The sequence below is a fragment of the Streptomyces sp. NPDC001927 genome, from assembly GCF_053594455.1.
The window spans coordinates 1-56,264 of sequence record NZ_JBSFEN010000007.1; the positions used below are offsets into that span (position 1 = coordinate 1).

The 56,264-nt window shown below is 73.2% G+C and carries 46 protein-coding genes (1 of these 46 running past the window's edge); 20 read left to right on the forward strand and 26 right to left on the reverse strand.

Annotation, left to right across the window (positions count from 1 at the left end; genetic code table 11):
• The first annotated feature begins 512 nt into the window (after positions 1-512).
• Both ACWCO8_RS19805 and ptsP read left to right on the forward strand, forming a co-directional pair.
• Positions 513-962, forward strand: a complete 450-nt coding sequence (locus ACWCO8_RS19805; RefSeq protein ID WP_362005064.1) for a PTS sugar transporter subunit IIA — start codon at positions 513-515, stop codon at positions 960-962.
• A gap of 81 nt (positions 963-1,043) precedes the next feature.
• A complete protein-coding gene (gene ptsP / locus ACWCO8_RS19810) occupies positions 1,044-2,714 on the forward strand; it encodes a phosphoenolpyruvate--protein phosphotransferase (protein ID WP_451033339.1) in 1,671 nt (556 codons plus the stop codon).
• An 81-nt stretch (positions 2,715-2,795) separates the two neighbouring features.
• Here ptsP and ACWCO8_RS19815 read toward each other — a convergent pair whose 3' ends face one another.
• Entirely contained in the window at positions 2,796-3,665 is an 870-nt protein-coding gene (locus tag ACWCO8_RS19815) for a hypothetical protein (protein WP_451033340.1), read from the reverse strand.
• A gap of 49 nt (positions 3,666-3,714) precedes the next feature.
• Positions 3,715-4,998: an MFS transporter gene (locus ACWCO8_RS19820; protein ID WP_451033341.1), complete on the reverse strand. Its 1,284-nt coding sequence runs from the start codon at positions 4,996-4,998 to the stop codon at positions 3,715-3,717.
• Between the two features lie 47 nt (positions 4,999-5,045).
• On the opposite strand from ACWCO8_RS19820, the gene ACWCO8_RS19825 reads away from it, so the two are divergent.
• A complete protein-coding gene (locus ACWCO8_RS19825; RefSeq protein ID WP_451033342.1) occupies positions 5,046-6,374 on the forward strand; it encodes an aminotransferase class I/II-fold pyridoxal phosphate-dependent enzyme in 1,329 nt (442 codons plus the stop codon).
• 411 nt (positions 6,375-6,785) lie between these two features.
• On the opposite strand, the gene ACWCO8_RS19830 is transcribed toward ACWCO8_RS19825, so the two are convergent.
• Positions 6,786-8,756 (reverse strand): acetoacetate--CoA ligase, encoded by a 1,971-nt coding sequence (locus tag ACWCO8_RS19830; protein WP_451033343.1) that lies wholly within the window; start codon positions 8,754-8,756, stop codon positions 6,786-6,788.
• 217 nt (positions 8,757-8,973) lie between these two features.
• Here ACWCO8_RS19830 and ACWCO8_RS19835 point away from each other — a divergent pair, with 217 nt between their 5' ends.
• A complete protein-coding gene (locus ACWCO8_RS19835) occupies positions 8,974-11,328 on the forward strand; it encodes a glycoside hydrolase family 31 protein (protein WP_451033344.1) in 2,355 nt (784 codons plus the stop codon).
• A 123-nt stretch (positions 11,329-11,451) separates the two neighbouring features.
• Here the strand turns inward: ACWCO8_RS19835 and ACWCO8_RS19840 are convergent, their stop codons facing one another.
• The gene (locus ACWCO8_RS19840; RefSeq protein ID WP_451033345.1) at positions 11,452-12,012 is read right to left on the reverse strand and encodes an NUDIX domain-containing protein; all 561 of its coding nucleotides are present in this window, start codon (positions 12,010-12,012) and stop codon (positions 11,452-11,454) included.
• On the opposite strand from ACWCO8_RS19840, the gene ACWCO8_RS19845 reads away from it, so the two are divergent.
• From ACWCO8_RS19845 to ACWCO8_RS19855, 3 genes are all read left to right on the forward strand, one after another.
• The gene (locus tag ACWCO8_RS19845; RefSeq protein WP_451033346.1) at positions 12,011-12,820 is read left to right on the forward strand and encodes a M15 family metallopeptidase; all 810 of its coding nucleotides are present in this window, start codon (positions 12,011-12,013) and stop codon (positions 12,818-12,820) included. The genes ACWCO8_RS19840 and ACWCO8_RS19845 overlap by 2 nt on opposite strands.
• A 172-nt stretch (positions 12,821-12,992) precedes the next feature.
• The gene (locus ACWCO8_RS19850) at positions 12,993-13,493 is read left to right on the forward strand and encodes a Zn-ribbon domain-containing OB-fold protein (protein ID WP_451033347.1); all 501 of its coding nucleotides are present in this window, start codon (positions 12,993-12,995) and stop codon (positions 13,491-13,493) included.
• The gene (locus ACWCO8_RS19855; RefSeq protein ID WP_451033348.1) at positions 13,490-14,677 is read left to right on the forward strand and encodes a lipid-transfer protein; all 1,188 of its coding nucleotides are present in this window, start codon (positions 13,490-13,492) and stop codon (positions 14,675-14,677) included. Before ACWCO8_RS19850 ends, ACWCO8_RS19855 begins: the two co-directional genes overlap by 4 nt.
• Positions 14,678-14,698: 21 nt before the next feature.
• On the opposite strand, the gene ACWCO8_RS19860 is transcribed toward ACWCO8_RS19855, so the two are convergent.
• Genes ACWCO8_RS19860 through ACWCO8_RS19875 form a run of 4 tightly spaced genes read right to left on the reverse strand, consistent with a single transcriptional unit; the run spans position 14,699 to position 18,938 of the window.
• On the reverse strand, positions 14,699-15,301 hold the full coding sequence (locus ACWCO8_RS19860) for a GTP-binding protein (RefSeq protein WP_362005038.1): 603 nt from the start codon (positions 15,299-15,301) through the stop codon (positions 14,699-14,701).
• Positions 15,282-15,743, reverse strand: coding sequence for a DUF742 domain-containing protein (locus ACWCO8_RS19865; protein ID WP_451033349.1), 462 nt, complete (start codon positions 15,741-15,743; stop codon positions 15,282-15,284). The genes ACWCO8_RS19860 and ACWCO8_RS19865 overlap by 20 nt, the downstream gene beginning before the upstream one ends.
• A gap of 13 nt (positions 15,744-15,756) precedes the next feature.
• Positions 15,757-16,197 carry a roadblock/LC7 domain-containing protein gene (locus tag ACWCO8_RS19870; RefSeq protein ID WP_451033350.1) on the reverse strand — a complete coding sequence of 147 codons (441 nt, stop codon included), beginning with the start codon at positions 16,195-16,197 and terminating at the stop codon, positions 15,757-15,759.
• Positions 16,194-18,938, reverse strand: coding sequence for a sensor histidine kinase (locus ACWCO8_RS19875; protein WP_451033351.1), 2,745 nt, complete (start codon positions 18,936-18,938; stop codon positions 16,194-16,196). The genes ACWCO8_RS19870 and ACWCO8_RS19875 overlap by 4 nt, the downstream gene beginning before the upstream one ends.
• Before the next feature lie 428 nt (positions 18,939-19,366).
• Between ACWCO8_RS19875 and ACWCO8_RS19880 the strand changes: the two genes are divergently transcribed.
• Positions 19,367-19,795: a hypothetical protein gene (locus ACWCO8_RS19880; protein ID WP_362005119.1), complete on the forward strand. Its 429-nt coding sequence runs from the start codon at positions 19,367-19,369 to the stop codon at positions 19,793-19,795.
• Positions 19,796-19,933: 138 nt separating this feature from the next.
• Here ACWCO8_RS19880 and ACWCO8_RS19885 read toward each other — a convergent pair whose 3' ends face one another.
• The 5 genes from ACWCO8_RS19885 to ACWCO8_RS19905 form a co-directional block, all read right to left on the reverse strand.
• Complete coding sequence (locus ACWCO8_RS19885) at positions 19,934-24,613, reverse strand: hypothetical protein (RefSeq protein ID WP_451033352.1); 4,680 nt, start codon at positions 24,611-24,613, stop codon at positions 19,934-19,936.
• 60 nt (positions 24,614-24,673) lie between these two features.
• Positions 24,674-25,624 (reverse strand): hypothetical protein, encoded by a 951-nt coding sequence (locus tag ACWCO8_RS19890; protein ID WP_451033353.1) that lies wholly within the window; start codon positions 25,622-25,624, stop codon positions 24,674-24,676.
• The gene (locus ACWCO8_RS19895; protein WP_451033354.1) at positions 25,621-25,953 is read right to left on the reverse strand and encodes a hypothetical protein; all 333 of its coding nucleotides are present in this window, start codon (positions 25,951-25,953) and stop codon (positions 25,621-25,623) included. Before ACWCO8_RS19895 ends, ACWCO8_RS19890 begins: the two co-directional genes overlap by 4 nt.
• On the reverse strand, positions 25,950-27,485 hold the full coding sequence (locus tag ACWCO8_RS19900; RefSeq protein WP_451033355.1) for a hypothetical protein: 1,536 nt from the start codon (positions 27,483-27,485) through the stop codon (positions 25,950-25,952). The genes ACWCO8_RS19895 and ACWCO8_RS19900 overlap by 4 nt, the downstream gene beginning before the upstream one ends.
• A gap of 113 nt (positions 27,486-27,598) precedes the next feature.
• Entirely contained in the window at positions 27,599-28,321 is a 723-nt protein-coding gene (locus tag ACWCO8_RS19905; protein ID WP_451033356.1) for a GntR family transcriptional regulator, read from the reverse strand.
• A gap of 182 nt (positions 28,322-28,503) precedes the next feature.
• Between ACWCO8_RS19905 and ACWCO8_RS19910 the strand changes: the two genes are divergently transcribed.
• From ACWCO8_RS19910 to ACWCO8_RS19925, 4 genes are all read left to right on the forward strand, one after another.
• The gene (locus ACWCO8_RS19910; protein ID WP_451033357.1) at positions 28,504-29,784 is read left to right on the forward strand and encodes an MFS transporter; all 1,281 of its coding nucleotides are present in this window, start codon (positions 28,504-28,506) and stop codon (positions 29,782-29,784) included.
• Positions 29,785-29,871: 87 nt separating this feature from the next.
• Positions 29,872-30,636 (forward strand): LamB/YcsF family protein, encoded by a 765-nt coding sequence (locus ACWCO8_RS19915; RefSeq protein WP_451033358.1) that lies wholly within the window; start codon positions 29,872-29,874, stop codon positions 30,634-30,636.
• Positions 30,633-31,259, forward strand: coding sequence for a 5-oxoprolinase subunit PxpB (pxpB, locus tag ACWCO8_RS19920; protein WP_451033359.1), 627 nt, complete (start codon positions 30,633-30,635; stop codon positions 31,257-31,259). Before ACWCO8_RS19915 ends, pxpB begins: the two co-directional genes overlap by 4 nt.
• Positions 31,256-32,119, forward strand: coding sequence for a 5-oxoprolinase subunit C family protein (locus ACWCO8_RS19925; RefSeq protein ID WP_451033360.1), 864 nt, complete (start codon positions 31,256-31,258; stop codon positions 32,117-32,119). Before pxpB ends, ACWCO8_RS19925 begins: the two co-directional genes overlap by 4 nt.
• A gap of 50 nt (positions 32,120-32,169) precedes the next feature.
• On the opposite strand, the gene ACWCO8_RS19930 is transcribed toward ACWCO8_RS19925, so the two are convergent.
• The 6 genes from ACWCO8_RS19930 to ACWCO8_RS19955 all read right to left on the reverse strand — a co-directional run bounded on the left by ACWCO8_RS19930 (position 32,170) and on the right by ACWCO8_RS19955 (position 41,459).
• A complete protein-coding gene (locus tag ACWCO8_RS19930; RefSeq protein ID WP_451033361.1) occupies positions 32,170-35,757 on the reverse strand; it encodes a hydantoinase B/oxoprolinase family protein in 3,588 nt (1,195 codons plus the stop codon).
• Positions 35,754-36,806: an SGNH/GDSL hydrolase family protein gene (locus ACWCO8_RS19935; protein ID WP_451033362.1), complete on the reverse strand. Its 1,053-nt coding sequence runs from the start codon at positions 36,804-36,806 to the stop codon at positions 35,754-35,756. The genes ACWCO8_RS19930 and ACWCO8_RS19935 overlap by 4 nt, the downstream gene beginning before the upstream one ends.
• Positions 36,803-37,981: a glycosyltransferase gene (locus tag ACWCO8_RS19940; RefSeq protein ID WP_451033363.1), complete on the reverse strand. Its 1,179-nt coding sequence runs from the start codon at positions 37,979-37,981 to the stop codon at positions 36,803-36,805. The genes ACWCO8_RS19935 and ACWCO8_RS19940 overlap by 4 nt, the downstream gene beginning before the upstream one ends.
• A complete protein-coding gene (locus ACWCO8_RS19945) occupies positions 37,978-39,105 on the reverse strand; it encodes a glycosyltransferase family 4 protein (protein ID WP_451033364.1) in 1,128 nt (375 codons plus the stop codon). The genes ACWCO8_RS19940 and ACWCO8_RS19945 overlap by 4 nt, the downstream gene beginning before the upstream one ends.
• Positions 39,106-39,397: 292 nt before the next feature.
• On the reverse strand, positions 39,398-40,813 hold the full coding sequence (locus ACWCO8_RS19950; protein WP_451033365.1) for a HEAT repeat domain-containing protein: 1,416 nt from the start codon (positions 40,811-40,813) through the stop codon (positions 39,398-39,400).
• Positions 40,814-41,066: 253 nt separating this feature from the next.
• Positions 41,067-41,459: an ankyrin repeat domain-containing protein gene (locus ACWCO8_RS19955; RefSeq protein ID WP_451033366.1), complete on the reverse strand. Its 393-nt coding sequence runs from the start codon at positions 41,457-41,459 to the stop codon at positions 41,067-41,069.
• A gap of 380 nt (positions 41,460-41,839) precedes the next feature.
• Between ACWCO8_RS19955 and ACWCO8_RS19960 the strand changes: the two genes are divergently transcribed.
• Positions 41,840-42,034 (forward strand): hypothetical protein, encoded by a 195-nt coding sequence (locus ACWCO8_RS19960; RefSeq protein ID WP_046907412.1) that lies wholly within the window; start codon positions 41,840-41,842, stop codon positions 42,032-42,034.
• A gap of 37 nt (positions 42,035-42,071) precedes the next feature.
• On the forward strand, positions 42,072-43,685 hold the full coding sequence (locus ACWCO8_RS19965; protein WP_451033367.1) for a hypothetical protein: 1,614 nt from the start codon (positions 42,072-42,074) through the stop codon (positions 43,683-43,685).
• Between the two features lie 63 nt (positions 43,686-43,748).
• On the opposite strand, the gene ACWCO8_RS19970 is transcribed toward ACWCO8_RS19965, so the two are convergent.
• Entirely contained in the window at positions 43,749-45,248 is a 1,500-nt protein-coding gene (locus tag ACWCO8_RS19970; protein WP_362004995.1) for an SCO1417 family MocR-like transcription factor, read from the reverse strand.
• Positions 45,249-45,350: 102 nt separating this feature from the next.
• On the opposite strand from ACWCO8_RS19970, the gene yczE reads away from it, so the two are divergent.
• The 4 genes from yczE (at position 45,351) to ACWCO8_RS19990 (ending at position 48,828) form a co-directional block, all read left to right on the forward strand.
• Positions 45,351-46,031, forward strand: a complete 681-nt coding sequence (gene yczE, locus ACWCO8_RS19975) for a membrane protein YczE (protein ID WP_362004993.1) — start codon at positions 45,351-45,353, stop codon at positions 46,029-46,031.
• The gene (locus ACWCO8_RS19980; RefSeq protein ID WP_451033368.1) at positions 46,028-46,792 is read left to right on the forward strand and encodes a glycerophosphodiester phosphodiesterase family protein; all 765 of its coding nucleotides are present in this window, start codon (positions 46,028-46,030) and stop codon (positions 46,790-46,792) included. Before yczE ends, ACWCO8_RS19980 begins: the two co-directional genes overlap by 4 nt.
• Before the next feature lie 41 nt (positions 46,793-46,833).
• Entirely contained in the window at positions 46,834-48,198 is a 1,365-nt protein-coding gene (locus ACWCO8_RS19985) for an MFS transporter (protein WP_451033369.1), read from the forward strand.
• 255 nt (positions 48,199-48,453) lie between these two features.
• Positions 48,454-48,828, forward strand: coding sequence for an RNA polymerase-binding protein RbpA (locus tag ACWCO8_RS19990; protein ID WP_026278069.1), 375 nt, complete (start codon positions 48,454-48,456; stop codon positions 48,826-48,828).
• Positions 48,829-48,931: 103 nt separating this feature from the next.
• On the opposite strand, the gene fxsA is transcribed toward ACWCO8_RS19990, so the two are convergent.
• From fxsA to ACWCO8_RS20010, 4 genes are all read right to left on the reverse strand, one after another.
• A complete protein-coding gene (fxsA, locus tag ACWCO8_RS19995; protein ID WP_451033370.1) occupies positions 48,932-49,525 on the reverse strand; it encodes an FxsA family membrane protein in 594 nt (197 codons plus the stop codon).
• 79 nt (positions 49,526-49,604) lie between these two features.
• Positions 49,605-50,384: a polyprenol monophosphomannose synthase gene (locus ACWCO8_RS20000; RefSeq protein WP_362004985.1), complete on the reverse strand. Its 780-nt coding sequence runs from the start codon at positions 50,382-50,384 to the stop codon at positions 49,605-49,607.
• A gap of 465 nt (positions 50,385-50,849) precedes the next feature.
• Positions 50,850-52,475, reverse strand: a complete 1,626-nt coding sequence (locus tag ACWCO8_RS20005) for an amidohydrolase (RefSeq protein ID WP_451033371.1) — start codon at positions 52,473-52,475, stop codon at positions 50,850-50,852.
• A gap of 66 nt (positions 52,476-52,541) precedes the next feature.
• Positions 52,542-52,982, reverse strand: coding sequence for an Lrp/AsnC family transcriptional regulator (locus ACWCO8_RS20010; protein WP_362004979.1), 441 nt, complete (start codon positions 52,980-52,982; stop codon positions 52,542-52,544).
• Positions 52,983-53,227: 245 nt separating this feature from the next.
• Between ACWCO8_RS20010 and ACWCO8_RS20015 the strand changes: the two genes are divergently transcribed.
• Positions 53,228-53,596, forward strand: a complete 369-nt coding sequence (locus ACWCO8_RS20015; RefSeq protein WP_362004976.1) for a hypothetical protein — start codon at positions 53,228-53,230, stop codon at positions 53,594-53,596.
• A gap of 6 nt (positions 53,597-53,602) precedes the next feature.
• Here ACWCO8_RS20015 and ACWCO8_RS20020 read toward each other — a convergent pair whose 3' ends face one another.
• Both ACWCO8_RS20020 and ACWCO8_RS20025 read right to left on the reverse strand, forming a co-directional pair.
• Positions 53,603-54,694, reverse strand: coding sequence for a phosphotransferase family protein (locus ACWCO8_RS20020; protein WP_451033372.1), 1,092 nt, complete (start codon positions 54,692-54,694; stop codon positions 53,603-53,605).
• A gap of 38 nt (positions 54,695-54,732) precedes the next feature.
• A complete protein-coding gene (locus ACWCO8_RS20025; RefSeq protein ID WP_362004971.1) occupies positions 54,733-55,854 on the reverse strand; it encodes a DUF7064 domain-containing protein in 1,122 nt (373 codons plus the stop codon).
• Positions 55,855-56,032: 178 nt separating this feature from the next.
• Between ACWCO8_RS20025 and ACWCO8_RS20030 the strand changes: the two genes are divergently transcribed.
• A protein-coding gene (locus ACWCO8_RS20030) for a hypothetical protein (protein WP_451033373.1) crosses the window boundary here: on the forward strand, positions 56,033-56,264 show its 5' portion. It continues 80 nt past the right edge of the window; the window shows 232 of its 312 coding nt (coding positions 1-232); its start codon is at positions 56,033-56,035; the stop codon falls past the right edge of the window.

Consider the following 56,264-nt stretch of genomic DNA (forward strand, 5'->3'; position numbering starts at 1 on the left):
GTTGATTTTTGGCACGCTGTTGAGTTCTCAAGGAACGGACGCTTCCTTTGTACTCACCCTCTCGGGCTTTCCTCCGGGCTTTTCCCTTCGGTCTTTCGTGTTTCCAGCTTAGCAGACCCGATTTCTCGTTTCTGCCACCCGCTGGAGCGGGCTGCCGTTTTCGGAATTCGCTTTTCGCGCTTTCCCTTGCGGCGGGGTCAAACACTACCAGGCTTTTTCAGTCCCCCTGACCACCCCTCCGCAGGCATGCAGAGGTGTAGACCACTGGGGTTAGGATCTGGCTCGATAGGTGCTGCCGACCCACGACTCAAAGCCGCGTTGGGGTCAGGCAGGAGTACGACAGTACATCCCACCGTCAGCTGAGGCAAATCGTTTCCGGGTAGTCCCTAGGTCCGCCAACTGGTACGTCTCGTGCGGAACCGGGACTTCCTATGACTTAGGCTTCTGAACAGTACGCCGTCCAGGACAGGCAGTGACGGCGCCACACAATCTCCGCCCCTGGGAGGCTTCCCATGACATCCGTGACGTCGCCGCTTGCCGGAAACGCCATCGGTCTCGCCGCTGTACCCGACCCGGTCTTCTCCGGCGCGATGGTCGGTCCCGGCACCGCCATCGACCCCGTACGTGAGCCGTCGGAGGCCGTGTCTCCGGTCGACGGCGTCATCGTCTCTCTGCACCCGCACGCGTTCGTCGTCGTCGACGGCGAGGGTCACGGGGTGCTGACGCACCTCGGTATCGACACCGTTCAGCTCAATGGCGAGGGCTTCGAGCTGCTCGTCAACAAGGGCGACACCGTGCAGCGCGGACAGGCCGTCGTCCGCTGGGACCCGGCCGCCGTCGAGGCCGCCGGCAAGTCCCCCATCTGTCCCGTCGTGGCCCTGGAGGCCACGGCCGACTCCCTCTCCGATGTTGTCGAGAGCGGCGACGTGAAGTCCGGCGACGCGCTCTTCGGCTGGCGCTGACGACTGCGTCGTCCTCGGGACGACCACGGTTCGACATTCATCGCGGCGGCCGGATGCCGCCGCTCTATCGGAGACGGTGAGATGGAGACAACGCTGCGAGGCGTCGGCGTCAGCCACGGAGTGGCGATCGGCGAGGTCCGGCACATGGGTACGGCGGTTCTCGAGCCGCCGGCCAAGCAGATTCCGGCCGAGGAGGCGGAGCGCGAACAGGGGCGCGCCCGTCAGGCCGTGGAGGCTGTGGCTGCCGACCTGATTGCGCGCGGCAATCTGGCCGGTGGCGAGGCCCAGCATGTGCTGGAGGCCCAGGCGATGATCGCCCAGGACCCCGAGCTCATCGCTGACGTCGACCGCCGGATCGCGGTCGGCAGCACGGCCGAGCGCGGTATCTACGACGCGTTCTCCCACTACCGCGAGCTGCTCGCGGGCGCGGGTGAGTACATGGCCGGGCGGGTGGCCGACCTCGACGACGTGCGGAACCGTATCGTCGCGCGGCTGCTCGGAGTGCCGATGCCGGGCGTGCCGGACAGTGACGAGCCGTACGTACTGATCGCGCGGGACCTGGCTCCCGCCGACACGGCGCTGCTCGACCCGACGCTGGTCCTCGGCTTCGTGACCGAGGAGGGCGGGCCGACCAGCCACAGCGCGATCCTCGCGCGGGCGCTGGGTGTGCCTGCCGTGGTGGCGCTGCCGGGCGCGGGTGAGATCGGCGAGGGCACGGTCATCGCGGTGGACGGTTCCACCGGTGAGATCTTCGTGGAACCGAGCGACGAGAAGAAGGCGGTGCTCACGGCGGCCGCCGCCGAGCGCAAGGCGGCGCTCGCCGCGTCCAGTGGTCCGGGTGCGACCTCGGACGGGCACAAGGTGCCGCTGCTCGCCAACGTCGGTGGCCCGGCGGACGTGCCCGCCGCGGTGGAGGCCGGCGCCGAGGGTGTCGGTCTGTTCCGTACGGAGTTCCTCTTCCTGGACGACAGCAAGAAGGCGCCGACCGAGGAGAAGCAGGTCGAGGCGTACCGCAAGGTGCTCGAGGCCTTCCCCGAGGGTCGTGTGGTCGTGCGCGTCCTTGACGCCGGTGCGGACAAGCCGCTCGACTTCCTGACGCCGGCGGACGAGCCGAACCCGGCTCTGGGTGTGCGCGGGCTGCGTTCGCTGCTCGATCACCCGGAGGTGCTGCGGACGCAGCTGACCGCGCTGGCGAAGGCCGTCGAGGGTCTGCCGGTGTACCTGGAAGTCATGGCGCCGATGGTGGCGGACCGTACGGACGCGAAGGCGTTCGCCGACGCGTGCCGTGAGGCGGGGCTGCAGGCCAAGTTCGGTGCGATGGTGGAGATCCCCTCCGCCGCGCTGCGGGCTCGTTCGATCCTGCAGGAGGTGGAGTTCCTGTCGCTGGGCACCAACGACCTGGCGCAGTACACCTTCGCCGCCGACCGTCAGGTCGGTGCGGTGTCGCGGCTGCAGGATCCGTGGCAGCCGGCGCTGCTCGACCTGGTGGCGCTGTCCGCCGAGGCGGCCAAGGCCGAGGGCAAGAGCTGTGGTGTCTGTGGTGAGGCCGCTTCGGATCCGCTGCTGGCCTGTGTGCTGACGGGTCTGGGTGTCACCTCTCTGTCGATGGGTGCCGCGTCCATTCCTTATGTGCGGGCGACGTTGGCGAAGTACACGCTGGCGCAGTGCGAGCGGGCCGCTGCCGCGGCTCGGGCCGCCGACACGGCCGAGGAGGCGCGGGTCGCCGCGCAGGCGGTGTTGTCCGGGGAGTGATCCTCGTGCGTTGGTGAGTGTCTTGGAGGGGCTCTCCGTCACTGGTGTGGCGGGGAGCCCCTTCGGCGTGTGTGGCGCCCATCAGTGGTGCGTGGGCCAGTCGTCCTCGTCGGGGGCGAGGGGGAAGCCGGCCCGGTGGTCGACGCCGGGTTCGGGGGCGATGGGTTCTCCGGTGCGGGCGTCGGTGCAGTAGGCGCTGAAGACTTCGGCTTCGGTGAGGGGGTGCAGGTTTCCGGCGGTGAGGCGCCAGCCGTGGAGGCGGTCGCGGGTTCCTGGGGTGGTGGTGCGCAGGACGACTCCCCCGGGGGTGTCGAGGGCGATGCCGACGGCGAGGACGGTGGCGAACTCGGCTGCTTCGTCGCGGTCGAGGTAGGCGGGGCCGTTGTCGTCGCGGGTCGCCTGGAGGACGGCGAGGAGGTGTTCGTCGTCGGCGGGGACGCTGCAGACGAGGTGGTGGGTGCCGGGGCCGGCTGCTTCGAGGAGTCGGGTGAGCTGGCGTGAGGCGTGGGCGAAGGCCTCTCGGCCGATGTCCTGTCCGCAGGTGGCGCAGTCGCCGACGCCGGAGAGGAGTGTCGTGGCGTACTCCCATGTGGCGTGGCGGACGGCGGTGTCGATGAGGGTAGGGACGAGCGTGGCCATGGGCTGGCCGGTGTAGGGGACGAGGGCGCCGGTGGCGGCCAGTTCGGCGGTGTAGCGGCTCCGGCTGGCGGGGCGGTCGGGGTCGAGGCCGGTCTTCTCGCAGAACTCCTCGTACTCCTCGGGGTCGAAGAGGGCGACGGTGGTGTGGCCGCCTTGGGTGGCGAGGGACTTGAGGAGGCCTTCGATCTGCTGGAGGTAGGCAGGGTGGTCGTCGAAGGCGAAGGTGGCGTACCGGCGCATGGCCGTGAAGTCGTCCTCGTCGGCCAGGAGGCCGACGGTGCTGGGGACTTCGCGGCGCAGGGCGCGGCGCATGGATGTGATGGTGCCGGGTCGTGTCATGTCTCCCCCTGGGCGCTGTCGATCAATGCTCACTCACCGTAACCTTCGGCACTGACAGTGACGGTTTGGTGAGGCGGTCGCGGATCAGTCGGTGCTGTGCGGCGCCCGCTGCGACCAGTCCGAGGCCGAGCAGGGGCCAGGCGAGCGGGCCGGCGGACATGACGCCGGTGACGAGGAGGGGGCCGGCGAATCGCTGGGTGGACTGGGCGAGTCCGTGGACTCCGAGGTAGGAGCCCTGCGCGTGGGCGGGAGCCAGGGCGACGGAGAGTTCCCAGGAGGCCGTCGCGTGGATGATCTCGGCGAAGGTGAGGGCGACGACCGCGACGACGAGAGCGGTGACGGCGACGGCGGTGCCGCCGGTGGCTGAGGCGGCGAGGGCGAGGGTGCCGACGAGGAAGAGGGCGGTGAGGGGGACGAGGAGTCGGCGGGCGGCTCTCGTGGTGGCTCCGAACCGGGCGAGCGGGACCTGGAAGAGGACGACGAGGACGGTGTTGAGGACAAGCAGGAGCGGGGCGAGTCCGACGGGTGCGGTGGTGGCGTGGACGATCCAGAGGGGGACGGCGACCTGGAGGATCGTGTCGTCGAGGAAGAGGACGGCGTCGGTGGCGGTGTAGCCGAGGAAGGTGCGGTCGCGCCACGGGGAGGTCGGTGGGGTGGTCGTACGGTCGTCCGCTTCGGCGGATGTGGCGGCGATGCGGGCGGGGGCCGGGGGTTCGGCGCAGCGGAGGGTGAGCGCGGCGATGACCAGGTACGTGACGACGTTGCCGATGAGGAGCAGTCCGTACGCGCGGGTGCTGCCGGTGGCGAGCGCGGCGGCGGCGCCGAGGCCGCCGATGGACCAGCCGATGTTGACGGTGGTGCGCTGGATGGCCTGGTAGCGGACGCGGTCGGGGCCGGCGAGGCGGGCCGCGTAGAGCTTGATGAGGACGCTGCCGGCTCGGTCGGGGAGGGCTCCGAGGGCGGAGTAGAGCGTGAGGAGGAGCAGGTGGTCGGTGGTGAGGAGGAGCAGGAGGGCGGCGCCGCGCAGGAGTTGGGCGCCGACGATGATCCTGACGAGGGGGAAGCGGTCGGCGAGGCGGCCGGCGAGTGGGGCGCCGGCGATGCCGACTCCGCCGGAGACGGTCATGAGGAAGCCGACCTGGCCGAGGCCGAGGCCGGAGACGTAGGTGAAGTAGAGGACGGTGCAGCCGGCCCAGAGGCCGGTGCCGGTCTTGTCGATGATGCTGACGACGAGCATGCGGCGGCCGTCGCGACCGCCGGGTATGCGGTTGAGGACGGTGCTGGGCCACGGAGTCGGGCGGCTCACTCGGTTCCCCCTTGACCTGAGTATTGTATTGATACATAGTTTGGAACGTGGCAACACAATATTCGATCCAGGGGACGACGGCCAAGGGGATTGCCGCGTCCGTCGAGCGCGGTGTGACCGAGGGCGAGCTCGCGCCGGGGGACGCGCTGCCTCCGGTGCGGCGGCTCGCGGACGAGTTGGGGATCAGCCCCGGTACGGTCGCGACGGCGTACAAGGAGCTGCGGCGGCGCGGTCTGGTGGTGACGCGTGGGCGGGGCGGCACGGTGGTCGCGGAGGCGCCTTCGGTCGCGTCACGGCGGCCGCCGCGCGTGCCGCCGGGGCTTGTGGACCTGGCCAGTGGGCTTCCCGATCCGGCCTTTCTGCCCGTCCTGCGGCCGCCGGCCGAGGTCCGGCCGGTGTACGGCTCCCATCGCGCCGTGCCCCGGCTCGCCGCTTTGGAGGAGCTCACGCGCGCGTGGTTCGCCCGGGACGGCGTGCCGGCGGAGCGGGTGACGTTCGCGCACGGGGCGCTCGACTGCGTCGCGCGGCTGCTCTCCGTGGAGCTGCGGCCGGGGGACGCGGTGGCGGTGGAGGATCCCGGGTTCCACCATCTCCTGGACCTGGTGCCGGCCTTGGGTCTGCGGATGGTGCCGGTGGCGGTGGACGGCGAGGGGATGACGCCGTCGGCGCTGGGGGCCGCGCTGCGTACGGGGGTGCAGGCGGTGGTGTGCAGTCCGCGGGCCCAGAGCCCGACGGGGGCGTCGTTCACGGCCGGGCGGCGGGACGAACTGGCCGCGATGCTGCGGGAGTTCCCGGAGGTGCTGGTCGTCGAGGACGACTACAACGTGCAGCTCGCCGGTCCGGTGGCGCCCACGCTGGCCGCGGTGGGGCTCGAGCGGTGGGCGCAGGTGCGGACGGTCTCGAAGCGGCTCGGTGTCGACCTGCGGTGGGCCGGGGTCACCGGGGATCCGGTGACGCTCGCGCGGCACGACGGGCGGATGCTGATGACGTCCGGCTGGGTCAGCCACGTCCTTCAGGAGACGGTCGTCGGGCTGTTCTCCGACCCGGCGGTCGCCCGTCTTGTGGCGGCGGGCGAGGCGGCGTACGCGGAGCGGCGCGTGGCCCTTGTCGGCGCGCTCGGTTCGTACGGCGTGGGGGTGAGCGGGGGCGGCTCCGCGAGCGGGCTCAATGTGTGGGTGCCTGTACGGGACGAGTCTGCGGTGGTGAACGGGCTGCGGACGAGGGGGTGGTGGGTGGCGGCAGGGGCGCGGTTCCGAATCGCGTCGCCTACGGCTGTACGGATCACCACGGCGACGCTGGGTGTGGCGGAGGCGGGGCGGTTGGCGTCGGACTTCGCCGATGTGTTGGGTGAGGCGCAGGCGACGTACGGGGGGTAGGGGGTCTCCCCCACCCCACCCCTTCCCGAAACTCTGACGAGACCGGGGGCTGCGCCCCCGAACCCCCGCGACGCGGCAGCTCCGCGCCGCGGGGTGGGTGAGCGGCCGGGGCCGGAGGTCGGGGTGGGGGTCGGCTCCGCGCACGGGAGTGCGGGGCGCGGCGGGGACCCGAGCTCTGGGTGTGGGGCGGCCCGTCCACAGCGCCCGCAGGGCACGGCGTGGGCGAGGCTCACGCCTGGGTGTGGGCGGCTCCCCACACCGAGGCCCGGGGTCGCAGCGGGGGCGAGCCGAGCTCTGGGTGTGGGCGGTTCCCGCCTCAGCGGCTGCGCGGCGCGGCCTGGGCGAGCCGGGCTCCGGGCGCGCCTCCCAGCCCTCGCGGGGCGGGGGCTGGGAGAGGCGCACTGGGGGGGGTTACTTGTTTCGGGTTTGGGCCAGGGATTCGTAGAAGTGGAGGAGGTCCAGGTTGTCCACCGAGCCTGGGTTGACGGCCTTCGACAGGGGGGTGCCCTGGAGGAGGCGTTTGATGGGGACCTCGATGCGCTTGCCGGTGAGGGTGTGGGGGACGGCGGGGATCTCGATGATCTCGTCGGGGACGTGGCGCGGGGAGAGTTCGGTGCGGATCGTCTGCTTGATGCGGGCGATCAGCGCCTCGTCCAGGGTCGCGCCGTCCGCGAGGTGGACGAAGAGCGGCATCCAGTAGCCGCCGTCCGGCTCTTCGAGGCCGATGACGAGGGATTCGCGGATCTCCGGGAGGCGTTCGACGGCCTCGTAGATATCGGCGCTGCCCATCCGGACGCCCTGGCGGTTCAGGGTGGAGTCGGAGCGGCCGTGGATGACGACCGAGCCGTGGTCGGTGATCGTGATCCAGTCGCCGTGGCGCCAGACGCCCGGGAACATCTCGAAGTAGCTGTCGCGGTAGCGGCTGCCGTCGGGGTCGTTCCAGAAGTGGATCGGCATGGACGGCATGGGGTTGGTGACGACCAGCTCGCCGACCTCGCCGATCAGCGGCTTGCCGGACGGGTCCCAGGACTGGAGGTCCGTACCGAGGCCGGCCGCCTGCAGTTCGCCGATGTGGACGGGGAGCGTGGGTACTGCTCCCGCGAAGCAGGAGCAGACGTCCGTGCCGCCGCTGACCGAGGCGATCCAGAGGTCCGCCCGTACCTCGTCGTGCAGCCAGCGGAAGCCGTCCGGCGGGAGCGGGGAGCCCGTGGTCGCGACGCACTTGATCGCGGAGAGGTCGAAGTCTCTGCCGGGGTGGACGTCCGCCTTCGCGCAGGCCATGACGTATGCGGCGGAGGTGCCGTACAGGGTGGCCCCGGTCCGTTCGGCCACGCGCCACTGGGCGCCCGTGTCGGGGTAGCCGGGGCTGCCGTCGTAGAGGACGACAGTGGTGCCCGTGAGGAGGCCCGAGACCAGGAAGTTCCACATCATCCAGCCCGTGGACGTGTACCAGAAGAACACGTCCTCGGGGCCCAGGTCGCAGTGCAGGCCGAGCTGCTTCAGGTGCTCGATCAGGATGCCGCCCTGGGACTGCACGATGGCCTTGGGCAGGCCCGTCGTACCGGAGGAGTACAGGACCCAGAGGGGGTGGTCGAACGGGACCTGCTCGAAGGTCGGTTCCGTGTCGGCCGCCGTGAGCGCCGACCAGGCGAGCGCTCCCTCGGGGGGCTCGGTGCCCAGGACCGGGATGTGGACCACGGCGCGGAGGGTGGGGAGTTCGGCGCGGAGTTCGGCGACCGTCTCGCGGCGGTCGTGCTCCTTGCCGCCGTAGCGGTAGCCGTCCACGGTGAACAGGACGACCGGCTCGACCTGCTGGAAGCGGTCGAGGACGCTGCGCGCTCCGAAGTCGGGCGCGCAGGAGGTCCATACGGCGCCGACGGCGGCGGTGGCGAGCAGGGCCACGACCGCCTCAGGGATGTTGGGCAGGTAGCCGCTGACGCGGTCGCCGGGGCGCACGCCGAGGGCCCGGAGTTCGGCGGCGAGGGAGCCGACCTGGCGGCGCAGCTCGGCCCAGGTGATCGGGCGCGGCTCATGTGTTTCGTCCACATGGAGCAGGGCCGTGTCGTGGGGGCGCTCGGTGGCGGCGCGCAGGGCGTGCTCGGCGTAGTTGAGGGAGGCTCCCGGGAACCACTCGGCGCCGGGCATCGAACGGTCGCCGAGGACCCGCTCGTACGGGGTGGAGAAGCGGACGTCGAACCACTCGGCGACGGCCCGCCAGAAGGACTCCAGGTCCTCGACCGACCAGCGGTGCAGGGCCGGGTAGCCGCCCGCGGCCGGGGCTCCGTGGTGTTCGGCGGCCCAGGCCTGGAAGCGGGTGACCGCGGCGGCGGCGATGTGCGCCTCGTCCGGCTGCCAGAGCGGTTCGGTGTGCGCTGATGTCATGTGGGGTGGCTCCCTGGGCGTACGCGGGGTCTGCGTGTGTCCCGCGCACGTGCTGGGGTGTGCGCGTGACGCGGCTGACAGGGACGATGCCATGGGAGCGGCGTTCGCACCAGGGTTCCCCGCCCATGGTCGGGCTGCTGAATATGTGCTCTCACCACGGGTGAACGGCAGTTGAACGAACCCCGCCAGGCCCAGGCCCAGTGGCAGGCTGAGCAGCATGGACGGTCGTGAGCTGGTGCGTTCGGTGAGGGTGTTCGGTTCGGTGCGGGGATTGCGGGCGGTGCGTTCGGCGTGGCGGCAGCGCAGGACGGACGCGTGGGGGTTGCCGCCGAGGGGTGAGGAGCGGGCGCGGGTGCCGGGTCCGGTGGGCGAGGCGGAGCCGCTGCCGGGCGGCGGGATCGTCAGATTCGCCCGCTCGGAGCTGCGGATCAGCGTCTCGGCGGGGGGCACGGTGTTCTGGGGCTGGGACGGGGCCGAGCAGCTGCCGTCGTACGCGCTGGCCGGTCAGGCTCCGGAGCCTGACCCGCGGGCCCGGCTCGAACCGGACACCGACGGCGGCTGGCGGGTGGTCTCCGAACGGGTGACGGTCGCGGTCTCCCGGCACGGGGCGGTGGAGCTCCGTACACCCGGTGGGGTGGTTCTGCGCCGGGATCTGCCGCCGCGCTGGTGGGAGCCGGTGGCGGGCGGTCCGGCGCGGTGGGTGCAGCGCAGCGAGGTGCCCGCGGACGCGCGGTTCTTCGGGCTCGGCGGGCGGGCCTCGGGGCCGCGGCTGCGCGGCGGCACGTACCGCCTCTGGAACACCGACCCGAAGGGACGCTTCTCCCCCGGCGACGATCCGCTGTACATCACGATGCCGGTGCAGTTCGTCGTCGCCGACGCGGGCACCCATCTGGCGTTCCACGACAGCACCTGGGACGGGCAGGTCACCCTCACCGAAGGTGAGGAGGGGGCCGGTTCGGGGCACGACCGGCCGGGGACCAGCGAGGTCCGGATGAGCGGGGGGCCGCTGCGCTGCTGGGTGGTCGTCGGGACCCCCGCGCGCGTGCTCCACGGCTGGGCGGCGCTCACGGGTGCGCCGGCACTGCCGCCGTCCTGGGCCCTGGGGCCGCAGCACGCGCGGTGGGGGTTCGGCAGCGAGCGGGAGGTACGGCGCGTGGTGGCGGGCTACCGCGAGCGGGGGCTGCCGCTGTCCGTGCTCCACCTGGACATCGACCACTACGACGCGCACCAGGTGTTCACGGTGGACCGCGAGCGGTTCCCCGATCTGCCGGGGCTGGCGAGCAAGCTGCGGGAGCAGGGCGTACGGCTGGTGTCGATCGTCGACCCCGCGGTGAAGGCGGAGCCGGGGAACGCCGTCTACGACTCCGGGACGGCGGCCGGGGCCTTCGTCCGCGACGGGCGAGGCAACGAGGTCCACGGGGTCGTGTGGCCCGGCGAGTGCGCCTATCCGGACTTCACGGACGCGGCGGTACGGGAGTGGTGGAGTGGTCTGTACGAGGAGCGGCTCGCGCAGGGCTTCTCCGGGGTCTGGCACGACATGAACGAGCCGGTCTCCTTCTCCCCGTTCGGCGACCAGACGCTGCCGCGCTCGGCCCGGCACGCCCTCGATGGGCGCGGCGGGGACCACCGCGAGGGCCACAACGTCTACGGGCTGACGATGGCGCGGGCCGGCTACGAGGGGCTGCGCCGGCTGCGGCCGGACGAACGGCCATTCCTCTTCTCCCGCTCGGGGTGGGCGGGCATGCAGCGGTACGGGGGGACCTGGTCGGGCGACGTGGCGACCGGGTGGCCGGGGCTCCGGGCGTCCCTGTCGCTGGTCCTGGGGCTCGGGCTGTGCGGGGTGCCGTACTCGGGTCCTGACGTGGGCGGCTTCGACGGGAGCCCCTCGCCGGAGCTGTTCCTCCGCTGGTACCAGCTCGGGGCGTGGATGCCGCTGTTCCGCACGCACGCGGCGATCGACGCCGGGCGCCGCGAGCCGTGGGAGTTCGGCCCCGAGGTCCTGGAGCACGCGCGCGTGGCGCTCGCCGAACGGGAGCGCATGCGGCCGTACTTCGTGACCCTCTCCCAGCTCGCGCGGCTGACCGGGGCCCCGTACATCCGGCCCGTGTGGTGGGGGTCTCCGGAGGACCGGGCCCTGCGGGACTGCGACGACGCGTTCCTCGTGGGCGACGCGCTGCTCGTGGCCCCGGTGCTCGCCCGGGGCACCGACCGGCGGGCGGTGCGGCTGCCGCGCGGCCGCTGGTACGACACGGCCACGGGGCAGGCGTACGACGGGCCGGGCCAGGTCCTGCTGGACGCGCCCTGGTCCCGTATCCCGGTGCTCGCGCGGGCGGGGTCGGTGATTCCGGTCCGGGGCGAGGACGGGGAGCTCGCCCTGGAGGTGTGGGCCCCGGCCGCCGGGCGGACCGGTGGCGGACTCGTCGTACGGGACACCGGTGACGGGTGGGAGCCCGGCGAGATCGAGCGGTACGCGTCGCGCCTGGTGGACGGGCGGGTGGTGGTGGAGCGGGTGACGGACGACGGAGCGGCCGAGGTGGAGCTGCCGGTGCGGGTGCGAGGGGTGGAGGGGTAGGGCGGCCCGGCGGGAAGTGGGGGATCGAGGATCGGAGATTGGATATTGGACATCGGATATTGGATCCATGATCCGATATCCATGATCCAATCTCTGGATCCGATCTCCGATCCCCCTCGGACCTCAGGTGTACTTGCCGGCGAACCAGCGGCGGGCCGCCTCCGTGTGCAGAGGGAAGGCCAGGTCCGTCGGGGCGCGGAGGATGTGGTGGCCGCTGGTCTCGTCCGTCGGGGCGGAGGGCGGCAGTTCGTCCGCCGCGCGGGTGGGGAGCAGGCCGAAGAGAAGCAAGTGGCCGCCCGAGGAGCTGAGCGCGTCGGCGAGGCGTACGTCCTCCGCGGACGCCTCGATCCAGGTCTCCTCGCGCAGTTCGCGGACGACGGCGTCCCGCCAGTCCTCGGAGTGGTCGATGAAGCCTCCGGGGAGGGCGATGCCGCCCAGCGCCGGTTCGATGGTGCGCGTGATGACGACGAGGCCGGTGCCCCGCGCGTCCGTGACGGGGAGCAGGGCGATGGCGACGGGCAGCGGGTTGCGGTAGGCGACCGCGCCGCAGGCGGCGCAGGTGCGGGGCCAGTCGGCCGGTTCGGCGTAGCGGGCGCCGCAGCTGGAGCAGTAGGTGTCCTTCACGTCTGGACCGTACGCGATCACTCTTTCCCGTACCCCGCGAACCTGATAGACGGTGCGCATGACGAGACTCGCATCTGCCTTACGTACGCTCGGTGTTCTCGCGGCCGCGGGGCTGCTTGCCGCCACCGCCGCCGCGCCGTCCGCGCAGGCCGGGCCGGAGCCGGAGGCGCCGAAGGAGTTCGTGGCGCTGAGCTCCGTGGACCGGACGATCCTTCAAGAGATGCGCTACACCACGGTGCACAACTTCGTGGGTGAGCGGGTCGACGGCTACCGGCAGCCGCTCTGCATCCTGACCCGTCCGGCCGCCGAGGCGCTGCACCGGGCCCAGGTGAAGCTGCGCGCGCGGGGCTACACGCTGAAGGTCTACGACTGCTACCGCCCGCAGCGGGCCGTCGACCACTTCGTGCGCTGGGCGAAGGACCTGGAGGACGAGCGGATGAAGAAGGAGTTCTATCCACTCGTCGACAAGTCGAGGTTGTTCGCGGACGGTTACATCGCGGAGAAGTCGGGGCACAGCCGGGGCTCGACGGTCGATGTGACGATCGTGCGGCTGCCGGCGCTGCCCACGCGCCCGTACGTGCCCGGTGAGCCGCTGGTGGAGTGTTCCAAGCCGCGGGCCGAGCGGTTTCCGGACAACTCCGTGGACATGGGTACGGGCTTCGACTGCTTCGACACGCTCTCGCACACCGACGATCCGCGGATCCAGGGGGCCCAGCGGGCGAACCGGCAGCTCCTCAAGGAGACGCTCGCCGGGCAGGGCTTCGTGAACCTGCCCGAGGAGTGGTGGCACTTCACCTTCAAGCCGGAACCGTTCCCGAGCACCTTCTTCGACTTCCCGGTGGCCCGGCGGTCCGTGGCCGGGCACTAACGGGGCGACGAAGGAAGGAACGGGCGGCCGGGACCACCCCCGTGGGCCCCGGCCGCCCGTTCCGTACGTAGGGACGCGATAAAGGCCCGTACGGTTCTCAGCGCGCGGCATCCATGACAAACTTTCTGACGCTTCGTCAGGTACAGGTGATCTCGGGGTCGGGGAGGCCGTCGTGACACGGACGCGCAGGCCGGTGGTGGCCGGATGGTTCACGGACGACAGCGGCGGGGCCGGGCCGGGCGGGGAGGCCGCGTTCCGGCTCCTCGGGACCCGCTGCACGGCCTGTGCCTCGGTCTTCTTCCCGCGTGAGGACGGCTGGTGCCTCAACCCCGGCTGCGCGGGCGGTGGAACGCTCGTCGAGACGCCGCTCTCGCGGCGGGGCCGGGTGTGGTCGTACACCGACGGCCGCTACCGACCGCCCGCGCCCTACGTCTCCGACCCGGACGCGCCCTGGGAGCCGTACACCCTCGTCGCGGTGGAACTGGAAGCGGAGGCGATGGTGGTGCTCGGGCAGGCGGCGCCGGGGGTGCGGACCGCTGACCTGGCCGTCGGCATGGAGGTCGAGGTGGTGCCGGGCGTCCTCAACGAGGACGACGAGTACATCTGGACCACGTGGAACTGGCGGCCCGTCCACGCGCGCGTGGAGCGCGAGGCAGACGGGGAGCGGTCATGAACGACATCGCCGTCCTCGGTGCCGGGATGCACCCGTGGGGCAAATGGGGCCGGAGCTTCGTCGAGTACGGAACGGCGGCGGCGCGGGCGGCCCTCGCGGACGCCGGCATCGGCTGGCGGGACATCGGCTCGGTGGTCGGCGCGGACACCGTGCGGTGCGGGTACCCGGGCTACGTGGCGGGCGCGACGTTCGCCCAGGCGCTCGGCTGGCAGGGGGCGCGCGTCACCAGCGTGTACGCGGCCTGTGCCTCGGGCGCGCAGGCCGTCGGCACGGCGCGGGCCCAGATCCTGGCCGGCCTTGCGGACGTGGTCCTCGTCGTCGGCGCGGACTCGCCGCCCAAGGGGTTCTTCGCCCCGGCGGGCGGGGACCGGCCCGACGACCCCGACTGGCTCCGGTTCCGCGTGCTCGGGGCGACCAACCCGGCGTACTTCGCGCTCTACGCCCGCCGCAGGATGGCGCTGTACGGCGACACGGTGGACGACTTCGCCCAGGTCAAGGTGAAGAACGCGGCGGCCGGGGCGCTCAACCCGCTGGCCCGCTACCGCAAGACGGTCAGCGCCGAGGAGGTCGCCGCCTCGGCCGTCGTCGCCGATCCGCTGCGGCTGCTCGACATCTGCGCCACCTCGGACGGGGGCGCGGCGCTCGTGCTCTCCAGCATGGAGTTCGCCCGCCGGCACGGGCACCCGGACCCGGTCCGTATCCGGGCGGTCTCGACCGTCACGCCGACGTACCCGAAGGCCGTCCTCGACCTGCCGGACATCGCGACCGACTCGGCCGTCGCCGTCTCCCCCGCGCCGCACACCTTCCGCGCGTCGATCGCCCGCGCGGCGTACGAGGAGGCGGGGCTCGGGCCCGAGGACCTGTCGCTCGCGGAGGTGTACGACCTGTCCACCGCGCTGGAACTGGAGTGGTACGAGGACATCGGCCTCTGCGGGACCGGTGAGGGCGCGAAGCTGGTACGGGACGGGGTCACGGCCCTCGGCGGCCGTGTCCCGGTCAACACCAGCGGTGGCCTGGGGTCGTTCGGCGAGGCCGTGCCCGCCCAGGCCATCGCGCAGCTCTGCGAGCTGACCTGGCAGTTGCGAGGCACGGCCGGAGACCGGCAGGTGCCGGGTGCCCGTGCCGGCATCACCGCGAACCAGGGGCTGTTCGGGCACGGTTCGGCGGTCGTCGTGGTGCGGTGAACTCGGCGGGTGTCTCGCCGATCAGGGGGCCACGGGCGCGCCCTGGTCGGCCAGGACGAGGGCGTGCTCGACGACCGCGACGAGGACGTTCTTGACCGACTCGCGGTCGCGTGCGTCGCACATCAGCAGCTCGACCTCCGGGTCGAGGTCGAGCGCGCCCCGGACGGTCTCGGTGGGGAACCGCCGGGCGCCCTCGAAGCAGTTGACGGCGACCGTGAACGGGATGCCACGCCGTTCGAAGTAGTCGATCGCCGCGAAGCTGTCCTCCAGGCGCCGGGTGTCCGCGAGGACGACCGCGCCGAGCGCGCCCTGCGCGAGCTCGTCCCAGAGGAACCAGAACCGGTCCTGCCCGGGCGTGCCGAACAGATAGAGCACCAGGTCCTCGCGGAGCGTGATCCGGCCGAAGTCCATGGCGACCGTGGTCGTCGACTTGTTCTCCACGCCGTGCAGATCGTCGACGGGCCGGCCGGCCTCGCTGAGGATCTCCTCGGTGCGCAGGGGTCTGATCTCGCTGACGGCGCCGACCAGCGTCGTCTTGCCCACCCCGAAGCCGCCCGCGACCAGGATCTTCAAGGTCACCGGTTCGACGAGCGGCTTGGTGCGGCTAGAGCGCCCGAAGGCCATTGATCACCTCGCGGAGAATGCTCACGTCCGGCAGCTCGGCCGGCGGAACGGGGCGGGTCACATGGACGAGTTCGTCCTCGACGAGATCGCCGACGAGGACCCGGACGACCCCGACGGGGAGGTCGAGTCCTGCGGCGAGTTCGGCGATCGACTGGGGGGTGTCCGAGCAGCGTTCGACGATCTCCACGTGTTCCGGGGACAGGGTCTGGTCCCGGCCGGGGTCGTCGGCGGCGAGCTCGGGCACCACCAGGGCGATCAGATCGAGACGGTGGCGCGTGGCGGTGCTGGTCCGGCCACGGGTCATCGCGTACGGACGGACCACCGGCCCGGCGTCGTCGTCGAACCAGTGGTGGGCCGGCTGGGCGCTCTGGTCCCACGAGTCCGGGGCTCGCTCGCCCTCGGTCGTGCGCCCGACCGTGCCCTCCGTCGTGCCGTCAGTCATGGTGTCCCCCCACTCACCCTCCGGCGGTCAGCCCGGAGCGAGGCGCCGTCCCCAGGTGGATGCCGACCCGCTTGACCATCAACGTCATCTCGTACGCGACCTGGCCGACGTCCGAGTCGGCGTCGGCGAGCACGGCGAGGCAGCTGCCGTCGCCCGCCGCCGTGACGAAGAGGAACGCGTCCTCCAGTTCCACCACCGTCTGGCGGACCTTGCCGGCCTCGAAGTGGCGTCCGACGCCCTTGGCGAGGCTGTGGAAGCCGGAGGCGACGGCGGCCAGGTGCTCGCCGTCCTCCCGGGTCAGGCCGGCGGAGGCGCCGGTGGCGAGTCCGTCGCTGGAGAGCACCAGTGCCTTGCGGATGGACCCGACCCGCTGGACCAGCTCGTCGAGGAGCCAGTTCAGCTCGCCGTTGCCGTTTCCGGAGGTGTGGGTTGCTGCGGCGTTCGGTGCGGTCATCGACCGTCCCCCTCGGGTGTCGTTCCTGGTGCTGTCGTCTCGGCGTTCTGCCGTCGTCCGCGCTGCCAGCCCCGTTGCATCGAAGCCATGCGGTCGCGCACTTCCTCGGCGTCGCGCTCGAAGTCCGTGCCGGCCGGGGCGGTGGAGCCCGTGGCGGCCGTGGAGTCGGTGCGGTCGTCCGTCTCGCGCAGCTGGGGCGCGAGGCTCGCCTGCCGGACCCGGCGGGGCAGCCCGCCGAACGGCGCCGGGCCGTCGGGCGGTACGGGGACCAGGGTGGGCGGGGTGGGCGGGGTGCCTCCGCTTCCCCTGCCCCTGCCCTTGCCGCTGCCGGTGCCGCCCGTTCCCGGGGTCTCGGGGTCCTGCGCGGGGATCGGGTGGGCGCGCCCGGGCTCGTCCACGCGGCGGCCGCGGTCCACGACGAGCGTGGGCGGACGGCGCCGGGGCAGCGGTACGGGGCCGCGGTCCTGGGACCGGTCGGGCGACTGGTCCGGGGCCTGCTGGTGCTGCTCGCCGTCCGGCGCGGGGGCCGGGGCGAGGCCGCGGCGGTGGCCCCGGGGCCGGAAGAGGCCGCCGCGCTCGCTGTCGGTGTCCTCCAGGTCGGCCGCGGAGGGCTTGAGCAGCTCGTCGAACCCGGCCGTGCCCAGGGGCGCTTCGAGCTCGACGGGGCCGTCGAGCGGCACGCGGAACGGCGCGTCGAGCCCGCCGTCGGAGCCGCCGTCGAGCAGCGAGTGGGCGCCGGACCGGGTGGGTCCGGTGACCGGTGCGGCACCGCCCGGCACCTTGGTGAGCGCGGGCCTGCGCTCCGTGGACGTCCGGTCCAGGCGGAAGCCGGCACCCTCCGTCTCGGGGGCGTCGGTGAGCAGGGCGGCCGGGATGAAGACGACCGCGGTGGTCCCTCCGTACGGCGAGGGCTGCAGCGAGACCCGGACGTTCTGGCGCTGGGCGAGCCGGCTGACCACGAAGAGGCCGAGGCGGTCGGTGTCGGAGAGCTCGAACTCGGGGGTCTCCGCGAGGCGCAGGTTGGCGTCGAGCAGCAGGTCGGGGTTCATGCCGAGGCCGCGGTCGTGGATCTCGAGGGTGAAGCCGTTCGCGACCCGCTCGCCGAGGACCTGCACGGCGGTGTGCGGGGGCGAGAACACCGTGGCGTTCTCCAGGAGTTCGGCGATGAGGTGGGTGAGGTCGGCGACGGCGGGGCCGCCGACGCCGAGCCGGGGCAGGCGCCGTACCTCGATCCGCTCGTAGTCCTCGACCTCGGCGACGGCCGCGCGGACCACGTCCATGAGCTGGACGGGCTTGCGCCACTGACGGGAGGGCGCGGCGCCGGAGAGGATCACCAGGCCCTCGGCGTGGCGGCGCATGCGGGTGGTCATGTGGTCGAGGCGGAAGAGGTCGGCGAGTTCCTCGGTGTCCTCGGTGCGCCGTTCCATGGTGTCGAGGAGGGTCAGCTGGCGGTGCAGCAGGACCTGGTTGCGGCGGGCGAGGTTGACGAAGACCTCGGAGACGCCACGGCGGAGTTCGGCCTGCTTGACGGCGGCCTCGACGGCGGCGCGCTGGAGGGTGTTGAGGGCCTGGCCGACCTGGCCGACCTCGTCGTCCTCGTACCGCAGGTGCGGCACCTCGGTCTCGACGTCGACGAGTTCGCCGGCGGCGAGGCGGCGCATCACGCTCGGCAGCCGTACGCCGGAGACCTCCTGGGCCTCCTTGCGGAGCCGGCGCAGGTCGCGGACGAGGTCGCGGCCGACGCGGACGGAGACGACGACGGAGAGGAGCAGGGCGAGGAAGCCGAGGACGCCGGCGATGCCGGCCTTGAGGAGCACGCTGTAGGCGGCGGGCTGGACGCGGTCCTGGTAGCGGTCGCCCGCGGCGGTGTTCTCCCGGGCGAGGTCGTCGAGGACCGGGGTGGCCCGCTCCTCCCAGCGCGCGGCGGTGACGGCGCGCGGGTTCTTGGTGGGACCCGCGGCGATCAGGTCCTCCTCGGCGCTGCGCAGCGGCTCGGTCTCGGGGCTGCCCCAGTAGCGCTCGAACCGCTCGCGTTCGACGGTGGGGAGGATCTCCAGGTTGACCTCGTACAGCAGCTTGCGCTGGGCGACGAGATCGCTGATCGCGCGGATCTCCTCGGCCGTGACGCGCTCGGACTTGAGCGCGGAGAGGACCAGGGCGTCCTCGCGGGAGAGCATCTCGCGGCCGCGCGTGACACCGACGAGGGCCCGGCCCTGCTTGTCCATCTCCACGTTCTCCAGGGCGTGGAGGGTGGTGAGGAAGCTGTAGCAGGGGTCGACCAGGCGGTTGTAGAAGTCGAGCGCCTGAATTCGGCCGATACTGCGGTTCTCGACGGAGCGGCGCAGGGCGTCCAGGCCGTCGAGGGCTGTGAGCAGCGAGTCGAGGCGCTGCGAGGCGACGGGCCGCATCTCGTCGCGTACGCCGGAGTCGACGGCGTTGCGCCGGACCAGGGCGATCTGACGGTCGGTGGCCTCGCGCTGCTTGCGCAGGGTGGTGAGCGCGTCGGAGGCGCGCGGGTCGGCGAGGTAGACGAGCGACTCGCGGCGTTCCCTCTGGATGACGCGCGCCGTGTCCTCGATCGGGTAGCCGACCTTCTCGACGATGTAGCCGACGTCGAGGAGTTGGTCGGCCTCGCGGCCGGTGAGCACGGTCGCGAAGCCCCAGAGCGCGGTGAGGGAGACGAGCGGTACGAGCAGCAACGCCACGATCTTCCGGCGGATGGACTTCCCGCGAAAGCGCATGGCCTCCCCCAGTTCGGCAGGCCCCCGCCCGGCGCGGAGGTCCTCCTGTGCGACGCGCGGCGTCAACACACAGCGTCAACCCAGGGCGTCAACCATCAGCTTCAACAATTGGCGGCGCGAGCCTACTACTGCATCACAGCCAACTCGAAGGCGCATCCAGGCGATTTTCAGCCTCTTGAGTGAGTGTTGATCTGGAGATGTCCCGCTATCCGGGGAGTTGAGATTCCGCAATGTGGCGCAGGACACGTGGCTGAACCTTGCGGTAGGCCGTCGAACGGATGGCTGGAATTTTTCGTTCCGGTATGGGGGTGGGGAAACCTTTTCCCCCCGCTGAGCGTCTTTGTCCGTGGGGAGGGGTGCGTCCGAGTAAAGCCGCTCAAGACGGGCAGCCACCCCTGAGGACGTCTGCGGTGGGGAGTGACGAAGCGATGGAGCACGAGGCGCGGTCCGCGCGGCAGTTGTGGGTGGAGGACGAGAAGGCCCGGCGCCGTATGCCGGACCCGGTGCGTACCGCCGCCGTACGAGCCGTGATGATCACGTCGATCACACTGGTACAGGCCGTGGTGGCCTTCTTCTGCGCGGTCACGAGTTCGTGGCTCGCGTTTCCGATGCTGCTGTCCACCGTGGGCAGCACGGTCGTGGCGACCTGGAGCGTGCTCGATGTCTGGGTGACGCGTCAGGTCTGGCGGCAGCGGAACGGCGTGGTGTCCGAACCGAGCAGCACGGCGCGCCCGTCGCGCCGCGAGCGGCGCCGGGAGCAGAAGGCCGCGCGGACCGTCTCGGAAGGCGACCCGGGCGGGCACGGGGCCCCGGTCCTACGGCGCGCGGAGACACCGGCGCTGTCCGAGGCGGCGTGAGGGCCGGAAGGATCGACGGCCTGTCGACGGCCTGAGGAACGGACGGCATGAGGGCCTGACGGCCTGAAGAACGGACGAGAACGGCCCGGTCCCCTTGCGGGGCCGGGCCGTTCGCCGTTCACGCGGTATCGGGCCGCGTCACCTCTGCGCGGGCTCCGGCTGCTCCTCCGGCGAGCGGCGGAACATCCGGGTCGCGGTGATCTCCCCGTGGACGGCGCCGTCCTCGACGGTCGGCTGCGGAAGGCCCGGCCGCAGGTGCTCCTCGACGCTGATGTACTTCAGTCCCGCCCGCAGGTCCGCGTCGTTGCGCAACCGGATGACCAGCGGGAACTCGGCGAGCGCGGTCGTGTCGAACAGACCGGTCGTATACAGCAGCTGGACGCCGAGGGCGTCCGAGACGGCCCGCTGAAGTTCCAGCAGGTACGTGGCGTTGGCGCGGCCGATCGGGTTGTCGAGGAACAACGTGCCGGCGTGGCGGTGCTTGTCACGGCCCCGGTCGTTGGAGCGCAGCGCGGCCATCGTGCAGTAGAGGGCGATGGCGGCGGTGAGGAGCTGGCCTCCCGAAAAGACGTCGCCCATCTGTCCGACCGGCACGCGCTCGGCGCGCAGCACGGCGTCCGGCTTCAGGATCTCGACCGCGATGCCGCGCGGCTCCAGCGCCGCCTGGACGCCCCGCAGGAGCAGCGACATGCCGTCGCGGCGCAGGTCGGAGTTCTTCTTGACGGCGGCCCGGGTCGCCTCGTCGATGACCTCGCCGAGCCGCTCGGTGAGCGTGGCCTGGTCCGGCTCCTCGAAGCGGATGCGCAGGAACTCCTGGCCCGACCACTCGCCGAGGCCCTCCGGCAGCCGCGACAGACGCTGCGCGGAACGGAGCGTCGTCAGCGCCGACTCCACCAGCCCGCGCAGCCGGTCGACGATGGAGTCGCGGTTGCGCTCCAGCTGCTCCAGCTCGTCGGTGAGGACGCGGAGCCGGGGCGCGAAGGCCTCGGCCCACTTCGCGGCGTGCTCGGGGAGCGCGGCGGCGGGCAGTTCGCGGATCTGCTGCCGGGCGGGGGTGCGGACCTGCTCGTAGCGGGTCGAGTTGGCGTGCCGGACGAGGATATCGCTCGCCTCGCGGACGGCCGCGTCGGCCCCGGAGAGGTCGGCCGAGCAGCCGCGCAGCGAGCGGCGGGCCTCGGCGGCGGTCTGCCGTGCCTCCTCCAGCGTGCCGGGGTACGGCTCCGGGCCGTCCTCCTCGTCCTCGGTGTGGTCGCGCATCAGGTCACGCAGGAGGGCCGCCGTCTCGTCGAAGCCGCCGGCGGCGTCCTCGGCGGCGCGGTGGGCGCGCAGGAGGCCGGCGTGCGCGGTGCGGGCCGCCTCCAGGGCGTCGCTGCGGGCCGCGAGTTCGGTGGTCGCGGTACGGAGCAGGGCCTGGGCGTGCTCGGCGTCGGCGGGGACCAGCTCCTCCGGGAGCTCGGTGTGCGCCTCGCCGTCCTCGGGGGCCAGCCGCTCGGACTCGCCGCGGAGCCGGCCGAGCTTCTCGCTCGCCTCGGTCGCGCGGCTCTCCAGCATCTGGACGAGGGACTCGGCGCGGGCGGCGGCGGCCTGCCGGGAGGGGCCGTCGGCGCCGTCGGTGGACTCCAGGAGCTGTTCGGCGCGGACGCGGACCTTGTTGGTGAGACGGTCCAGTTCGGCGAGGGCGGCGGACTCGTCGCTCTCGGCGCGCGCCTGTTCGGCGCGCAGGTCGGCGCCGACGCCGACCTTCTCGTACAGCTGGGACGCGGCGCGGTAGGCCTCCCGCAGGGTGGGGAGCGCGGTGCGCGGGGCGTCCGCGTCCTCCTCGGGGAGCTGGTCGGGGGCGCCGGCGATCTCGGCGCGCTCGGCGCGCAGGGCCCGGGCGGTGCGGTGGGCGTCGTCGGCGGCGCGCTGGGCGGCGCGGCGGTCCTCGTCGGCGGCCCTGGCGCGCTCCAGGCAGGTCTGGGCGTGGGCCTCGGACTCAGTGGCGTCGTCGGCCAGTTCGCGGAGCTTGGCCTGCCAGGCCGAGCGCTCGCGCAGCCGGAACGCCAGGCCCGCGAGGGCGTCGGCGGCGCGGCGGGCGCGCTGGGCGGCCTCCTGCCGTTCGTCGCGTACGCGGGCGGCGTCGGCGGCGGCCTCGTCGGCCTCCGCCCGTACCGTACGAGCCTCGGTGAGCGTGGCCGCGGCCGCCTCGGCGGTCTCGCGGGCGGTGGTGGCGACGGCGGCCAGCTCGGCGAGCATGCCGGGCGGGCAGTCGGCGCGCCAGGAGCCGATCCGGGCGGCGAGCGAGCGGTCGCCGGTGAGGCGGGCGGCGAGCGTACGGATCTCCTCGTCGCGCGCGGCGGCGCGGGCGCGCAGGGCGTGCCGCTCCTCGTCGGCCGCGTGCTCGTCGTGCATGGCCGGGTTCGGCGGTACGAGGAAGACGCCGGTGTCGTCGCCGGATTCCGGGCTCGGCACGGGCGCCAGGAGCGCGGCGGCGGTGCCGACGGCGACCGTGGAGCGCGGCAGCAGGGCGGCCGTGCTCAGCACCTCGCGGGCGCGGGCGTACGAGACGGGGTCGGTGATCACGACACCGTCGACCAGCTCGGGGCGGGCGGCGAGGACGGCGGCGTGGTCGGCGGGGTCGACGGCCTGGGCGAGGTAGCGCCAGCCGGGGAGGGCCGGGATGCCCTGCTCGCCGAGGTACTCGACGGTGTGGAGCACGTCCGGGCCGGGCGGCAGGAGCCCGCCGTCGCCGAGGGCGCCGAGGATGCGGGAGTCGTCGGCGGCGGCGGTGCGCAGGTCGAAGAGCTGGCGCTCGGCGGAGGCGATGGACTGGTCGAGCAGGCTCCGCAGTTCGTCGGCGTAGCGGTCGAACTCGGTGACGGTGAGCGGGCCGGGGGTCCCTTCGGGACCGGTGGTTCCCTCGGGGGCTTCCGGGGCGGCGGCTCCGGGGCCGTCCTCCCCCGCGCGCTGACCCGGCAGTGGGGAGGCGGCCTGCGGGGGCAGGCTGAGGAGTTCGGCGAGGCGGGCGTCGTCGGCGAGGGACTCGGCGGCGCGGCGCTCCGCGTCGTAGGCGTTCTCGGCGGCCTCGGCGGCGTCCGTGGCGCGGGCGGCGGCGAGTTCGGCGCGGGACTCGGCGGAGGCCGCCTCGCGGGCGCGGTCGGCCGCCTCGCGGGCGGCGTCGCGGGCCGCGTCCCAGGCGGCGACCGCGGTCTTCTCGGCGTCGCTCGCGGCGAGGGCCGCGCGGGCGGGGTCGGCGTCCGGGGCCGAGTCGTCGAGCCAGCCCGCGCGTACCGCCTCGGCCGTCTCCTGCTCGACCTCGGCGAGGCGCTGGCGCAGGTGCCCGGCCTCGCTGCGGGCGCGCTGGGCCTCGGTCGCGGCGACGGTCGCGTCGCGGTGGGCGGTCTCGCCCGCCTCCTGGAGGGCGGCGGAGCGCTCCTCCTCCTCGGCGGCGTGCCGCTCACCGTCCTCGGCGGCCGCGTGCAGGGCCCGTACGAGGTCGGCGGCGGCCTTGGCGCGGGCGGCGAGCGCGGGGGCGGCGTCCCGTTCGGCCTCGCGGATCGCGGCGGCCACGCGCGCGGAGCGGTCGCTCGCGGCCCGGTGGCGGAGCACGGCCTCGGCGGCCTGCCAGGCGGAGTGCAGCGTGCGGGCCTCGATGAGCTCGCGCCGCTGGGAGGCGGCGCCCTTCTCGGCGACGGTCAGGGCCAGGGAGGCGTGCCGGAAGGCGAGTTCGGCCGCGATGAGGGAGCTGCGGCCGCGGGCGGTCTCGGCCTCGGAGACGGCGTGCGCGGCGGAGGTGACCTGTTGGGCGAGCTCGGCCGTACGCGCGCGTTCGTCGGTGGCGCGGGCGGAGAGCCGGCGGGCGAGCGTACGGGTGCGGCGCTCGGCCCCGGCGTGGACGTCACGCGCGCGTGCCCGGGTCTCGGCGGCCTCGACGATGCGGCCGAGGAGGTCGACGGAGCCGGCGGTGAAGTCGCGTTCGGCGGTGAGTTCGGCGCGCCGGCCGAGCTTGTTGCCGAAGCCGCTGACCAGGTCGGCGAGGCCGTCGGTGTCCCGGGTGTCGGTGACGGCCCGCAGGAGCAGGTCGGTGAAGTCGGAGTCCTTCTTGACCGCGAAGAGGCCGGCGGCCTCGCCCTCGTCGGCGTTCATCTCCCGCTGGTAGCGGAAGAGTTCGGGGTCGAGGCCCAGGTCGCCGAGGTGTTCGTTCCAGCGGTCGTGGATCTCCTCCCAGTAGACCTCCAGGTGCGGGTACGCCTTGCCCGCCTCCGTGATCGCGTCCCGGAAGCCCTTCATGGTGCGGCGGCGGCCCTGCGCGCCGGAGGCGCCCTCGCCGGGCGGGCGTACGGACGTGGCCTCCGCGACGGGCAGGTTGTCCAGGCTGAGGCCGGGTCCGGGGCGGAAGGAGTACCAGGCCTCGGCGAACTTCCGGGGGTCGTTGGAGACCTGGCGTCCGCGCCACTCGCTGGCCTTGCCGACGACGACGAGCTCGCCGGTGAGGGTGTGCTGCCACTCCAGGGCGACATGGCCGCAGTCGTCGGCGAGCAGGAACTTGCGCAGCACACCGGAGCTGGCGCCGCCGAGGGTGTTGCGGTGGCCGGGGAGCATGACCGAGAAGATCAGCTTGAGGAGGACGGACTTGCCGCCGCCGTTCTCCAGGAAGAGCACGCCCGCGGGGGCGGGGCGGCGCGGCGGGCCGACCGGCTCCTCCTCGAAGAACTCCGCCTGGGTGGGCGCGGGGTGGGGCACGGGCGCGCCGACTCCGCGCAGGTCCAGGACGGTGTCGGCGTAACGCGCACCGGCGGGACCGATGGAGTAGAGGCGGACCCGGGACAACTCGTACATGGCGGCGCGGCTCTCAGTCGTCTTCTGAAGCTTCTGAAGTCTGGTTCTGCGGTCTGGCGGTCAGGCGTGGAAGGGCAGCCCGGCGTCGGCGGCGAGCTCCAGGTCGTCGCCCTCGGGCGGCGGGAGGAGCGTCGCGGTGCCGTCGCTGACGGGGACCACGCCGAGGTCGATCAGCTCGGCCATGGCGGCGCTGCCGGCCATGTCGCGGACCTGGAGCTGGTAGCGGGCGGTGGTGCGGTAGGCGCCGCCCGCGTCGTCGCCGGTGCGCTGGAGGAAGCCGGATTCGGTGAGGAAGGCGACGGCCTTGCCGACGATGCCGGTGGTGGAGCCCGCGAGGCGGCGGGCGTCCTTGGTGGCGCCGGTGGAGCTGCGGCGGGCGTAGATCCGCCAGGCGGCCTCCAGGCCGGGGGCGTCGGAGGCCGGGTCGGTGTTCTCGCCCTGCTCCTCGGCGCGCTCTTCGAGCCGGCGGCAGGCCTGGCGTACGAAGGCGTCGACGCCGTTCACGGTGAGCCGGCCGATGTAACCGTCGTCGGCGAGGTCCTCGGGGCGGGGGAAGGCCATGGCGGCGACGGCGAGGTGGGCGAGGCCGTGCAGGAAGCGGTCGGCCGAGTCGGTGTTGGCGCGGCGGGCGTAGTCGCCCATGCGGACGGCGAAGACGGAGTCCTCGCCGGCGGTGACGGCCATCCCCGCGCGCGGGGAGACCTCCAGGACGACGAGGCCGAGGCCGGTCGCGACGGCGTCGGCGAGGCGGGCGAAGGCGGGGTCCTCGCGGTAGCGCCGGAGCAGCTCGGTGTACTCGGCGTCCCGGGCCGGCAGCAGCTTGGGCTGGAGCCCGAAGGACACGAGCCGCGCGGCGTCGGCCGCGTCGGCGGGGGTGACGGCGTGCGGTGCGGGGTGCGGCGCGGCGGGGGTGACGGCGTGCGCGTGGGGTGCCGCCGGGTGGGCGGCGGGGGTGTGCGGGGGCTCCGGCTCGCTCCACGCGTCGGCGTGCTCGGCGTGGTGTTCGCTCACGGCTGGGGCTCCTCGGTGGGGGTGGTCGGTGGTGCGGTCGGTTCGGGGCGGGGCAGCGGGAGACGGACCGGGGTGACCCGCACGGCGGGGCGCCGGGGGGCCGGGGCGGGCTCGACCGGGCGCGTGACGGTCAGACGCATGGCCCGCACGTACGGCGCGGGGCTCCGGCGGACCGGCGCGGGCGGGGGCACGGGGACGACCCCCATGACCATGGGCGGCCGGGGCGGCGCGGGGACGGCCTCGACCGGGGCCGCGTCCGCAGTCGCGCCCGAAGCGCCCGAATCATCCGGCTCGGGAGTCGTCCGGGGGACCGTCTGCTCGGTGGTCATGAGGCCTCCGAGCGGTCCGCCGCCATGCCGAGCGCGTCAAGGAGCGCCGTACCGACTATCAGGTCGGCGCCGCCGAACTCCGGGTCGTCGAGCTGCGTGCCGTCGTCCACCGCGAAGAGCAGCCGCTCCTCGCCCTGGCGGTACGCCGTGCCGACCGGCGGGCTCGCGGCGTGCACGGCGAGGAGAGCGACCAGGTACGGGAGGTCGGGGTCGCCGGGGGCGCGGAGGCGGGCCTCGGCGAGCAGTCCTGAGAGGCGGCGCGGGGCGTCGTGCTCCAGGTCGAGCAGCTCCTTCGCGCTCGCCAGCTGCTCGTCGCTGAAGCGGCTGTCGTCGGGCGTGGCGATCAGGTCCGGCTCGGGCATCTCCGCGCCGAGGTGCTCGCGCTCGACGGGCGGGGTGAGGAGCATCTCGACGAGGTCGCCGACGCGCACGGACGCGGGGGTGCGCAGACCGGTGCCCCGGGCGAAGAACGCGTCCGTGACCCGGGTCGCCCGCTCGACGGGGAGCGGCAGGATCGGCGCGACGAGCTGCCCGTAGAGGTCTATCCCGGTGTACGAGGTCGGGGCGGCGAAGGCCTGCCGGTCCTGCTCCGCGCGGAAGAGCGGTCCCGCTTCCAGGAGCCGGGACTGGAGCTGGGTGTGGCGGCGGATGCAGTCCTTGACGATGTCGACGAGCTCGGCGGCGCGGCGCTTGTGCTCGGGGTCCTCGGCCTCGTCGCGGGCCTTGCGGATGTTGGTGAGGATCGCGTTCTCGTGGCGGTAGCGGTCGGCCACGTGGTCGAGGGCCTCGGCGATCATGTCCGGGACGGCTTCGAGCCAGTCCACCGCGCGCACGTTCCTGCGGGTCGCCTCCAGGGTCTTGCGGAGGGTCTCGGCGTACTGGACGGTGCGGTACCGCGCCTGCTCGGCGGCGAGCTGGGCGTCGGCGAGCCGGCCCCGGCTGATCAGCACCTCCAGCTTCACCTCGGCGGCGATCTGGGCGCTGGTGACATCGGTGTCCAGGGCGCCGACCAGGACGTTGACCGCTTCGTCGGTGGTACGGAGGTAGACGCCGCCACCGTAGCCCGGGACCTCTTCGATCAGCTTGAAGTCGTAGTCGCGGCGGGTGTAGACGCCGTCCGCGCCGAAGGTGCCGTAGACGGCGCGGAAGCCGCGGTCCACGCTGCCGACGTTGATCAGGTTCTCCAGGACCCAGCGGGCGACCCGCTCGTGCTCGGCGGCGGGGCGGGTGGGGGCCTGGGCGGCGACGCGGGGCAGCAGGCGGGAGACGATCTGCTCGTGATCGGCGCCCGTGTCGAAGTCCATGTTGAGTGTGACGAGGTCGATGGCGGAGAGGGCGACCTCGGCCATCGCGTAGACCGAGTACTCACCGGCCAGGTTCGCCTTGCGCGTGTCCAGGTCGTGCAGCGGGGCGGTGCACGCGAGCGCGCGGAGGCGCCGCGCGAGCCCTTCGTCGGCGGCCGGACCCGGCGCGGGCCGCGGCCCCGCGCTGAGCTGGGGCGGAACGAGGTCCGTCGAGGCAGGCGAAGTCACGGTGCACAGATTAGGTCCTCGAACTGACAACGGTCGAAACGGCGCAGATACGACCCGGCCGCACCCGGGCCTCCGCCCCTCCAGGGCCTCGGGGCCGTCCCCACGCCTCCGCCCTACGTCTCCGCCCGCTCCGGTTCGTCGACCGCCTTCGCGTACGCCTCGGCGACCCGGGTGCGGGAGTCGTCGAGGTAGCCGGCCAGGAGCCGTTCCGCCGTCTTCCGTTCCCCGGCGAGCAGGGCGTCCAGAATCTCCTGGTTTCGTACGAGATAGGGCTCGTGCAGCCCGCGCGGGTCGTCCACGATGTGGAAGGCGAGCCTGAGTTCGGCGAGGACGCCCCGCATCAGCTCGTCCGTGCGCGCGCTGCCGGCCAGGGCGACCAGTTCGCGGTGGAAGTGGATGTTGGCGGTGGAGACGCCCTTCCAGTCCTCGGCGCGGGCCGCGGCCCGGCCCTCCTCGACGGCGGCGACGAGACCGTCCACGGCGAACGGCGGCTCCCCGAGGCCGTGGACGACGGCGCACTCGACGAGCCGGCGGGTGCGGTAGATGTCGGCGACGTCCTCGACGGCGAGCACCCGGACGAAGACGCCCCGGTTGAGTTCGTGGACGAGCAGCCGCTCGTGGGTGAGCAGCCGGAACGCCTCGCGCAGGGTGTTGCGGGAGACCCCGAGCGCGCCGCCGATGCTGTCCTCGGAGAGCCGGGTGCCGGGTGGGAAGAAGCCCTCGGCGATCCGGGTGCGGAGGATGTCCGCCACGCGTTCCGCCGTGCTGGTCCGCCCGAGCAGGGCCCGGTCGTCGGCGAGTTCGCCGAGTTCGCCGGATTGCCCGATTCCACCCATTCCGCCCACCGCGCCTCGTTCCTCTCGTCGTTCGCGGCCGAGTCAATCGCAGGTCGTGCCCGGAAACAAGAACGTGACGACATACCTCTTGTCGGATCGTTCAACGATCCCCTACCTTGACGACACCGCACGGTCCTTCAGTACGTCTCTCAGGCACGCTCCTCCCCCTCTGCGAGGTGCAGATGAGCACGACACAGACCCAGCAGCAGACCCAGGGCGAACGGCCCGACGACACGGGCGCGTTCGCCTGGCTGCGCGCCCTCGGGCCGCGCGGCCGCCGCGCCTTCGGCGGCGCGTTCGGCGGATACGCCCTGGATTCCTACGACTTCTTCACCCTGCCGCTCTCGATGGTGGCCATCGCCGCCTACTTCAGCCTCGACAAGGGCCAGACCGGTCTGCTGACCACGGTCACCCTGGTCGTCTCTGCGATCGGCGGCGCGCTCGCCGGCATCCTGGCCGACCGCATCGGCCGGGTGAAGGCGCTGATGATCACGGTCATCACCTACGCGCTCTTCACCGTCCTGTGCGGCTTCGCACCCAACTACGAGACCCTGATGGTCTTCCGCGCCCTCCAGGGCCTCGGCTTCGGCGGCGAGTGGGCGGTCGGGGCGATCCTGGTCGCCGAGTACGCCTCCGCCAAGCACCGGGGCCGTACGCTCGGCGCCATCCAGAGCGCATGGGCGGCCGGCTGGGCGCTCGCGGTCATCGTCTACACGCTGGTCTTCGCGTTCGTCGAGGCCGACCTCGCCTGGCGGATCATGTTCTGGACGGGCGCCCTGCCCGCGCTGCTCGTGGTGTATGTCCGGCGGAACGTCGAGGACGCCCCGCAGGCCGCCGAGATCCGGCGCACCTCGGCCGAACGCGGTTCGTTCACCACGATCTTCAAGCCGCCGCTGCTGCGCACCACGCTCTTCGCCGTACTTCTCTCGACCGGCGTCCAGGGCGGCTACTACACCCTCGCCACGTGGGTGCCGACCTTCCTGAAGACCGAACGGGGCCTGACGGTCGTCGGCACCGGCGGCTATCTGACGTTCCTGATCTCCGGGGCCTTCATCGGCTATCTGACCGGCGGGTACCTCACCGACCGGCTCGGCCGGAAGAAGAACATCGCGCTCTTCGCGGCCCTCTCGGCGCTGTCCGTCCTCGCGTACACGAACATCCCACCCGGGGCGAACACGCTCCTCCTCGTCCTCGGATTCCCGCTCGGCTTCTGCATGTCGGCCATCTTCAGCGGGTTCGGCTCCTTCCTCGCCGAGCTGTACCCGACGGCGGTACGGGGCACGGGCCAGGGCTTCACGTACAACACCGGCCGCGCGGTGGGCGCGATCTTCCCGACCCTGGTGGGCTTCCTCGCCGAGAGCTGGGGCGTCGGCGGCGCGCTGGTCTTCGGGGCGATCGGCTACGGTCTGGCGGTCCTGGCGCTGCTCGGCCTGCCGGAGACCCGCGGAAAGGAACTGGTATGACCTGCGCGGTCACCGATGTGCGCGAGTCCGAGCACCGCGTCGCGGCCTGAGCCGCCCGCACCGCCGCACGTGACGGAAGGAACCACCATGACCCGGGTCTCGATCGACCTCAACGCCGACCTCGGCGAGGGCTTCGGCCGCTGGACGCTGACCGACGACGAGGAGCTGCTCTCCGTCGTCACCAGCGCCAACGTGGCCTGCGGCTTCCATGCCGGGGACGCGGTCACCATGCGCCGCGTCTGCGAGCTGGCGGCGGCGAACGGCGTGACGATCGGGGCCCAGGTCTCCTACCGGGACCTGGCCGGTTTCGGCCGGCGCTCGATGGACGTCCCCGCGGACGAGCTGGCGGCCGAAGTCGCGTACCAGATCGGGGCGCTCGAGGTGTTCGCCCGGGCGGCCGGGTCGCGGGTCGCGTACGTCAAGCCGCACGGCGCGCTGTACAACCGGGTGGTCCGGGACGAGGCGCAGGCGGCGGCGGTCGTCGACGGGGTGCTGCTCGCGGGCGGCGGGCTGCCCGTGCTCGGGCTGCCCGGTTCGCGGCTGCACGAGGCGGCCGGCAAGGCGGGCCTGCCGGTGGTGACCGAGGCGTTCGGCGACCGGGCGTACACGGCCGACGGTTCCCTGCTGCCACGGGGGCAGGAGGGGGCCGTCGTCACCGATCCGGCCGAGGTCGTCGAACGGTCGGTGTCCATGGCCCGGTTCGGGGTCGTCACCGCGCACTGCGGCCGGTCGGTCGCCGTACGGGCGCGCTCGCTCTGCCTGCACGGGGACACCCCGGGCGCGGTGGGCCTGGCCCGGCGGGTGCGCGCCGAACTGGAGGCGACGGGAGTCAGGGTGGAGGCGTTCGCATGAAGGCACGTCGGGTGTACCGGGTGGGCGAGCGGGCGCTGCTCGTCGAGTTGGGGAGCGGTACGGAGACGGAGGCGTTCCACGCCGAGCTGCTGCGGCGGCGGGCGGGCGGTGTCCTGCCGTCCGTACGGGAGATCGTGCCGGCGGCGCGGACGGTGCTCCTCGACGGGGTCGACGCGCCGGACCTTCTGGCGGGGCATTTGCGGGAGTGGTCGATCCCGCCGCTCCACGCGCGCGTGGAGCGGGCCGTCGAGGTCCCGGTCCGTTACGACGGTCCCGATCTGGCCGAGGTCGCCGCGCTCTGGGGGGTGTCCGTGGAGACGGCGGTCCGGATCCACTCGGCCACCGAGTTCCGGGTCGCGTTCTGCGGGTTCGCGCCGGGCTTCGGGTATCTGACCGGGCTCGGCGAGCAGTACCAGGTGCCGCGCCGGGCGACTCCGCGCACGTCCGTCCCCGCCGGGTCGGTCGCGCTGGCGGGACCGTACACGGGGGTGTACCCGCGCTCCTCCCCCGGCGGCTGGCAGTTGATCGGTTCCACGGACACGGTGCTCTGGGACGCGGGCCGTGAGCCCGCCGCGCTGCTCACGCCCGGTGCCCGGGTGCGCTTCGTCGTGGAGAGCCGGTGACCGATCGTGCGTTGGCGGTGGTCCGGGCAGGCGCGCTGACCACCGTGCAGGACCTGGGGCGGACCGGGTACGCGCATCTGGGCGTGCCCCGCTCCGGGGCGCTGGATCCGGGCGCGGCCCGTCTGGTGAACCGCCTCGTGGGCAACCCGGAGGACGCGGCGGTCCTGGAGACCACGGTCAATGGGTGCGCGGTGCGGCCCCGTTGCCCGGTCACCGTGGCCGTCGGCGGGGCGCCGTGCCCGGTCACGGTCGACGGGCGGCCGGCGGCCTGGGGGACGGCGGTACGGGTGCCGGCGGGGGCGCTCCTGGAGATCGGCCGGGCCACCCGTGGCCTGCGCGCGTACGTGGGGTTCGGCGGCGGGCTCGCCGTCGAACCCGTCCTCGGCAGCCGCTCCACCGACCTGCTGTCCGGGCTCGGCCCGGCGCCGCTGGCGGACGGGGCCGTGCTGCCGCTGGGAGCGGAGTCGGCCGCACGGGGGTGGGTCGACGCTCCCCCCTGGCCGGGTCCGGCGGACGAACTCGTCCTCCGGGTCCGGCTGGGCCCGCGTCACGACTGGTTCACCCCGGCGGCCCTGCGCACCCTGTCCACGCGCGCGTACCGGGTCTCCCCGGCCACCAACCGGATCGGTCTGCGCACCGAGGGACCGCCGCTGGAGCGGGCCGTGACGGCCGAACTCCCCAGTGAGGGCATGGTCCTGGGCGCGGTTCAGGTGCCTCCGGACGGCCGCCCGGTGATCTTCCTCGCCGACCACCCGACGACCGGCGGCTATCCGGTCGTGGCGGTGGTACGGGAGGCGGACCTGGCGGCAGCGGCGCAGGCGGCGCCGGGGACGGTGGTGCGGTTCGTACCGATGGGCTGAGGCGGTCGGCTTCTTCCTCTCCGTCAGACGGTGAACATCACCCGGCTGCCCTAGCGCGTGCCGTAGCCTCCGCCGCCGGGTGTGCGCAGGACGAGGACGTCGTCCGGGGCGACTTCGGTCGTGTCGACGCCGTCGAGGTGGTCGACCGTGCCGTCGGCGCGTTCGACCAGGTTCTCGCCGAGCCGGCCCGGCTCCCCGCCGGCCATTCCGTACGGCGGGACACGGCGGTGGCCGGTCAGCAGGGTCACCGTCATCGGTTCCAGGAAGCGGATGCGGCGTTCGACGCCGTCGCCGCCGTGCCAGCGGCCGGTCCCGCCGCTGTCCTTCCGTACGGCGAAGGAGTCCACCCGGACCGGGTGGCGCCACTCCAGGATCTCCGGGTCGGTGAGCCGGGAGTTGGTCATGTGGGTCTGTACGGCGTCCGCCCCGTCGAAGCCGTCGCCCGCGCCGGAGCCGCTCGCGACGGTCTCGTAGTACTGCACGCGCGCGTTGCCGAAGGTCAGGTTGTTCATCGTGCCCGAGCCCTCGGCCTGCACGCCGAGGGCCGCGTAGAGGGCGCCGGTGACCGCCTGGGAGGTCTCCACGTTCCCGGCGACCGTCGCCGCCGGGTAGGTGGGCGCGAGCATCGAGCCGGGCGGGACGCGGACGTCCAGGGGCTCCAGGCAGCCGCTGTTGAGCGGGATGTCGTCGTCGACGAGGGTCCGGAAGACGTACAGGACGGCGGCCATGACGACGGAGGTGGGCGCGTTGGCGTTGCCGGGCAGCTGCGGCGAGGTGCCGGTGAAGTCCAGGACGGCGGAGCGCCGTTCGCGGTCGACGCGGACCGCCACCTGGACGACCGCGCCGCCGTCGGTCTCGTAGCGGTACGAGCCGTCCCGGAGGCCGGCCACGATCCGGCGTACGGACTCCTCGGCGTTGGCGCGGACGTGCCGCATGTAGGCGTGGACGACGTCCAGGCCGAACTGGTCGACCATGGCGCGCAGTTCCTCGATCCCCTTCTCGTTGGCGGCGATCTGGGCGCGGAGGTCGGCGAGGTTGGTGTCCGGGTCGCGGGAGGGGTACGGGGCGCCGGTGAGCAGCGCTCGCGTCTCGTCCTCGCGGAGGCGGCCGTCCCGTACGAGCAGCCAGTTGTCGAAGAGGACGCCCTCCTCGTGGACGGTCCGGCTGAAGGCGGGCATGGAGCCGGGGGTGATGCCGCCGATCTCGGCGTGGTGCCCTCGCGAGGCGACGAGGAAGAGCAGCTCGCGGCCCGGCTCGTCGAAGACCGGGGTCACCACAGTGACGTCCGGGAGGTGGGTGCCGCCGTGGTACGGGTCGTTGATGGCGTAGACGTCGCCCGGGCGCAGCTCGTCGCCGCCGCGCCGCAGCACCTCCTTGATGGACTCGCCCATGGAGCCGAGGTGGACGGGGATGTGGGGCGCGTTGGCGATCAGGTTGCCCTCGGGGTCGAACAGGGCGCAGGAGAAGTCGAGTCGCTCCTTGATGTTGACGGAGTGGGCCGTGTTCTCCAGGCGGACGCCCATCTGCTCGGCGATCGCCATGAAGAGGTTGTTGAAGACCTCCAGGAGGACCGGGTCGACGTCCGTGCCGACCGCCACGCGCGCGGGGCGGGGTGTGGCGCGGGTGAGGACGAGGTGGCCGCCGTCGCCGACGGTGGCCCGCCAGCCGGGGTCGACGACGGTGGTCGCGTCGGCCTCGGCGAGGAGCGCGGGCCCGGTGACGGTGGCTCCGGGGCGGAGGTCCTCCCGGCGGTACAGCGGGGTGTCGGCGGCCGTGTGGCCGCTGTGCATCCGTACGGTCGCCCGGGGCGCGGGGGCGCCTTCCCCGGTGCCCGCGTCGACGACCACGGGACCGTGGGGTCCGGCGAGCCCCACGGCCTCCACGGACACGGCCTCCACGACGAGCGGGCGTTCCATGGTGAAGGCGTACCGCGCCCGGTGGATCCCCTCGAAGGCCTCGCGCATCCGCTCGGCGGTGGCGAGGTCGACCTGGAGGCTCGCGTCGGTGCCGGCGTAGCGCACGAGCACGCGCGCGTGGGTGGTGATCGCGGAGTCGGGCAGTCCGTCGGCGCGCAGTTCCTCCCTGGTCCGCTCGGCGAGTTCGGCGCAGAGCTCCGTCACGCGCGTGTGGGTCCCCTCCGCGTCGAGCTCGGCCTCCACCGACCGCTCCCGCATCGCGGTGGCGTCGGCGAGGCCGATGCCGTACGCGGAGAGGACACCGGCCAGCGGCGGTACGAGGACGGTGTCGACGCCCAGGGCGTCGGCGACCGCGCAGGCGTGCTGGCCGCCGGCGCCGCCGAAGCTGGTGAGGGCGTACCGGGTGACGTCGTGGCCGCGCTGGACGGAGATCTTCTTGACGGCGTTGGCCATGTTGAGGACGGCGATCTCCAGAAAGCCGGCGGCGACCTCCTCGGGAGTGCGGCCGTCGCCGATTTCCCGGGCGAGGGCAGTGAACCCCTCCCGTACGACGGTGTCGTCGAGCGGCTGGTCGCCGTCGGGGCCGAAGACGGCGGGGAAGTGGGCGGGTTGTACGCGCCCGAGCATCACGTTGGCGTCGGTGACCGTCAACGGCCCGTCCCTGCGGTAGCAGGCGGGGCCGGGGACGGCGCCCGCGGAGTCGGGGCCGACGCGGTAGCGGCTGCCGTCGTAGTGGAGGACGGAGCCGCCGCCCGCCGCGACCGTGTGGATGTTCATCATGGGGGCGCGCATCCGGACGCCCGCGACCTGTGTACCGAGTTCACGCTCGAACTCGCCCGCGTAGTGCGACACATCGGTGGAGGTGCCCCCCATGTCGAAGCCGATGACCCGGTCGAACCCCGCCTGCTCCGAGGTACGGGCCATGCCGACGACACCGCCGGCCGGTCCGGACAGGACGGCGTCCTTGCCCCGGAAGTGGGCGGCCTCGCGCAGGCCGCCGTTGGACTGCATGAACATGAGCCGGATTCCGGCGAGTTCGCGGGCCACCTCGTCGACGTACCGGCGCAGGATCGGCGAGAGGTAGGCGTCGACGACGGTGGTGTCGCCGCGCGGGACGAGTTTGATCAGCGGGCTGACCTCGTGGGAGCAGCTGACCTGGGTGAAGCCGAGCGCGCGGGCGAGGTCGGCGACCCGGCTCTCGTGGGCGGGGCTGCGGTAGCCGTGCAGAAGGACGACGGCGGCCGAGCGGTAGCCGTCGCGGTGGGCGGCCCGCAGCTCCTCGGCGACGGCGTCCTCGTCGAGGGAGCGGACGGTCCGGCCCTGGGCGTCGACCCGTTCGGGGACCTCGACGACGCGTTCGTACACGGCCTCGGGGAGCACGATGTGCCGGTCGAAGAGCCGGGGGCGGTTCTGGTACGCGATCCGCAGCGCGTCCCGGAAGCCCTCGGTGACGAGGAGGACCGTCGGTTCCCCGCGCCGCTCCAGAAGGGCGTTGGTGGCGACGGTCGTGCCCATCTTGACGACGGAGACCCGGTCGGCGGGGACCGGCTCGTCGGGGCCGAGCCCGAGGAGGAGCCGGATGCCCGCGACGGCCGCGTCGTCGGGGCGGGCGGGGTCGTGGGAGAGCAGCTTGCGGGTGACGAGCCGCCCGTCGGGCCGCCGGCCCACGATGTCGGTGAACGTGCCGCCTCGGTCGATCCAGAACTCCCAGCGCCCGGTCATTCCCCCATTGTGGCCACCGGGGCGTCCAGGGACACGGCCGCGAGCGCGGCCGTCAGGGCTTGTTCGGCCTTCCGGTCGAGCCGGTCGTCGGTGCCGCGGGCCCGGTGGCGCAGTTCGGCGCCGGCCAGGTGCAGCAGCTGCGGCAGCAGGTCGGTGCAGCGCCGCAGGACCCAGCCGGTTCCCGCCGTGGCGAGCCACAGCACCGCTTCCGTACGGGTGGGCGGCGGCTGCCGGGGCTCGGGCGAGGGCGGCGTGCCGTGGGCGAGGTCCCGGGCGACCAGGAGGTCGTGGAACCGCGCGGCGATCGCCCGGTGGCCGCGCTCGCCGGGGTGGAGCCGATCGGCGCTCCACAGGGTCCGGTCGTCGGTCCAGGTGGCGTCGGCGAGGTGGAGATGGACGGCGTCGTAGCGGGCGGAGAGCGCGTGGACGAGGGTGTTCACGGCCCTCTGGCGCCGGGCGAGCGGGCGGGCGAGCGGCGCCGGGAGGGCGAGCATCCGGCCCGGGTCGGGCAGGCAGGCGGTGAGGAGGACGGCTCCGCTCGCGGTGAGGTCCGCGCAGACGCGGTCGAGGCGGCGGGCGAGCTGCTCGATGTCGAAGGTGTGGCGGAGGGTGTCGTTGACGCCGACGACGACGGAGGCGAGGTCGGGCCGGAACGCCACCGCCACGGGCGCCTGGTACTCGGCGACCTCCCGGCTCTGGGCCCCGCTGAGGGCGAGGTTACGGAACTCCAGGCGCTGCCCGGGCCCGGCGAGACCCTCGGCGAGCAGGGCCGCCCAGCCGCGCCAGGCGCCGTCGACCCGGTCGCCGACGCCCTCGCTGAGGGAGTCACCGAGGACGACGAACCGCAGCGGCGGGGGCGCCGCCGGATCGGATCCGGGTGCGCGGCGGGGGCCGGGGACGGCGGCGCTCTGAGGAGATATTGGATCCGATATCCAAGATATTGGATCCGATGTTGTCCTGGATATTGGATCCGAAGAAATTGGATCCGAAGTCCTGGTGCTGCCGCCCGGCGGCACGGCCTCCTCCGGGGCGGGAACCGTCGTGGTCATGTCCGCACCCCCTGCGGCGGAACGAGGATCGTGGCCGGGGCCGCGTCGTGCGCGTCGAGGAAGGCGGCGATCGAGCGGTCCCAGCCGAAGAGTTCGGCACGCGCGCGTGCCGCCGCGCGGCGGATCGGCTCCGGCCGGTGGAGCAGGCTGCGCACCGCCGCCGCGAAGTCGGCCGGGGCGTCCGTGGCGCAGGCGCCCGCGTCGCCGATGACCTCAGGGAGCGCCGAGGAGGAGCTGACCACCACCGGCGTGCCGCAGGCCAGGGCCTCCAGGGCCGAGAGGCCGAAGGTCTCGGCCGGGCCGGGGGCCAGGCACAGGTCGGCGGAGGCCTGCAGGTCGGCCAGGGCCTCGCGGTCGGCCACGTGCCCCAGGAAGCGGACGGGGAGCCGTTCCTCCCGGGCCCGCCGCTCAAGCGCGCCCCGCAGCGGCCCTTCGCCGGCCACGGCGAGCGTCGCCCGGATCCCTTGGCCCCGGAGGCGGGCGAGGGCGTCGAGGGCGGTGCCCGGACGTTTCTCCACGGAGAGCCGCGAGCACATCAGCAGCAGGACCCCCTCGCCGCCCGCGTGTTCGGCGCGCAGTGCGGCGCTGTGCCGCCCCGGGTGGCACCGCTCCAGGTCCACGCCGAGCGGCGCGCGCAGGACGTTGCGAGCGCCGATCCGTACGAACTCCCGCTCGGCCCACTCCGTCGTGCAGACGATCCGCGAGTACGCCCACGCGGTACGGCGGTTGAGCCGGTCCGCGGCACGCGCGGCGGCGGCCGCCGGTACGCCCCAGGTCCGCAGGACGCCGTCGGCGGTCTCGTGGGAGACCATCACCGAGGGCACCCTGGCCCGGCGCGCCCACTCCCCCGTCCAGCGCAGGGTCGTGCGGTCGGAGACCTCGATGCGGTCCGGGGCGAGTCCGTCCAGGAGCGCGCGGACGCGGCGCCGGTCGGCGAGGACGCGGTAGCCGCCGGTGCCGGGCAGCACGGGCCCGGGCAGGGTGATGATCCGCCCCTGGTCGGTGACACGGTCGCTCTCCACGTCGCCGGGGACGATGAGGACGGGCTCGTGCCCGGCGGCGAGGTAGCCGCGACCGAGCTGCTCGAGAGCGGTGCGCAGGCCCCCCGAGGTGGGGGTGACGAAGTTGGCGAGCCGGACGATGCGCAGCGGGCGGTCTGCCCCGGGGCCTCTCATGCCGCCACCGCCGTCCGCTCGCGCAGGACCTCCAGATAGTGGCCGATCAGCTCGTCGCCGACGGCCTCCCAGGTCCGGCCCTCGACGGCGACGCGCCCCGCCCGCCCGTAGGCGGCGCGCAGGGCCGGTGCGGCAGCCAGGGAGGCCACCGCGTCCCGTAGGGCGGTCGTGTCGTCCGGCGGGACAAGGAGACCGGTCCTGCGGTGGTCGACGAGGTCGAGGGGCCCGCCGGCGGCGGGGGCGACGACCGGGACGCCGCTCGCCATCGCCTCCTGGACGGTCTGGCAGAACGTTTCGTACGGGCCGGTGTGGGCGAACACGTCCAGCGAGGCGAAGATCCTCGCCAGGTCGTCGCCCGTGCGGCGGCCGAGGAACACCGCGCCGGGCAGCGCGGCGTGCAGGGCCGGTTCGCTGGGGCCGTCACCGACGACCACGACCCGTATGCCGGGCAGACCGCAGACGCCGGAGAGCAGTTCGACGTGCTTCTCGGGGGCGAGGCGGCCGATGTAGCCGACGAGGAGTTCGCCGTTCGGGGCGAGTTCGCGGCGCAGGGCCTCGTCGCGCAGGTCGGGGCGGAAGCGGACGGTGTCGACGCCGCGCCGCCAGAGCCGTACGCGGCCGATGCCGTGCGTCTCCAGGTCGCGCGCGGCGGCGGTGGACGGCGCGAGGGTGCGGTCGGCGGCGCCGTGGACGGCGCGAAGCCGCCGCCAGGCGGCGCCTTCCCCGGCGCCCATGTAGGTACGGGCGTAGCCGGCGAGGTCGGTCTGGTAGACGGCCACGGCGGGCAGTCCGAGGCGGGTCGCGGCCGCCATCCCGCGTACCCCGAGCACGAAGGGGCTGGCGAGGTGGACGACGTCGGCCCGGTGCGCGGCGATGGCCGTCGCGAGGCGGCGGCTGGGGAGCGCGACGCGGACCTGGGGGTAGCCGGGGAGGGGCAGGGACGGGACGCGCACGACGGGGCACGGCGCGTCGGTGTCCGGGGTGTCGGTGGCTCCGGCGACGGCCGGGGCGATGACGAGCGGGGAGTGTCCGCGGCGGACGAGGTGGCGCGCGGTCTGCTGGGCGCAGTGCGCCACACCATTGACATCGGGAGGGAAGGATTCGGTGACGATGACGACACGCATACCGGTGTTGTCGTCGCGCCCGGCGTGTTCCCGCCGACGGGGATCTGGACGCCCGGGGAACGTCCCATGAGCGTTTGCCCCCGGCCCGGATCAGGGCCCCGAGGGGCCGTACGAAGCGGGTCGACGGCGGGGTCGGCAGCCGGGACGGCAGCGGGATCGACGGCCTCGTCGCCAGCCGGATCACCCGCCTCGTCGCCAGCCGGGTCAGGCCCTCGGTTCTCCCCCGTACACACATACGCACCTCGGCACCCACCGTCCACGGGCGGGTGCCGAGCCCCTCGCCAGGAGGGCGTCAGACCTGGAGGTCGGGGCCTATCCGGTTGCGGACCGCGGTCTGTACCTCGGCCTCCTCGGCCGGGTCGGCGGCCAGGCGGCGCAGCCGGTCCGCGACGCGGACGTCGCCGGCCTCGGCGTGCTGGGCCGCGACCTCGCGGGTGGTCTCCTCGCAGTCCCAGAGGCACTCGACGGCGAAGCCCGTCGGGAAGGTCGGGTCGGTGGCGGCGAGGGCGCGGGCGGCGCGGCCGCGGAGCTGGGAGGAGGCGGTCTCGCGGTAGACGTGGCGCAGCACGGGCGCGGCGCAGCCGATGCCGAGCCGGCCGGCGCCGTCGACCAGGGCGTAGAGGGCGGTGGCGTCGGGGCCCTCGGCCCTGACGGTCTCGCGGAGCGCGCCGAGGACGAGAGGGGAGTCCTGGGCCCCGCCCCGGCAGGCGAGGACGGCGCCGGCGGCGGCGCCGAGCGCGTCGGGCCGGTGGACCCAGCCGCGGGCGCGGTCGACGGCGGGCTCGCCGCACATCCGCTCGAACGCGGCGACGGCGACGTCGGCGACGGTACGGGAGGCACTACTGGCCGCGGCCTCGATGAGGTCGAGGACGGCGGGGTCCCGTGACTCGGCCAGGTAGTGCAGGGCGGCGCAGCGCGCCCCGTCGGGTCCGCTGCGGGCGGCCTCGACGATCCGGGGCCGGTCCTCGGGTCCCGCGACGGCGGTGAGGCAGCGGGCGGCGGGCCCGTGCAGTTCGGCGCCTCGCTCCAGGCCCTCCTGGGCCCAGTCGAAGACGGCCTGGACGCTCCATCCGGGCCTCGGCCCGCTCGGTCGCATCTGGCGCTGCCAGCGGTCGAAGGAGCCCTGTTCCTGGGCGGCCCTGACCCGTGCGCCGACGGCGTCGCGCCGGTCCTCGGCCCACAGCCGCCACGGGCGGGGCTCGAAGGCGTCCCGCACGGCGCTCGCCAGCGCGGCGTCGCCTTCGCGGCCGACCGGGAAGCGGGCGAGGACGGGGAGCGCGAGGGCGCGCAGGCCGGTGTCGTCGTCGCGCAGGGCGAGCTCGTCGAGGGCCCACGCCCAGTTCGTGCCGGTCGCGGCGTACCGCCGGAGCAGCAGCAGGGCGTCCTGGCGTCCGTAGGAGGCGAGGTGGCCGAGGACGGCGAGCGCGAGCCCGGTCCGGTTCTCCTCGGTGTCGAGGTGGTCCTCGGCGCCGAAGAGGTGGGCCTCGACCTCGTCGAGCTCGCCGGCGAGATCGAGGTAGAGCCGCGCGTAGTAGAGGGACCGGTTCTCGACCTGCCAGTCGTGGCGGGGGTCGTTGAGAACGCAGTGGTTCAGGGCCGCGAGGGCCTCGGCACGGGGGGCGGCGAGCGCGTGCAGGGTGCCGTCGCCGCGGCCCCTCTGCAGCAGGCCGAGCAGGGTGCCGCTCGGCGCTATGACTGGATCGAACATGGAAGACGCCTCACATCAAGCTGTCGACACGACCGGAAGTACGGGGCACTGGTGATCGCCTAGGCCGCGCAGCAACATGTCGAGCCGCCCGTCGTCCTTCGCTTGGTGGTGACCATCTTCCTCTGCCTCTCGTCGGTGGCCCGTTGCGGGCTCGACGTCATGATGACCCAGCCATTTCGCCACCGCGACCACATTTACGACACCGCTCTCACCTGGGGTTCAGCGTGCGTTCACCCGGATATCGACCAGAACCTCAGCGGGTCCCGAACAGCTCCAGGAGTTCTGCCTTCCCAAACATCCGAGCAGTATCCACGGCAGACGGAGTCCCCGCTTCCGGATTTGCGCCGCCGGCGAGCAGCGCGCGCACGACGGCGTCCTCGCCCTTGAAGACGGCGCCCGCGAGCGGCGTCTGGCCGCGGTCGTTGGCACGGTCCGGCTCGGCGCCGCGGGCCAGCAGCGCGGCGACCGCGTCGGCGTGGCCGTGGTAGGCGGCGAGCATCACGAGCGAGTCGCCGCGGTCGTTGGTGAGGTTCGCCGGGACGCCCGCGTCGACGTAGGCGGCCAGCGCCTCGGCGTCCCCGGTGCGAGCCAGCTCGAAGACCTTGCTCGCCAGCTCGATGACCTCGGGGTCCGGAGTCTCGCTCATCCGACGTACCCGCCTTTCGTTCCTCGGAACCCTGAACCGTGAATCTTGACCTGCGCACGGCAAGCGCAGCCGTACGAGTGAATCGACAGGGTACTGCCCGTCCGGCGACATGACGCGAGGCGTCCACGGCAAAGATCACCGCAGCTCAACCCTGGTGCAACCCCAGCTGAACCCGACTCAACCCCAGCTGATTGCGACCCGCCCCGACCCCGCCCTCGACCCCACCCACAGCCCTCCTCGCAACTCGGGCAAGCCTCCCACCTCGGCCAGTCAAGTGAAATCACCCGACTTTCACCCATATGCACCTTTAATCGCATAGATACTTGCTGTGAACCTGGAAGGACTCATGGTGACTGTCCCCTCAACCAGGAGAACCCGAAATGATCCTGTCCATCTCAGGCGTGGTCCTGCTCGGCATCATCTGCTTCCTGTTCTTCAAGAAGGACGGCATGAAGGCGTCCCACGCCCTCGTCAGCGCCCTCTTCGGTTTCTACCTCGCGGGCACCGCCATCGCCCCGAGCATCACCGCAGGCGGCCAGAGCCTCGCCAGCCTCTTGGGCGGGATCAAGTTCTGACGCCCGACAGCCCCTTCCACAACTCCAGGAGTACGACGTGGCCCGGCGACCACTCCCCCGCATTCTGACCAGCGGCAGCGACCGGATCGCTCGCAGTCGAGAGATCGCTCGCACGGCCGCCGACAGCGCCACCGATGTGCTCCATCCGCTGATCACCATCTCGCGTGGTCTGCGGAAGCTGGCCGCGACCGCGCGTGCCAGGTGGGCCGCGACCCCGAAGGAGCGGCGCGGTCCCACGCTGCTCCTGGTCGCGGCCTGCGTCCTCGTCGTCGCGCTCGTCCCGTACGGTCCGCTGCTCGCCCTTGTCTCGGTGATGGGCGCGGCCGCGTGGACGGGCCGTGAGCGCCCGGTCGTCAAGACCGGGCCGGACGACGCCGAGGTCGAGCGGCTCAAGGGCCTCTACGAGGCACTGGTGCCGTATCTCTCCGTCCCCGAGGACCCGGCTCCGCTCTTCGCCCACGGCGGTGACTGGAGCGGCGCCTTCGGGGACTTCACCTTCGACGACGACGGGCGCCTCACCCGGCTTCGCATCCGCTACCCCGCGTACTTCACGGACGGCGAGGCGGACTCCCGGGCCCGCATCGAGCATCTGCTGCACGCCAAGTCCGGGCGCGGCCGTGAGTACCGCTTCGACTGGGACGAGGAGGGCAACCAGCTCGTCATGAGCGTGCTGCCCGCCCTGCCCACCACGATCGCCGCCCAGCGCTTCGTCACCGTGCCGGGCGAGACGGTCCTCGGCTTCACCGACGCGGACGCCGTCCAGCGGACGGTGCCGGTCCTCACCGCCGAAGGCGAGGAGGACGCTCCCCCGGTGCTCTGGCGGACGGGCCCGCGTTCGACCGAGCCGCACCTGCTCGCCGTCGGCCAGCCCGGCGGCGGCACGACCTCGCTGCTGCGCTCCATCGCCCTGCAGACCCTGCCGTACGGCGACGTGCTGATCGTCGAGGGCAGCGGCACCGGCGAGTACGCCTGTCTGACCGGCCGTGCGGGCGTCCTGGCCGTCGAGTGCGGTCTCGCGGGCGCGCTGGCGAGCCTGGAGTGGGCGGCGCACGAGACGGAGCGGCGGCTGATCGCCGCGAACCGGGCCCGGCAGGCGGGCCGTCCCGCGCCCGACGACACCCGGCGCCCGCTCTGGATCCTCCTCGACCGGCCGAGCATCCTCGGTCACCTGGCGGCGGCCGACGGGCGTCCCGACCCGCAGGACCTCCTCCAGGTGCCGCTGCGGCACGGCCGGGCCGCGCAGGTCACGGTGGTGGTGGCGGAGCAGTTCGACAGCGTGGACGCGCTGAGCGAGACGGTACGGACGCACACCCGCGCCCGCGTCGTCCTCGGCCCCGCGTCGCCCGGCCAGATCGAGTCGGTCCTCGGCGCCGCGCCCCACACGACACCCACCCCGGCCGTCCCGCCGGGCCGGGGGTACGCCCGCCTCGGTACGGGTCCCGTGCTGCGCCTCCAGGTGCCGGCGACGCCGGATCCGTACGACGAGGGAACGGGCGAGGCGCACCGGCAGGCGGTCCTCGCGCTGCTGCCGGAGCGGCAGGACGCGCCGGCGACGGCGGTGCCCCCGGCCCCCGGTTCGGCCCCCGACCCGGCCCCGTCCCACGGCCCCACCCTGGACCTCGGCCACACCCCGGTCCCCGCCGAGGGCTGACCGTACGAACGACGAAGGGCGCCCCCCGCAGTCGGGGGGCGCCCTTCGCCATGCCACCAACAGCTATGCGACGAACGCCCGCGGCTGCTCGTTGCCCGTGCCCGCGCCCGACTCCACCAGGCGCGCCGCCGCCGCGAGCCGGGCCGCGGCCTCCTCCGCGACCGGGCCGCCGACGGTGAACGGCAGGCGCACGTACCCCTCGAACGCGCCGTCCACGCCGAAGCGCGGCCCCGAGGGCACCCGGACCCCCACCCGCTCGCCGACCTCCGCGATCCGCGAGCCGGAGAGCCCGCCCGTGCGGACCCAGAGCGTCAGGCCACCGGCGGGGACGTCGAACTCCCACTCCGGCAGCTGTGCCCGGACCGCAGCGACCAGCGCGTCGCGGTTCTCGCGGGCCTGGGCGCGGCGGATGGCGACCGCCTGCTCCCAGCCGCCGGTCCGCATCAGCCAGTTGACGCCGAGCTGCTCCAGGACCGGGGTCCCGAGGTCGGCGTAGGCCCGCGCGGCCACCAGGGAGCGGATCACGTCGGGCGAGGCCCGGACCCAGCCGATCCGCATGCCGGCCCAGAACGCCTTGCTCGCCGAGCCGACCGTGAGGACCGTGGCGCCCGACGGGTCGAAGGCGCAGACCGGCGGAGGCATCGTCAGGCCGTCGTCCAGGTGCAGCTCGGACATGGTCTCGTCGACGACGAGGACCGTGCCGGCCGAGCGGGCCGCGTCGACCAGCTGCCGTCGCTGGTCCTCGTCGGCGAGGGCGCCGGTCGGGTTGTGGAAGTCGGCGACGACGTACGCGAGGCGGGGCGCCGCGTCCCGCAGGACCTGGCGCCAGCGGTTCAGGTCCCAGCCGGCCAGCCCCTCGGCCATGGCCACGGAGACCAGACGGGCGCCCGCGGCGCGCATGAGCTGGAGGATGTTGGCGTACGAGGGCGACTCGACGGCGATCCGCTCGCCGCGCCCCGCGAAGAGATGGCAGATGGCGTCCATCGCGCCCATGGCGCCGGTGGTGACCATGATCTGCTCGGGCATCGTCGGGATGCCGCGCTCGGTGTACCGGTCGGCGAGCATCTGCCGCAGCGCGGGCAGCCCGGCCGGGTAGTCCCCGTGGGTGTGGGCGTACGGAGGGAGTTCCTCCAGGGCGCCCTGGACGCTCCGGGTCAGCCACGGCTCGGGCGCCGGAAGGGCCGCGCAGCCGAGGTCGATCATCGAGCCGAGGGACTCCGGCGGCAGCGGTTCGAGGCCGCGCGCGGGCAGCGGGTTCCCGGCCGGCACGGCGGTCCAGCTGCCGGCCCCGCGCCGCGACTCCAGGAACCCTTCGGCGCGCAGCGCCTCGTACGCGGCGGCCACGGTCGTCCGGCTCACCGTCAGCGCGACGGCGAGCTCCCGCTCGGCGGGCAGCCGGGCCGCGACCGGCACCCGGCCCTCCAGGACGAGGAGGCGGATCCCGTCGGCCAGTGCGCGGTAGGCGGGCGGCTTGCGTGTGCCGGGCCCGGCGGGGCGGGGCTGCTGCGCCTGGAGCTGCCGGGCGAGCTGAGCCGGCCCGACGGCCGAGGTCCACTGAGCCATAGAATCCAGTCCACCTTCCTCGAATTGGCCATGGTTGGCATCCGATCCCCCGCCACAGAGTGTCATGAGTCAGTCCACTACCACCACACAGGGGGCACCACCTTGTCCATCGCCTCCGGCCTGCGCGGCCGGCTCACCGCTCGCCATCTGCCCCGTCGGCTCGCGCAGCTGTACATCGGCCTCGCGCTGTACGGGATCAGTTCGGCGCTCCTCGTCCGCGGCGGGCTGGGCCTGGAGCCGTGGGGCGTTCTCCATCAGGGTCTCGCCGAGAAGACGGGTCTGACCATCGGAGTCGTCTCGATCATCGTCGGGGCGGCCGTCCTGCTGCTGTGGATCCCGATCCGGCAGAAGCCCGGCCTGGGCACCGTCTCGAACGTCTTCGTCATCGGCGTGGCCATGGACGGGACGCTCGCCCTGGTCCCGGAGGTCCAGGCCCTCGCCGTACGGATCCCCCTGCTCGCGCTCGGCATCGTCCTCAACGGCGTGGCGACCGGCCTCTACATCGCCGCCCGCTTCGGCCCCGGCCCGCGCGACGGCCTGATGACCGGCCTTCACCGGCTCACCGGCCGCTCGATCCGGCTCGTACGGACGGCGATCGAGGTGGCCGTCGTCGCCACCGGCTTCCTGCTCGGCGGCTCGGTCGGCGTCGGAACGGTCCTGTACGCGCTGACCATCGGCCCCCTCGCGCAGTTCTTCCTGCGCCGGTTCGCCATCCCCGAGCAGGACACGAGCAGCGCCGTCGTCGCCTCCGGGACACCGGAACAGGCGATACTGCGGCCGTGACTCGCGTACGCCACCCCTATCTCGACCACCCGTCCCCCATCCCGTTCGCCCACCGCGGCGGCACGGCGGACGGCCTGGAGAACACCGCCGCCGCCTTCCGGCGGGCGGCCGAGGCCGGATACCGGTACTTCGAGACCGATGTGCACACCACCGCGGACGGCGCCCTGGTCGCCTTCCACGACTCCACGCTCGACCGGGTGACCGACACCACCGGCCGGATCCGCGACCTCCCCTGGGACGCCGTCCGTGAGGCGCGCGTGGCGGGCAAGGAGCCGCTGGCGCTCTTCGAGGAGCTGCTGGAGGAGTTCCCCGAGGCCCGCTGGAACGTGGACCTCAAGGCGGAGTCGTCCCTGATCCCGCTGGTCGACCTGGTCCGCAGGACCGAGGCCTGGGACCGGGTCTGCGTCGGCTCGTTCACCGAGAGCCGGGTGGCCCGCGCGCAGCGCCTCGCGGGGCCGCGGCTCGCGACCTCGTACGGCGTGAAGGGTGTCCTCGGGCTGCGGCTGCGTTCGTTCGGCATCCCGGCCGCGATCCGGGCGGGCGCGGTCGCGGCGCAGGTCCCGGAGAGCCAGGGCGGCATCCCGGTCGTGGACCGCCGTTTCGTCCGCGAGGCCCACGCCCGGGGGCTCCAGGTGCACGTCTGGACGGTCAACGATCCGGAGCGGATGAACGCTCTCCTGGATCTCGGGGTGGATGGCATCATGACCGATCATCTGGAGACGCTGCGCACAGTCCTGACCGAGCGGGGCGTGTGGGTCTGAGCGCGCGTCCCGCCACGGGGACGAACGAGGGGGCCGCGGTCTTGACTGCCGACACCACCGAACCGGACCGGCCGGCCGCCGATCCGGCCGATCCGAGCGCCCGCAAGCGCGAGCAGCGCGGCTGGTACTTCTACGACTTCGCCTGCTCGGTCTACTCGACGAGCGTGATCACGGTCTTCCTCGGCCCCTATCTGACGTCGGTCGCCGAGGCGGCGGCGGACGCGGAGGGGTTCGTCCACCCCCTGGGCGTCCCGGTGCGCGCCGGGTCCCTCTTCGCGTACGCGGTCTCGGCCTCGATCGTGGTGGCGGTGCTCGTGATGCCGCTGGTGGGCGCGATGGCGGACCGTACGGGCCGCAAGAAGCCGCTCCTCGCGGTCGCCGCGTACACGGGCGCGGCGGCGACCGCGGGCATGTTCTTCCTGAGCGGCGACCGGTATCTGCTGGGCGCGTTCCTGCTCATCGTGGCGAACGCCTCACTCGCGGTCTCGATGGTGCTCTACAACGCCTATCTGCCGCAGATCGCCGAGCCGAACGAGCGGGACGCGGTCTCCTCGCGCGGCTGGGCCTTCGGCTACACCTCCGGCGCCCTGGTCCTCGTCCTCAACCTGGTCCTGTACTCGGGGCACGACTCCTTCGGGCTCTCCGAGGGCGAGGCGGTACGGATCTGCCTGGCCTCGGCGGGCCTGTGGTGGGGCGCCTTCACCCTCGTACCGCTGCGGCGGCTGCGCGACCGGCGGGTCGAGCCGCGGGGCGAGGGCGCGGTCGGCGGTGGCTGGCGGCAACTGGTGGCGACGCTGCGGGACATGCGCCGGTACCCGCTGACGCTCTCCTTCCTGCTCGCGTATCTCGTCTACAACGACGGGGTGCAGACGGTGATCTCGCAGGCGTCGATCTACGGCTCCAAGGAGCTGGGGCTCGACCAGACGACGCTGATCACGGCGGTGCTCCTGGTGCAGGTGCTCGCGGTGGCGGGCGCGCTCGGCATGGGGCGGCTCGCGCGTTCGTACGGTGCCAAGCGCACGATTCTGGGGTCGCTGGCGATCTGGACGCTGATCCTGGCCGCCGGGTACTTCCTGCCCGCCGGCGCGCCGGTGGCGTTCTTCTGTCTGGCGGCGGCGATCGGTCTGGTGCTCGGCGGGAGCCAGGCGCTGTCGCGTTCGCTGTTCTCACATCTGGTGCCGCGCGGCAAGGAGGCGGAGTACTTCTCGGCCTACGAGATGAGCGACCGGGGCCTGAGCTGGCTGGGCCCACTGGTGTTCGGTCTCGCGTATCAGCTGACCGGCAGCTATCGGGATGCCATCATTTCCCTGGTGATCTTCTTCGCGGCCGGTTTTCTGCTGCTCGCGCGGGTCCCGGTACGGCGTGCCGTGGCCGCCGCGGGCAACCCGGTTCCGGAGCGGATTTAGACGCGGCAGTGAAAGGCCGGTAGTGTACGCCTTTGGCCTGCCAGGCGGACCGTTACTGCGTGCTGCTTTGGTGAAGACGCTGGGTGACATCTGCTGTCAGATGTGACAAACCGGGCACTGGTGGGTAGAACAAGGGGCGGCACGACGGGCGACGCATGACCCGGAACGGGAATCTTTACCGCCGACCGGACGTTGACCGGATGACGACGACAGCGACACCTGTCCTGTGGGCGACAAGCCCGGGAGGCACGATTCATGAGTGAGCGAGCTCTTCGCGGCACGCGCCTCGTGGTGACCAGCTACGAGACCGACCGCGGCATCGATCTGGCCCCGCGCCAGGCCGTGGAGTACGCATGCGAGAAGGGCCATCGTTTTGAGATGCCCTTCTCGGTGGAAGCGGAAATTCCGCCGGAGTGGGAGTGCAAGGTCTGCGGCAGCCAGGCACTCCTGGTGGACGGGGACGGCCCCGAGGAGAAGAAGGGCAAGCCGGCGCGTACGCACTGGGACATGCTGATGGAGCGGCGCACCCGTGAGGAGCTGGAGGAGGTGCTGGCCGAGAGGCTGGCGGTCCTTCGGTCCGGCGCCATGAACATCGCCGTGCATCCGCGCGACAGCCGCAAGTCCGCCTGACGGACGGCACGGCCCGAGCGACGCCGCGGGGCCCGGTACACATCTCGTGTACCGGGCCCCGCGGCGTTTCTCGTTCTCTACGGCTGTTTCTACGTCTCTCGCGCTACGGCGTCAGCGGCGGGCGGGGGTCCTGGGGCTCACGCGCGCCCTGAGGGGCGTCCTCGCGGATGACCTCACCCTGGACGACCTTGCCGTCCGGACGGTGGATGCGGGCCTGCTGGAAGGCGTCCTGGAGGCTGCCGGGCGGTGCCGCGGCCATCCGGCGCTCGGCGACCTTGTCCGCGTACCGGCCGAGGACCGAGCGGACGGGCGGTACGAGCAGCAGCAGACCGGCCACGTCGGAGATGAGGCCGGGGATCATGAGCAGCAGACCGCCGAGCATCAGGAAGCCGTTGCGGTCGCGGGCGCCCGCCCGCTCGCCGGCCGCCGGCGGGGTGCCGGTCTGCGCCGCCGCCTGGGCCTGCTGGAAGGTCTCGGTGAGGTTCTTGAAGGCGCGGCGCCCGGCGCGCTTGATCACCACGGCGCCGAGGACGGCGCCGCCGACGAGCAGTCCGAAGACCGTCAGGCCGCCGACCGCGCCCGCCACCACGATGAGCAGCCAGATCTCCAGGACCGCCCAGGCGGCCAGGGCCAGCGGAAGAAACGTACGCGCGCGTGAGCGCTTGGGGGCGAGGGGAGGCGGTGCGCCGGTCGTCATGTCCCCCAGTGTGCCTGGCGCCCCGCCGGAACGTCGTAAAGAACGGATCAGCGTGAACCGTCGGCCGAAACCGGCGGCTTCAGCTCCCGGACCTGCGCCCGAGGATCTTGCCGACCTTGTTCGCACGGGCCGTCAGACCCCAGCCGGTGACCCGCCACAGCGCCTCGACGACGATGTTGCGGCTCATCTTGGAGTCGCCGATCTCGCGCTCCACGAAGGTGATCGGGACCTCCACGACATGGAAGCCGGCGGCGACGGCGCGGCGAGCCAGGTCGACCTGGAAGCAGTAGCCGGCCGAGGCCACGTCCTCCAGGCCCAGGCCCTCCAGGGTCTCCTTGCGGAAGGCCCGGTAGCCGCCGGTGACGTCGCGGATCGGCACGTCGAGCATGACGCGCGAGTAGAGGCTGCCGCCGCGGGAGATGAACTCGCGGGACTTGGGCCAGTTCACGATGCGGCCGCCGGGGACCCAGCGGGAGCCGAGCACGAGGTCGGCGCCCTTGAGGGCGGTCAGCAGCCGGGGCAGCTCCTCGGGCTGGTGCGAGCCGTCGGCGTCCATCTCGACGAGGACGCCGTAGCCGTTCTCGATGCCCCAGCGGAAGCCGGCCAGGTAGGCGGCGCCGAGCCCTTCCTTGCCCTTGCGGTGCAGCACGTGGACGTGGTCGTCCTCGGCGGCGATCTCGTCGGCGAACTTGCCCGTGCCGTCGGGGCTGTTGTCGTCGGCGACGAGGATGTGCGCCTCCGGTACGGACTCCCGTACGCGCGAGACGATCGGCTTGATGTTCTCCGCCTCGTTGTAGGTCGGAATGATCACCAAGGCTCTGCCGAGCGGGCCGTAACGCCTCTGGCCACCGTCGTTCACTACTGCCCCTTCGGATACATACGCGAACCCCCACCATAGCGAGCCCGTCTCGCGGCTCGGTCGCGGCGGGGCTGGTCGCGCGTCGGGGCACCCCTCCGGGGCAGCGGGGACGGCGGCACGCGGGGCGTGCGGATCGGGGCCCGGCGCCCTTCGGGCCGACCTGGAACCCGCTGGCTGCGGGTCGACCGAGAGCCGTTGTCTACTGGACGTCCGGGCCCCACCCGGGTCGCACCCTCCGCCGGAAAAAACCTTCCCTCGCCCCCGAGGCACGGGTGCTGAACCTGAGGTTTGAAACCGGTCGGACGTCCCTTGGTGGACGCGGGAGAACCTACCCGCCCCCCGCCGCACACTGTCAACACCCGTTTGACCTGCGGAGATGACCGATACTGCCAGGTCAGTGGGGAAGATCCGCAGGTCGTCGACCGGCCGGTTGATCATCGATCGGCGGTACGAAATGTCCCGACGTCACTCGTTCGGCCGTACGAAGACAGTTTGTCCGAACACCACCGTGCGCAGGCAGACCGGCAGCTCGCCGCCGGGGGTCAGATCGGGCAGACCGGGCGTCCCGGAGCGCGGGTCGGTCGACCAGCGGGCCACCCGGTCGTCCGGCGCCTGCACCACGAGTTCGTCGGTGCGCCAGATCGCGTAGTCGGCCGGGGCGCCGGGGACGAGGGTGCCGGCGTCGTCGCGCCCGACGGCCCGCCAGCCGCCCCGCGTGTGGGCGGTGAAGGCGGCGCGGACGGAGATCCGGTGCTCGGGGGTGCGGTGGAAGGCGGCGGCCCGGACGGTGCCCCAGGGGTCGAGCGGGGTGACCGGGCTGTCCGAGCCGAAGGCCAGCGGCACACCGGCCCGGAGCAGGGCGGCGTACGGGTTGAGGGTGCGGGCCCGCTCGGCGCCGAGACGCTCGGCGTACATGCCGTCCTCGCCGCCCCAGGCGGCGTCGAACGCGGGCTGGACGGAGGCGGTCAGACCGAGTTCGGCGAAGGCCGCGATCGTCTCGGGGGTGAGCATCTCGGCGTGCTCGACTCGGTGCCGGGCGGCCCGGATCCGGGCGAGGCCGAGCTTCTCGGCGGCGGCCCGGACACCGTCGACCACGGCGCCGACGGCGGCGTCGCCGATGGCGTGGAAGCCCGCCTGGAGGCCCGCCTCGGTGGCTGCGGCGACATGGCCCGCGACGGCGGCGGCGTCGAGGTGGGCGACCCCGGTGTGGCCCGCGTGGTCGGCGTACGCGTCGTGCAGGCAGGCCGTGTGGGAGCCGAGCGAGCCGTCGGCGAAGAGGTCGCCGGCCGCGCCGACGGCGCCGAGCGCGCGGGCCCGTTCGACGTCGAGGTCGGCCCAGTAGCCGACCACGCGCGGGCCGCGCTCGGTGCGGGCGAGGTCGAGGAGCCCGGTGAAGTCGTCCTCGGAGGAGATGTCGGGGCCGCCGCACTCGTGCACGGTGCCGATGCCGAGCGAGGCGGCGTGCTGCCGGGCCGCGCGCTGGGCCTCGGTGCGCTGGGCGGGCGAGAGGGCCGCGTAGGCGGCGGCGCGGACGGCGTGGTGGGCGTCGCCGGTCAGCGGCTCGCCGTCGCGGAAGCCGGTGCGGTCGCGGACGCCCGGGACGAGGTCGAGCAGGGCGGTGGTGACGACGGCCGAGTGGACGTCGATCCGGGTGAGGTAGAGCGGGCGGCCGCCGGTGAGTTCGTCCAGCTCCTCGCGGCGCGGGGCCCGCCGCTCGGGCCAGCGCGCCGCGTCCCAGCCGTGGCCGATGAGGATCCGGTCGGCCGGGCGGGAGCGGGCGTACGAGCGGATCAGCTCGGCGGCCTCGGCGAGCGAGGCGGCGCCGGACAGGTCGAGGCCGGTGAGCGCGAGACCGGTCGCGGTGGTGTGCACATGGGCGTCGACGAACGCCGGGGTGACGAGCGCGCCTTCGAGGTCGACGACCTCGTCCACGCCGGAGGCGAAGGCGTCGGCGGCCCCCTCCGAGCCCACCCAGGCGACGTGCCCCCGTTCCACCACCATGGCGGTGGCGAAGGGGTCGGCGGGGCTGTGGACTTCTCCACCGCGCAGGAGGACGGTGCGGTGCTCGCTGTCGACAAGGGTCTCGCTCATGGTGACCAGGCTAGAGGCGCGGCGGCGCCCCGCCGCACGCCGGGGCCACGACAGCACCCGGGGACGCTAGACGCGCGGCGGCCTGGCTTCGTACGGGGTCGACAGGACGACCGTCGTCCGGCTGGAGACGCCCGCCTGGGTGCGGATCCGGGTGAGCAGGTGCTCCAGCTCCAGCGGGGTCGCGACGCGCACCTTGAGGATGTAGTTCTCCTCGCCGGCGACGCTGTGGCAGGCCTCGATCTCCGGGATGTCGGCGAGCCGGTCGGGGGTGTCGTCGGGGGCGCTGGGGTCGAAGGGTTTAACGGAGATGAAGGCGGTCAGCGGGAGACCGACGGCCTCCGGGTCGACGACGGCGGCGTAGCCGCGGATGACACCGCGCTGCTCCAGTCGGCGGACGCGCTGATGTACGGCCGAGGTGGACAGGCCGGTGGCCTTGCCCAGGTCGGTGTAGCTCATGCGTCCGTCTCTGACGAGCAATTCGACGATCTGACGATCCAGCTCCTCCATGCGGTCAACCTATTGCCCCGGGGTGCCTTCGGCACAGCGGGGGTACGGAACGTTCCGGCATCGGCCGTCGCTTTGGACGGCTATGCGCATCCTCGGGGCACCTGCGAGGGGCATGTGACGAACACCACAGGTTTGTCGAAGGCTCGATCGAGACCTCACGGTTATGCGGCGGACCGTATGGGAATTGCTAGCTGTGGTCGAGGCCATACGTACTTCGGTCGACCCACCCGAGGGGGAGATTCTCCATGCAGGAGCCTGTTGATTCGGTCGAGACGACCGACGAGCTCGACGCGTACGACACATTCGAGATGTACCGGGTGATCTGCCCGGACTGCGTCCAGCCGATCGCGCTGCTCGCGGACGAGGACACGCTGCCGGAGCACGCGCTGTGCCCGTCGCCCTGGAACCCGTTCGTGCTGACGGTCTGCTCCGGCACCGGCCTGGCCGCCTCGGAGGCGCGCCCCGCCGACGAGACGCTCGAGGTCCAGGAGCAGGACACCGCGCTGCTGCTGACGCTCCCCCAGGGGCTCGACTGGCGGACGCAGCCCTTCTCGCACGTAGGCGGTCCGGGCTCGCGTCCGATCAAGGTGCCGCAGATGCGGCGCGCGGCGTAACGACGCCTACCAGTAGCTTCCCCGCACCATCGCCGCGAGCGTGGCGTGGTGCAGGATCAGGCCGTCCGGATTCTCCGGCACCTGGACCTCTCCGAAGTGCGCCTGGCGGTACGCGACTCTGAGCATCACGATCGCGTGCCGCAGCGCCGCGTAGAGGGTGTGGAACTCCATGTCGCGCGGCGTGTGCCCGGTGAGGGCCGCGTACCGCCGCTCGATCGCGTCCCGGCGCAGGAAGCCCGGCAGTCCGGGCTGGCCGAAGCTCACCGTCAGGTCCTGGAAGAAGCGGTGGAGGTAGACGGTCCAGCCGAGGTCGACCTCGCGCGGGGCGAACCCCGCCATCTCCCAGTCGAGGACGGCGGCGGGACGGAACCCGTCGTAGACGATGTTCCCGATGCGCGCGTCGCCCCAGTTGAGGACGGCGGGCCCCTCGTCGGCGGGCCAGTGCGCCTCCAGCCAGTCGAAGGCCGACTCGATCAGCGGGGACGGCGCGAGGTCCTTCACGACCCAGGCGTAGTAGGCGCGTTGGGCGTCGACATGGCGACGCAGCGGGCTTCCGGCCCCCTCGGGCCGCAGGAACTCCGCCTCCTTGGCGGGGAACTGGTCGTGCAGCCGGGCCAGTACGGAGACGGACTCGGCCTCCAGAACGGCGCGTTCGGCGTCGGTGGCGGCGTGCAGCCAGTTCCCCTCGTACGTGTAGGGCATGACGTCCGGCGGTACGCGGCCCTCGGCGCGGGCCATCACGAAGAAGGGGGCGCCGAGCGGCTCCGGGTCGCTCTCCAGCCAGAGGACGCGCGGGACGGGTATGTCGGTGTGCTCCCCGACCAGCCGCATGACCCGGTGCTGCCGCTCCATGTCGTAGACCGGGAAGATCGTGTACGCGGCGGGGTCGGCGGCGAGCCGCAGCGCGCAGCCGCGCACGGGGGCGTCGGGGTGCTCGATGTCGAAGAGCAGGGTCTCGCTGGACATGCCGTTGGATCCGGGTACGGCGAGCCCGGTGACCCTGGCCCCCGGGAGCCGGGGTTCGAGCCAGTCGCTGAGCCGGCGGCCCAGCTCCTCGGGGTCGCGGGTGCTGGTGCGCGGGCGGGGGGCGGTGGCCATGGGCGCTCCTTGTCGTGGGCGGCTCGGTTCGCCTGCGGTCAGTCGGCTGTGGAGGTGTAGTCGGCGAAGCCGCTCGGGTCGTGGCGGCCGAAGGAGCCGTGCTCGAAGATCCCGTAGCCGGTGCGGCCCTCGAGGGTGAAGCGGGCCGCGTGGTCGGTGACGCCGAAGGCGGCCATGGGGTGGGCGGCCGGGTCGGAGAGGTCGTAGACCCTGCGGTCGGTCCACTCGCGGCCCTGCCAGGTGCCGTGCTGCCAGTCCGTGGCGGGCGGGTAGCCCGCGCCGACGGCGAGCGGGGAGGAGGCGAGGATCTCGACCTCGACCTCCAGGGGCTTGCCGGCCGGGTCGGCGAGGTGGACGACGGCTCGTTCGGGGGTGCGGGTGCCCGGGCGGTACGTGATGTCGGTGCGGGGCCAGCCGAGTTGGGCGTCGCGCTGCCCGTTCCGTACCAGCAGCGCCTCGTTGAGGGTGCGGTAGCCGTCGGCGTCCTCCTGGGCGATGACCATGAGGAAGCGGTCGTCGAAGCGCATGGGTATCCAGAGCCAGTGGAAGCCCTCGGGCCGGAACTCGTCGGCGCGGCCGGGTTCCTCGCCGGGGATGGGCCGGACACCCCAGCTGCGGTCGCGGGTGCCGGTCCACTCCCCCGCAGTGACGGCGAACTCCTCGCCGCCCGCCCGGACGGTTCCCGTGCAGTGGCCGGCCTGGACGAAGCGGCGGCCCTCCAGGGTGAGCCGGTCGCCGCGGCGCTGGGTGTGGTGCGGCTCCCAGACGGGCGGGAAGTCGCCGGTCCAGGTGAGGTCGAAGGAGAGCGCCTCGGGGTCGGCCGGGTCGGGGTCGCAGTGCAGGCTCAGCGTCTTCAGGGGTTCGTCCACCGTGATGCGGAGCGGGCCGACGGCGAGGTTCATCCGGTCGTCGCCGAGGGCGTCGGAGGCGCGGACGGCGTGCAGCCGGTCGCCGGTGCGCAGGGTCGCGTAGGCGTCCACGACCCCGGCGTTGGGGTAGACGCCGAGTCCGGCGATGAGCAGGGCGCGGCCCTCATGGTCGAAGACGTGGAAGATGCACCGGTCGTAGGCGTTGCGGTCGCCGCTGACGTGGTGCTTCATCGAGAGCGGTGCCTGGTGCACGGGGTACTCGTCGAGCGGGACGGGCCGGTCGTCTGACACGTGTGACCTCCTGGTCGACAGCGGGATCTGACGGTAAGTCAGAAACCCGGCCGGAGGCCAGAGCCGTGCGGGACCCGATCGCCCGCGCCCGCCGGAGCCGGGCGGCCGGGTAGCCGTCGAACGCCTCCTCGAATCCGCCCGGCGGTGACCCGGCAGGGCAGGGCACGTTGGGTACGGCATGACGACGCTGTACACGGCTCCCATCGGCAGCGGGCGGCGGCGCCTCGCCGAGCCCCGCTTTGAAGAATCGGTTCCCCGCCCGTCGGCACCGGCACCGGCTCCGGCGTCGGCGCACCTCGCGGACCCGCCCATCTACCGGGCGATGCTCACCCAGTGGGCGAGCCATGGCCGGACCCTGCCGGGCCGGGCCGACCAGGAGTGGAACCGGCTGACCGCCGCCCCCGTGTGGG

What these genes read in the sequence shown, in the direction of transcription:
- ACWCO8_RS19855 (WP_451033348.1), top strand. Translation starts at nt 13,490, where the DNA reads ATGAACGACATCGCCGTCCTCGGTGCCGGGATGCACCCGTGGGGCAAA.
- ACWCO8_RS20010 (WP_362004979.1), bottom strand. Translation starts at nt 52,982, where the DNA reads ATGGAGGAGCTGGATCGTCAGATCGTCGAATTGCTCGTCAGAGACGGA.
- ptsP (WP_451033339.1), top strand. Translation starts at nt 1,044, where the DNA reads ATGGAGACAACGCTGCGAGGCGTCGGCGTCAGCCACGGAGTGGCGATC.
- ACWCO8_RS19870 (WP_451033350.1), bottom strand. Translation starts at nt 16,197, where the DNA reads ATGACCGCACCGAACGCCGCAGCAACCCACACCTCCGGAAACGGCAAC.
- ACWCO8_RS19875 (WP_451033351.1), bottom strand. Translation starts at nt 18,938, where the DNA reads ATGCGCTTTCGCGGGAAGTCCATCCGCCGGAAGATCGTGGCGTTGCTG.
- ACWCO8_RS19955 (WP_451033366.1), bottom strand. Translation starts at nt 41,459, where the DNA reads ATGAGCGAGACTCCGGACCCCGAGGTCATCGAGCTGGCGAGCAAGGTC.
- ACWCO8_RS19970 (WP_362004995.1), bottom strand. Translation starts at nt 45,248, where the DNA reads ATGGCTCAGTGGACCTCGGCCGTCGGGCCGGCTCAGCTCGCCCGGCAG.
- ACWCO8_RS19880 (WP_362005119.1), top strand. Translation starts at nt 19,367, where the DNA reads ATGGAGCACGAGGCGCGGTCCGCGCGGCAGTTGTGGGTGGAGGACGAG.
- ACWCO8_RS19960 (WP_046907412.1), top strand. Translation starts at nt 41,840, where the DNA reads ATGATCCTGTCCATCTCAGGCGTGGTCCTGCTCGGCATCATCTGCTTC.
- ACWCO8_RS19815 (WP_451033340.1), bottom strand. Translation starts at nt 3,665, where the DNA reads ATGCGCCGCGCCCTGCGCCGCGAAGTCCCCAGCACCGTCGGCCTCCTG.
- ACWCO8_RS19840 (WP_451033345.1), bottom strand. Translation starts at nt 12,012, where the DNA reads ATGCGCACCGTCTATCAGGTTCGCGGGGTACGGGAAAGAGTGATCGCG.
- ACWCO8_RS19845 (WP_451033346.1), top strand. Translation starts at nt 12,011, where the DNA reads ATGACGAGACTCGCATCTGCCTTACGTACGCTCGGTGTTCTCGCGGCC.
- ACWCO8_RS19945 (WP_451033364.1), bottom strand. Translation starts at nt 39,105, where the DNA reads ATGCGTGTCGTCATCGTCACCGAATCCTTCCCTCCCGATGTCAATGGT.
- ACWCO8_RS19835 (WP_451033344.1), top strand. Translation starts at nt 8,974, where the DNA reads ATGGACGGTCGTGAGCTGGTGCGTTCGGTGAGGGTGTTCGGTTCGGTG.
- ACWCO8_RS19895 (WP_451033354.1), bottom strand. Translation starts at nt 25,953, where the DNA reads ATGACCACCGAGCAGACGGTCCCCCGGACGACTCCCGAGCCGGATGAT.
- ACWCO8_RS19940 (WP_451033363.1), bottom strand. Translation starts at nt 37,981, where the DNA reads ATGAGAGGCCCCGGGGCAGACCGCCCGCTGCGCATCGTCCGGCTCGCC.
- ACWCO8_RS19910 (WP_451033357.1), top strand. Translation starts at nt 28,504, where the DNA reads ATGAGCACGACACAGACCCAGCAGCAGACCCAGGGCGAACGGCCCGAC.
- ACWCO8_RS19950 (WP_451033365.1), bottom strand. Translation starts at nt 40,813, where the DNA reads ATGTTCGATCCAGTCATAGCGCCGAGCGGCACCCTGCTCGGCCTGCTG.
- ACWCO8_RS19865 (WP_451033349.1), bottom strand. Translation starts at nt 15,743, where the DNA reads ATGACTGACGGCACGACGGAGGGCACGGTCGGGCGCACGACCGAGGGC.
- ACWCO8_RS19915 (WP_451033358.1), top strand. Translation starts at nt 29,872, where the DNA reads ATGACCCGGGTCTCGATCGACCTCAACGCCGACCTCGGCGAGGGCTTC.
- ACWCO8_RS20020 (WP_451033372.1), bottom strand. Translation starts at nt 54,694, where the DNA reads ATGGCCACCGCCCCCCGCCCGCGCACCAGCACCCGCGACCCCGAGGAG.
- ACWCO8_RS19860 (WP_362005038.1), bottom strand. Translation starts at nt 15,301, where the DNA reads ATGGCCTTCGGGCGCTCTAGCCGCACCAAGCCGCTCGTCGAACCGGTG.
- ACWCO8_RS19990 (WP_026278069.1), top strand. Translation starts at nt 48,454, where the DNA reads ATGAGTGAGCGAGCTCTTCGCGGCACGCGCCTCGTGGTGACCAGCTAC.
- fxsA (WP_451033370.1), bottom strand. Translation starts at nt 49,525, where the DNA reads ATGACGACCGGCGCACCGCCTCCCCTCGCCCCCAAGCGCTCACGCGCG.
- ACWCO8_RS19885 (WP_451033352.1), bottom strand. Translation starts at nt 24,613, where the DNA reads ATGTACGAGTTGTCCCGGGTCCGCCTCTACTCCATCGGTCCCGCCGGT.
- ACWCO8_RS19805 (WP_362005064.1), top strand. Translation starts at nt 513, where the DNA reads ATGACATCCGTGACGTCGCCGCTTGCCGGAAACGCCATCGGTCTCGCC.
- ACWCO8_RS19935 (WP_451033362.1), bottom strand. Translation starts at nt 36,806, where the DNA reads ATGACCACGACGGTTCCCGCCCCGGAGGAGGCCGTGCCGCCGGGCGGC.
- ACWCO8_RS19905 (WP_451033356.1), bottom strand. Translation starts at nt 28,321, where the DNA reads ATGGGTGGAATCGGGCAATCCGGCGAACTCGGCGAACTCGCCGACGAC.
- ACWCO8_RS20015 (WP_362004976.1), top strand. Translation starts at nt 53,228, where the DNA reads ATGCAGGAGCCTGTTGATTCGGTCGAGACGACCGACGAGCTCGACGCG.
- ACWCO8_RS20005 (WP_451033371.1), bottom strand. Translation starts at nt 52,475, where the DNA reads ATGAGCGAGACCCTTGTCGACAGCGAGCACCGCACCGTCCTCCTGCGC.
- ACWCO8_RS19930 (WP_451033361.1), bottom strand. Translation starts at nt 35,757, where the DNA reads ATGACCGGGCGCTGGGAGTTCTGGATCGACCGAGGCGGCACGTTCACC.
- ACWCO8_RS19830 (WP_451033343.1), bottom strand. Translation starts at nt 8,756, where the DNA reads ATGACATCAGCGCACACCGAACCGCTCTGGCAGCCGGACGAGGCGCAC.
- pxpB (WP_451033359.1), top strand. Translation starts at nt 30,633, where the DNA reads ATGAAGGCACGTCGGGTGTACCGGGTGGGCGAGCGGGCGCTGCTCGTC.